The organism is Magnetococcus sp. PR-3, from assembly GCF_036689865.1.
Lineage (GTDB): Bacteria > Pseudomonadota > Magnetococcia > Magnetococcales > Magnetococcaceae > Magnetococcus.
In genome coordinates, this window is record NZ_JBAHUQ010000014.1 from 57,672 (window position 1) to 115,342 (window position 57,671).

Consider the following 57,671-nt stretch of genomic DNA (forward strand, 5'->3'; position numbering starts at 1 on the left):
GCTCGATGCTATGTTGGGGCGTGCTTTTGAACAGATGAGCCCTGAACAACAGGCTCATAAGGCGGTGATCGATGCAGAAATTAGCCAGCTTGAGAGCCAAACTGAAGAGATGGCTGCTTAACATATTTAGATTACAGCGCGCACAGGCCCATCTGAAGATGATTCAGGTGGGTTTTTTTATGGTTATAAACGGATCTCGATAGTGTTGAAGCAAGATTACCCAAGGTCTCGCAAGGAGGGGGCTACTTAAAATTCGCTTGGTTGATGATCCGTTTGATCGAGAAACCAAAGGTTCGTAGAGCAAGCATGTTGAAGAATAGAGGGCTTTGGAACGTTGATGGTAAACCTACTGTGCGGTAGAAAATGGCTATGTGTGTGGAGGGGATGAGATGCGGTGGGCGATGCAGAAGGGGGGGCTGGAACTGCGAAAGTGAACGCAGTTCCAGCACTACCGATGGAATGCTCTTAGGAGAACAGGCCGATCAGAAAATCACCCAGGAAGGTAGAGAAACTTACCATTCCAATGCCGATGACAACAATCGTCCAGGGCAGATAGTCGCTACCAAGCTTGTTTAAGAGACCTTGTTCCTGTTCCATAAGAAGCTCCAGTTCTGGATATAACTCGTTTATTAGAAGCTGTTAATATACAGATCGGACAAATTAAGTCAACTGATCATTTAGTCCATTGATAGGCATCATCATAAATGGCGATAAAATGAGGGGGGTGATGCATAAATGAGCACACTTTTATCAATGCGGGGTATTCATGAATAGTGAGTAAAAAGTTGTATGAATCCAAAAAGTTACAAATACAAATTCGTTACACTTTTAAGGTGGTGAAACCCTGGCTGTAGGCGTAGAGTGCTTTCCTCTCTTCTCAGGCTTTCTGTCTGATTTATTTTTTTATTAAGGATAGCTGGCACCATGTCCGCCTCCCAAAACACCTCAGCTTCCACCACGCTGGATAGCAAGACAGCGGATCCTCGACCAAACACGCAGCAGCGTACAGGTTGGTTACAGCGCTTACCCAAATTTCGACTGCCCAAATGGCTGCGCACGGCCAATGGCGAAACCATTCGTCAAGACTGGCTGGCCGGGTTAACTGGTGCTGTGGTCGTGCTTCCTCAAGGGGTTGCTTTTGCAGCCATTGCGGGTTTGCCCCCTCAATATGGTCTTTATACCGCGATGGTACCTGCGGTGATCGCGGCTTTTTTTGGTTCCTCCCATCATCTTATATCTGGGCCAACAACGGCTATTTCCATTGTGGTTTTTGCGACGTTAACACCGTTGGCGGAGCCAGGTAGTGCGCTCTACATTAGCATGGCCCTAACTCTGGCTTTTATGGCAGGGGTTATTCAGTTTGGGTTAGGTATTTCAAAGTTGGGCGGGTTGATCAATTTTGTGTCGCACTCGGCGGTGGTGGGGTTTACCTCAGGGGCGGCTTTGCTGATTGCAACCAGCCAGATGAAACACCTGTTTGGGGTAACGGTTGAGGGAAGCAGCTCATTTGTACATACCTGGGAAGCCTTAATTGCGCAGATTTCCTTTATCAACCCGTATGTGCTCTCAGTGGGGTTGGTCACATTGGGGGCCTCCATATTGATTAAAAAAATTCTCCCCAAATGGCCAGATATGCTGTTGGCAATGATTATCGGTAGTCTGTATGCCGCAGGGCTTGGGGTTGAGGCTCATGACATTACCTTGGTGGGGGCCATCCCTGGCCAATTACCACCTCTCTCCTCCCCTGATTGGGATCTGCATATGGTTCGGGAGCTGGCTTCTGGTGCCTTGGCCATTGCTCTGCTGGGGTTGATTGAAGCGGTTTCTATTGCCCGCTCTGTTGCCTTAAAGTCAGGGCAAACCATTGATGGTAATAAAGAGTTTGTCGGGCAGGGGCTATCAAATATTGTGGGTAGTTTTTTCTCTGCCTACCCTTCATCAGGCTCTTTTACCCGTAGTGGCGTTAACTACCGAGCTGGGGCAAAAACCCCTATGTCCGGTATTTTTGCCTCGATTATGTTGGTCATTTTGGTGCTGGCGGTGGCCCCTTTGGCTGCCCATCTACCCATTGCGGCCATGGCTGGTATTATCTTAAAAGTGGCTTTTAATCTGATCGATTTTCACCATATTAAAAAGATTGGTGTGGCGACCCGACCTGGGCTTATTGTGATGTTAGTCACCTTTGTGGCAACGCTGCTTCTGGAGCTGGAGTTTGCCATCTATATTGGCGTGTTGCTCTCTTTGATGTTCTACCTTAACCGGACCTCTCATCCCAAAGTGGTCACCCGGGTGCCAGATCCTGCTTCACCTTGGCGTATGTTTGTGACCGACCATACGCTACCTGAATGTCCACAACTGAAGATTTTGCGGATTGATGGTTCCCTTTATTATGGTTCGGTACCCCATGTTGAAGAGAAGCTGAAAGATCTTTTGGAAGATCCAGGGCATCAGAAAAACCTGTTGATCATTGGAAGTGGTATTAACTTTACAGATCTATCAGGGGCAGAGTTGTTGCTTCGGGAGGCCATCCGCCGTCGGGAGCAGGGGGGGCATCTGTTTCTGTATGATGTTAAAGAGCAGGTGTGCGGTATGTTCAAGCGGAGTGGGTGTATACGGACCATTCGTGAAGATCATGTTTTTCGCTCTAAAACCCAGGCGATCGGTACCATTGTGGATACCTACCTTGACTCGTCGCACTGTGAACGTTGCCCGGCTCAGATCTTTCTTGAGTGTCCCAATGCTGTTAAAGCAGAACAAAAGATTGCGCAGCCCGTCGCTGTTCCCCCTTAATCTTGGAGAGGTCTAGACTAAGGGTTGATGGGTTGCGCGGTTTTAGGCGGGTTCAGCATACACCATGGTCAGAGGCAAGCATTTACATATGCGTTGTGTCTTCAGGCTCTTCTTTAAGTAGCTCGCCAGTTAAGCGTGCGCCTATCGCTCTGTGTTGTGTATTGCTTTCATAACTGGTTTGCATAGGTGTCGTTAAGATTATCTTTAAACCGACGACTTAGAAGGCTGATATTCTCTGTCGTGGCTGCTGTGCTACCACGAGCAAAGATGCTATGAGCGAGAAGGGTGTGAGGAAACTTTGCGGAATAACCCGGCTCTGAAGAGGGAAGGCATGTTAACGTACTCTTATTAGAGATTGGTGTGGTCAGAAGGAGGGGTATGTCAATGATGGAAATTCCACTTTTTCCACTGCATGTGGATCTACAGCCTGGACAGAAGCTGCCACTGCGTATTTTTGAACCCCGCTATTTAAATATGATCAAACGGGTGGCGGGTAAAACGGCTGCCTTTGGCATTGTGCCCATTATCGAAGGTAGTGATGCAGGGGCGATCCCACTTATTGAAGAGCGGGGAACCCTGGTCACCATTACCGATTTTCAGAAAATGCCCGACGGCCTTTTGGGTATTACGGTATTGGGGGAAGGGCCCTTTAAAATCCACCGTACATGGACCTTGGAAGATGGCTTGCTCATGGGGGAAATTTCTACAGTGGCCAATGCCTAACGGGTATTAATCATGGGCAACAACGCAATTACGCCCTTGTTGTTTGGCGGCATATAGGCGTGTATCTGCAATTTTAAGATAGCGGTCCATGGAGCAGTCTGCTTCAGGGATTTTTGAGAGCAAGCCAATGGATGTGGTCATTTTGTCGGATACAGGGCTCTGGATATTGGGGATGCCTGAAGATTCAATGGCCGCACGAATACGTTCTGCAAACTCTACCCCGCACTGTTCACCCTGATCTGCTACCAGCACACTAAACTCCTCTCCACCAAGGCGGAAAGCATAGTCACCAGGTCGACGGCAGATCTCAATTAAAATCTCTCCCACCTTTTTCAGCGCAATATCCCCTTGCAGGTGGCCGTAATGATCATTGAGTTTTTTAAAGTGATCAATATCCAGCATAATATAAGAGAGAACACGTTGCTCACGCTTGGCCCGGCGTAACTCCTGCTCAAAGACTTCATCAAAATGGCGCCGATTGAATAGGCCGGTGAGCTGGTCGGTTACCGCTTGCTCTTCTAACAAACGGTTGGCTTCCCGAAGTTGAGCCTCTGCTTTTTTTCGTTCTACCCGTTCCCGCATCAGTTCCAAGGTGCGCGAAGAGAGCCCGTCATACATATTCAACACGGTATCAATTAAAACCCGTGCTGATCCGCTCATCTCTTCATCTGCACGAAGTTTAGCGGTTTCAAAGTCACAACCCGCATCCATATAGTGGATGACATGGGCCATGCGCTTATCGCTATCAATAATATGAAAAGCCAACCACCGGATCAAAAACTTCACCACATGTTCTAGAATAACCCGCAGAGGTTTATCCCCTTGCTCGGCTTTTAATTCTAAAACTTTGGGTAAAAAAGATTCATGGGTTTCACAATGTAGGGCCAACCAACGGTCATCACCAAATTTAGAAGCCCAAATGGCCTCTTCTGAGTCAAAGTGGTATTTGGCATAAACAGCCAATTCATCAAAAATACGGGAAAGTTCCACAGGGTTATCGTGGACAAGGGCATCGGTCAATTGATTGAGCATCAGCACAAGAGTTTTGTGCTGGTCATCCACCTGTTGAATGCCAGTTTCAAAATTCTCATTCCAGGGGAAGACATCAAAATTGTCCAGATGTTTGTTCATGCAGCAGGGTCCTTCAGGTCTACTAAAGCCAAAAGTGGGGCGTAGCATACGGTTTTCATGCGTAAAAGAACAGAAAAAACACAAAAAAAATGGAGAAATAAGTTTTTTAGAGATTTTAGGTGAATGTTCTATTTATACAGGTATTAAGCAGGGTTGTTATGAATCCGGTTAATAAAGGAAATGTAGCCACTGCGAGCTTGCTCTTGGGCCATTTCCCGATATTGGTTAATGGCTTTATAATTCTCCATTAGAACGCGGGTAATGCGGATATCCAGCTCACCCTTGTCCACCATATCACAAAAAATTTGGCGAACACTCGCTTCATCCATCCCCTTACGGTAGGGGCGATCTTCGGTCAGAGCTGTAAAGATGTCCGCCACACTGATGATACGTCCGATCAGAGGTATTTGAGCACCAGGAATAGAGTAAGGGTAGCCGCAGGCATTGAGTTTTTCATGGTGGTAGGCACAGAATGTTTTGATGCGGTCAATGCCTTGAATAACATCAAGAATTTTGTTGGTATAGTAGGCGTGTGCCTTAACCCTTTCAAACTCTTCAGGTGTTAACGTGCCATTTTTTTCAAGAATTTGATTGGGAATAGCAATCTTACCCACGTCGTGCAGCAGGCCAGCGGCTTGAATTTCAATACACTCAACCTCAGAAAAACCGATGATCCGAGCGATATACTCAGCTGTTGCCGCGACACCACTGGAGTGGGTAGAGGTAAAGCGACTTTTAAAGTCCACCAAATGTGCCATCAATTGCGCATAAGCGACCAAAAGTCCGGCGTCAAATTCAATTTCAAAACGTTTGACCTGCTGTTTTAAAATCCCTGGCAGGTCAGAGGACCATAGATCCAGCCAGAAGTCGTCCTGCTCAATTAAGCGACGATAGGCGTGAACCAGCTCTTTGGGATAACCTTGGCCAACCAGTTCATCCAGCCGGGTTCGTACATCTTGGCGCTGTTCAATCAGGTTTTTTTCTTCGCGGATGAGTGGATCCACCATATCAGCCAGATTGAGAATTTGTGACTCAATGGGGATATGCTCCGCAAAGGGGTGTCCGGCTTGAAAGCTGTGGTGATAGCGTATGATCGGCGCATAGGCACCAAAGATGGCATCCTCTTTTAACAAGTGGTAGCCAATCAGGGCATGGCGATCATCCCGGGCATCCAGCAAAGCGGCATCGTCGGCATGTTCTTCGTAGAGAATACCGATATCATGCAACATACCAGAAATTAGACAGTTAGCTTCAGTCTGCCGATCATGGCGCAGAGAGCGGCTGATGCGAAGAGCCGCATAAGCTACCCGAACATGGTGGGAAACAATGTGTGGAAAGGCGTAATCCAGGGCTTTGGATATGGATTGGACAACATCAAAGAAGTCCACTTTTGGGGCAAAAGTTTGGTTCATGTTTCCCAAATATTGGTAAAAGGCCAGCGCTGTTAAGATTATGGTGTATTGGCGTGTTGCTGACAATGGATCATCTGTTCAATGAGATGATGTGCATCCCAAGAATATTATGTCACATAAATATGTTACTAAGTGTCTGTTTGTTTAGGTTTGTATTGCAAAACTTTTTATGTTTTCATCAAGAAACTTTTTTATAAGGGTGGCCTTTGTTGCCCTCAAATAGGTGTTTACCCCTCACTAAACATTACTGGATTGAGTGATATGTTGCGTAAAAACCACTTTTTATCGGCTTTTATACTGTTGTCCATCTTTCTGGGTGGCTGCACCGTACCTAAAAAAGTATTGGTTGATTCAAGTGTTGTAAGCTCTGATAAGACCTTGTTGATGATGCCCATGGATGTTGAGCTTTATGAGATCCAAGCTGGGGGCGTACAAGAGCCCAAAGCTGGGTGGACCCAGCAAGCCAAGCAAAATCTTGATGCTGCGATACGCGATTATGCATCATCCCGCGGCCTGCGTATCCAAACCATGCCCACCGATCTGGCCGTCAATGCTTCAGAAGATATGGTGCAAATGCAAAAACTGCATGCACAGGTTAACCAAACCATCTTTTTGCATAACTATACGGCCTTTCATCTTCCCACCAAATATGCCGACCCTGACTGGGTGGTTGGGGATTACAGCAAGAAACTTAAAGAGCTGACCGGGGCCGATTATGGTCTCTACCTTCATTTTAGAGATTCCTTCTCTTCCAGTGGTCGTTGGGTGGTTTTAATTGCCGCCGCCGCTGCAGGTGTGCATCTACCGGGTGGAGCACAAATCTCGGAGGCTTCCATGGTTGATCTAAGTAATGGTCAAGTGGTATGGCACAGTCGTTTGGCCAAAGAGTCTGGGGATCTTCGCAAAGCAGACTCTGCTGCTCAGTCGATTCAGGAATTAATGGATAACTATCAGCAACAGCAGTAGGGGGTGCGCGTGGTTAAACCATTACGACTCTCTCTATTGTTGGTGGTCGCTCTACTTCATGGCTGCGCAAGCACGGATAATCCACAGGTTGTGGCCGATGCCTTTCAACACGCTGGGCAGGTCAAAGGGTCTGATCCCATACATATCCCCTTGGTTAAAACAGAGGGGGGGGCGGATAAAGGGATTGATGCCTACCAGATAGCCAATTTGAAACCCGATGAAAAACCCGCTAGGGATACCATGGAGGGTGGGCTTTGGATGGCGGTGGAAAAGGTTGAAGCGTCTTATAAGACGTCAGGTAAAATCATCAATCATGATGCGCTTAATCAGTATGTTCAGGGTATCTCCTGTCGTTTGGCCGGGCGCTATTGTGCCAATGCCCGTGTCTACCTGATGCGGGTACCCCACCTCAATGCCACCATGATGCCTAATGGGGCCATGCAGGTCTGGTCTGGGTTGTTGTTGCGGGCACGCAATGAGGCCCAGTTGGCTGCTGTCATTGGACATGAGCTTGGGCACTATCTACGTCGCCACTCTCTCCAACGTATGAAAAGCACCATCGATACCTCGAACGGTATGATGGTCTTGACCCTGGCGATGGCGTATGGCGGGGTGGGTAACTATAGCAGCGTTGTTTCTCTTATTGGCAATTCCTCTTTGGCGGCCTATGGGCGGGACCATGAGCGTGAGGCGGATGGCTATGGCCTACGCTTAATGATTGAAAGTGGGTATGACCCCAGAGAGGCGCATAAAATTTGGGAGAATGTTCTAAAAGAGCAAAAAGCGGATAAAGAAAACCGCGTGCACTTTTCCATTTATAATAGCCACCCACCCTCAGCAGAGCGACAACACTCCCTGGAGAAGCTGGCCACAGATTATACCCGCACACATCGGGCAGGGGAGGTTGGAACAGAGCGATATGTGCGGATGCTACAACCGCATATTATGGACTTTATCCGGGATGAGATCGATCTGGGTAACTTTGATCGAAGTACTCAGCTGTTTGAATCCATGGCTGAAGATGACTTTTTTAAAAAGCAGGCCTCCTATGCACAAGGGGAACTTCTTCGCTTACGCGGGGAAAAAGGGGATTATGAAAAAGCCCTGGCCTTGTATCGAAAAAGCATCGCTGATGATACCGAATTTTCTGAGGCACACTTGGGGTTAGGGATGGTGCTTCGTCGTCTTAAGCGTCATGATGAAGCAAAATTAGCCTACCGAACTTATTTGCGTCAGCGCCCTGAGGCAGATGGTGCAACCTTTATCCAACGTTATTTGGGAACACCGAAATGACTCGTTTTACCTTAAAAAAAACCTTATTAGCCCTGCTTGTATTGCCCATCTTACTCAGTGGTTGTGTGGGATATAAACTGGTCAAGCAAGGCGAGGTCAAAGAGAGTGATGGCTTTAAATTAACGGCTGCTGGTCATGATTGGAGCATGATCAAACTTGCAGGAAAAAGACAGTGGACATTTGATGGCGCCAGTCTTCAGCGTATTCAAACCCTGCCTGCAATATCCTCTGGCAAGGACCTTTCAAACGAAAAGACCGATGACACAGGCATGGCCTTTGACTCTGCCATGAGTGAGCTTGAAATTATGGAGTTGTTTGTCCGTAGTTTCAAACCTGCCTATCACCAGCTAAAAACCCTTAACCTGTTCCCTGCCAAGTTGGATGGGCATGATGGGTTTGAATTCGATTTTACGTTTAAAAATGCCAAAGGTCTAGATTATCAAGGTGTTGCCCGTGGTGCAGTGGTGCAAGAAAAACTCTATTTGATTTTCTATGTCGGAACCCAAGTACACTATTTTAAAGCTCATGAGCAGCAGGCCCGAGAAATGATCAACACAGCTAAGATCAAGCTCTAAAAATTGATTCTAGCGGAGTGGTCGATCACACGTTAGCGATCCTTAATGACAATACTCAGCCCCAGTCTTAACTGACTGGGGCTTTTTTGCCCCACACAATCAGCATAAGAAGTGATTTCGCAAGCTACGTCATCTCTAAGCCCATAGCCAAGGAGGCTTGGTTATAAGCTAGGCTGTTTAGTATCCCTGAAGAGCCATAAGAAAAAGCCCCAGCCTAATGGGCTGGGGCTTTTTGCACATGCTTTATGCCACCGTAACGTTGGTTTTAAGCGGCATTTCCGCGGTTGCTTTGGCCACCACTATTGCCTTTACCCCCACCGCTACGACGGCGGTTGCCACTGCCGCTGCGTTGTTGGCTTTTACTACCGGTTCCTGGGTTTCCACGTCGGTGTCCACCACCGTTACGGCTACCGCCACCACCGCCATGTCCACCACGACGGTTGCGTACCGGTTTAACCGGATCGGCTTTGGCGACCTCTTCACTGTGGAAGCTATGCTCTTCATCCACCGGAACAGATTGGCGAATGGTTTTTTCAATATCGAGTAGGTAAGCCCGCTCTTCAGCATCACAGAAGGAGATCGCGTGGCCGTCGCGTCCTGCTCGTGCGGTACGACCAATCCGGTGAACATAGCTTTCCGACTCATTGGGTAGGTCAAAATTGATCACATGACTGACACCGGCGACATCAATACCTCGTGCGGCAATATCTGTGGCAACCAGTACTTTTAACTTACCTTTACGAAAGCCGTCTAGTGCGCGCTCTCGTGCACTCTGTGACTTGTTGCCATGAATTGCTGCGGAGGCAATCCGGTTTTTATCAAGGTACTCTGCAACTCTGTTGGCGCCATGTTTGGTGCGGGTAAATACCAGCACTTGATCAATGGGCTCTCGCTCCAGAACATCTTTGAGCAAGGGGCGTTTGTTGCGTTTATCAACAAACAACACCTTCTGGGAGATACGCTCTACTGTGGTTGATTCAGGCGTAACCTCAACCTTGGCAGGGTTGTTCAATAGCCCTTCAGCCAGCTCTGCAATATCTTTGGGCATGGTGGCTGAAAAGAGCAGCGTATGACGCTTGGGCGGAATGGCTTTAATGACGCGGCGGATGTCATGGATAAAACCCATGTCCAACATGCGATCAGCCTCATCCAGCACAAAGACCTGTAGTTGATCCAGACGCAAATGCCGGTCGCCCATTAGATCTAATAGGCGGCCAGGTGTGGCGACCAGAATATCGACACCGCGGCTCAGTGCTCTAATCTGTGGTTGTTTGCCAACCCCACCAAAAACCACGGTGTGGCTGGTTCGCATATGCTTACCGTAGGTAGCAATACTGTTACCGATCTGAGCGGCCAGTTCACGGGTGGGGGTTAAGATCAGAGCTCTGGGTGCTTTAGGGGTGGGGCGCCCTTTAATATGGCTCAACTTATGGAGAATAGGCAGTGTAAAGGCTGCGGTTTTCCCGGTTCCGGTTTGAGCAATACCCAGCAGGTCACGTCCATCCATCAGATGAGGAATGGCTTGAGCCTGGATCGGTGTTGGCGTGGTATAACCGGCTTGGCTGAGTGCATTAAGTAGAGGTTTTACAAGTTTCAAAGAGGCAAAATCGGACACGTGGGACCTTTCAACAACGAGATTAAGCGCTTTAACCGAACGCCGCGCTCTCCCCCGAAGATGATGTCAATTTGCGTCCGGTGCCGGATCATCCTCTTTGAAGAAAGGAAAGTCAAGAAAAAGTGACAGCTCTATGATCGAAGAGGTGGAAAAGAGGTGACAGAGTGGCAGATTGTTTATGATAGCCAGTTAATCTGGTAGACTTTTATACATTATGACAATTGGTATGATTGGATCTGCATCTGTCCTGGTTTTGTATGGTTTTTGTAAGAGATTGATTCTAGGTGGCTAATATGTGTTGGGTGGCTCTTAAAATAGTTGTAAAGAGGAGGTGCATGGTATGAAAAAACGTGTGCTGATCTGGGCCAGCTTTTTTTTGATTCTGTTTCTGGGCTATTCACTCTATCTGCATAAAGATACGGGTGATCAGGCTACCTATATGACTTCGCAGAGTTGTGCAAACTGTCATAGTGAGCACTATCAATCCTGGCACAAGACGTTACATCCGATCATGTTTCTACCGGTAACCGACCCCAGAGCTAAACTGCTGGGGGATTTTGCATCCGGGGACCCTGCTGTTACCTTTAAACCAGAAGATGTTGAGTTTGTTGTGGGTAGTAAGTGGGAGCAGGTCTATGTTCGTCGGATAGAGGGTGAGTATTACCCGCTACCTGCCAAATGGCTGGTGATGCAAAAACGTTGGGTACCCTACAAGGTTAAGGACTGGAAAGAGACCCCCATGTCCTACAAATGCAATGGCTGTCACACCACAGGGTTTGATCCAAAAACCACAGAATTTAGTGAGTTTGGCATTGGGTGTGAAGCGTGTCATGGCCCGGGCAGTCTGCATGTTCAACATGAGCAATTGGAACATAAAAAGGTCTGTCAACTCTGTCATGGTACACCGGAGCATCCAGACATAGACTCGAACGGACATCATATTATCACCTCTGTTGCCCCCTCGGTGTGTGCCCAGTGTCATAATCGCGGCACCAGTAGTGAGTCGGCCAGTGATGGTGGTGCCCCGGTAACCTTTAGTTTTCCTACCCAGGCGACCCCAGGTGGGGATATGGGGAAAAACTGGCAAGCATTGACTAAAAAACAGGATAAAAAGGGTAAATATTGGTGGGGGCAAGGGGTCAGTAAAAATCGGCATCAGGAGTATGCGGATTGGAACCAGTCTGGTCATGCCAATGCGTTGAAAAATCTCCATGCCAACTATGTCGAAGGTGGAGACCGTGGCAAACTCTCAGCAGAGTGCTTGCACTGCCATGCCACCGATTACCGTTTGGCTAAAGAGGGGATGAAACCTAACCTGGAGCAGGCGCGTCATGGAGTAACCTGTGTGGCATGTCATAACCCCCATGGGTTTGATAAAAAGGTTTCCTCTATGCATACGGATGGTACAGCCCCCTGTGCGGATTGTCATATTGATAGTATTGCCCGTGTTATTCAAACCAGCAATGGTAAGCATACCCCTTGTCCAACCGGTGTTGTCGGCTGTGCGGATTGCCATATGCCACGTATTGTTAAAACAGGTGGTTTTTTCAGCCTTCGTAGTCATGCCTTTCGTATTATCCCACCTGAAATCAGTACTCTGGAGGAGATGCCTAACTCCTGTCAAAATGGAGGGTGCCATGAAGATCGTTCTCTACAGTGGGCGGATAAGGCCTTTAAAAAACACTATATTGAATATGATCATCAGGTTGGTGACATAACGAACAGTCCCACAACTTCTTTAAAACCGTGATGGACTGATATGGAACAACTTCCTTTCTATCAGCGTTTATGGTTTAGGGTAACGGCTCTCTTTGGCAGTATGGCGCTGATTGGTGGTATGGCCAGTTGGTTTTTGACGGTAGAGCTGGCTGAGCGGCAATTTCAAGAGATGCTGCGCACTCAGTTTATCAATGCGGTGGAATCCACCGAGAATATGATCAATCAACTGGGTCAGACGGCCCTTTTGTGGGGAAAGCACTTTGTGCTGGATCCTGCTCTGCAAAGTCATATCGAAAATAAAAATCGAGTGAAAATAGCCGCCCGGCTGGAGGCTCTACGCCTAGAGTCCAGCTCTGATATGGTCGTTTTGTTGGATAAAAAAGGGCGTATTCTTTACCACAGTGCCCGTGAAGATCAGGGTGCTTCTTTAATGGCGTGGAAGTCCGTTAGACAAGCGACCCAAAAAGGTCTGGCAGGGGCGACCATTGTTCAAGAGTTGAACAATTTTGTTCTCTATGCTGTAACCCCCATGAAGCAAGCCAGCCACCAGGGGCATTATGGGGCGGTGTTAACTGGCTATGTGATCAACGATACTTTTGTACGTAACATTGCTCGCAATAGTGACTTAGGTATCACCATGGTACGGCGACGGGCGGTTATGGCCACCAGTTATCCCAGAGAAGCAACACCTCTGGATACCGTACCGATGGCCTATATCCAATACCAAACCATTCTGGCCCGAACCCAGCGTGGTGGTGCTCCCTCCATTATCCACCTGGCCGGTCAGGAGCAGTTTGCAGAGGCGCGTCGTTTACGTCTGATGGAGCCCAATATGGAAGGCTCTATCCTGCTCTCTTATCCCACGACCTTTCTTAAAGAACTGCGTAATACCCTACACAGCCGTTTTGCCCTGATTTTTGGGAGTATTATCCTCTTAACAGGGGTGATTGGTGGACGTTTTTCAAGTTCGCTTCTGCGCCCCTTAAAGCAGCTTTCAGATGTGGCCAATGCGGCTGTCCATAGGCAGCAGCCACCCAGCATTGATCTTTCACGCAATCATGAATTGGGCCTGTTAGCCGCGAACCTTGACCAATTAATGGGGCGGTTACGCCAGGATTCTCTTGCCCTAAGGCACTATAGTGACCATCTGGAGGAGCTTGTTACTGAACGCACAGAGGAGTTGGAAAAAAGTAACCACAACCTGCTTAAACAGGAGTCACGTCTCCTGGAAGCTCAACGTATTTCCCGCATGGGAAATTGGAGCTGGGAGGTCGCAACCGGTCTGCTGCATTGGTCGCCACAGGTGTATGAAATTTTTGGGCGGGATCCTCGGTTGGGCGCACCGGATCTAGATGGTTTAATTAAGCTGGTGCATCCCGATGATCAAACCTCAGTGCGTGAAGCGGTGGATCGGGTCTGTTCCAAGGAACCAAACAGCAGTCAGTTTGAAGTTGAGCATCGTTTAATCCATAAGGATGGTAGTACGCTCACAGTCTTGGCATTGGGGAACATGTCACGGGATAAGCACGGTGCCCCCCAGAACCTTATCGGCACGGTGCAGGATATTACCCAGCGGCGGCATATGGAAGATGCCTTGCGTCAAGCTAAAGAGCTGGCGGATCAAGCCAGCCAAGCCAAAGGAGCCTTTTTGGCGGCCATGAGTCACGAAATCCGTACCCCAATGAATGTGGTGATTGGTATGAGTGACCTGTTGCTTGAGTCTGAGCTTGAAGCAGAGCAGCATGCCTATGTGGAAAAGCTGCAGTCAGCCAGTGGTACCTTGCTTGAATTGATCAATGATATTTTGGATCTTTCCAAGCTGGATGCGGGGAAAATGTTGGTGGATGAAGCCCCAACAGACTTGGTGGAAATGGTCTATGAAATTGCATCACTGCTCAAAGTTGTTGCTGAGAAAAAAGGGGTGGGCTTAGAGGTTAAGGTCGATCCTGCTGTCCCCGCTTGGGTGCTGTGTGATCGTGCCAGGCTACGGCAAATACTCTTTAACCTAGCTGGCAATGCGGTGAAGTTTACCGATGAAGGTTTGGTTAATATCTGTTTGGGAACGGATCATCAAGAGGGAGAACCGCTCATCCATCTGGTTGTAGAAGATACAGGTATTGGTATTGGGCCGGACCATCTTGATCAGATCTTTAGCAGCTTCAGTCAGGCGGATGCTTCCATTACCCGCCGGTTTGGTGGCACAGGTTTGGGGCTCTCCATTGCTCGTCGTCTTATAGCGCTTATGCATGGGCGGGTCTGGGTCGAGAGCCAGGAAGGCAAGGGAAGTGCTTTCCATGTGCAGCTTCCACTACAGGCCTGTGCGGAACCGATTAAAAAGAGCGATTGGACATTACCAGAGGTCGTGCCGAATGATGATCGTGTGCTGACCATTCTTTTGGCAGAAGATTCAGAGGATAACCAAAAACTTATTGAAGCTTACTTGAAAGGCTCTTCACATCAGTTAACCATGGTGGCCAATGGTAAAGAGGCCTTAAACCATGTGCAACAGCAACGGTTTGATTTGATCCTTATGGATATGCAAATGCCCATTATGGATGGTCAAACAGCCACCAAGCATATTCGCCAATGGGAGCAGCTCAAAGGGGTGCCCGCACAGGCTATCGTTGCTTTGACAGCCCATGCATTGGATGGCGCCCGTGAAGCTTCACTACAAGCTGGGTGTAATGCCCATATAACCAAGCCCATTAAAAAGCGGACTTTAATGGAGGTGATCCTGCGCTATGCTCAGCCGATCTCCGAGTCCAAGCGCTGAGTGGATCTCCTCTGTAGAGCAAATGGATGTTGGTTTTTTATAAACCAACCAGCTCTGTTTTTAGTGGTGCTGGGGTGCTGTCAATATCATCCCCAATGGGTATCTCAATCAAGGCGGTTTGTACTTTTTTGGCACTGGTGATGTTGGCGTCATACTCTAAGAGAGCGAGGTGCCTTTTTTGCCGATTGACTTTGAAAGAGTGAATGCCCTCAATCAGTTTAGCTCCACTTTCCAGTAGTTCGATCTGTTTATCGCTGAGTTCTTGTTGAATATGCAGTACACAATCCGCTTTGCGCTTTTCTGGATCGGTGAACTGGCATTGATCCGCATTCCCCATATTGGGTGGGTTGAAACGAAGCATCTTATAGAACCTCCAACTGGTAGATAAACATCACTCATCTAATGGCAACAGCTTTAAACCAATGCATACCTTAGCAGAACTTAGGTAGGCATTGGCAAGTTTAAACAGTTGTTCTGGGGTATATATGTCCTCCTCTATCGTTTACATACGGTTTTTTAGGGTGGCTTGGGCGGCTGCCAAGCGGGCAATCGGTACCCGGTAGGGGGAGCAGGAGATATAATCCAAACCTGTTTTCTCAAAAAAATGGATAGAGCTTGGATCACCGCCATGTTCCCCACAAACCCCCAAGTGAATCTCCGGCCGGACGCTACGGCCTTTGTGGCAGGCCATTTTCACCAACTGTCCCACCCCGGGTTGGTCAATGGAGGCAAAGGGGTCACAAGAGAGAACACCTTGGGAGAGATAATCGGCTAAAAAGTTGGCAGAATCATCCCGGGAAAGCCCCAAGGTTGTCTGAGTAAGATCGTTGGTTCCAAAAGAGAAAAAGGAGGCCTCTACGGCCAGTTGATCCGCCACAAGTGCTGCACGAGGTAGCTCGATCATGGTGCCAATGAGATAGGCGAATGAGCTGTTCTGTTCAGCCATTACTTCGTTGGCGACCTGTTGGCACAACCCTTTCAGTTTGGCCAGCTCGGTAACCTGGCCGACCAATGGAATCATCACCTCCACCCTGGGGCGCAGACCCTCTTTAATTAATCGGCAAGCTGCACGTGCAATCGCACGCATTTGGGTCTCATAAATTTCTGGATAACTGATCCCCAGCCGGCATCCACGGTGCCCCAGCATCGGGTTGAACTCTTGAACGGCGGACACCCGTTCTGCGACCCGTTGTCGTGAAATACCAAGAGCTTCAGCAACGGATTGTTGGCCGGGGGCATCATGAGGAATAAACTCATGCAGGGGAGGATCCAGAAGGCGGATGGTCACGGGTAAGCCTGACATCTCTCGGAACAGTGCCACAAAATCCTCTTCCTGCATGGGAAGGATCTCGGCCAATGCTGTGCGACGTTCTGATTCGGTTTCAGCTAAAATCATCTTCCGCACGGCTAAAATGCGCGTATCCTCAAAGAACATGTGTTCTGTTCGGCATAGGCCAATACCTTCTGCACCAAATTGAAGGGCTTTGGCGGCATCGGTAGGTGTGTCTGCATTGGCACGTACTTTCATTCGGCGAAAGCGGTCTGCCCATGCCATAAGGACGGCAAAATCCCCCCCCAGTTCAGGTTCTATAGTCGGCATATGCCCGACCATGACCTGTCCACTGCCGCCATCTATGGTGATCCAATCGTTTTCTTGAATGGTACGTTCCCCCACCCGAAAAGCCTGATTTTCAAGGATCAGGTTTCCACATCCGGCCACACAGGGTTTACCCATGCCTCGGGCCACGACAGCCGCGTGGGAGGTGCGCCCCCCACGGGCTGTCACAATACCTTGGGCAGCGTGCATGCCATGGATATCTTCAGGGCTGGTCTCTTCACGAACTAAAATAACAGGTAGCCCATCACTTGCCCGTTTTTCCGCTTCATCGGCTGTAAACACAACATGACCTGCAGCGGCCCCAGGTGAAGCCGCAAGCCCTGTAACTAAAAGATCTCGGGGGGCCTTTGGGTCTAAGGTTGGGTGGAGGAGGGTCGAGAGCACGGTTGGGTCAATACGCATGACCGCCTCTTGCTCATGGATCATCCCCTCCTGAACCATCTCTACCGCAATACGTAGCGCTGCAGGGGCCGTTCGTTTACCGTTACGGGTCTGTAGGAGCCATAATTTTCCTTTCTGGATGGTGAACTCCAGGTCTTGCATGTCGCGATAATGTTTTTCTAACTGCTCCTGCATGATCATCAGTTCGGCAAAGCGCTCAGGCATGACCTCTTCCATGGCCGGTTCCTGGGCATGACGTTCCTCTTTACCCTGTCGTGTGATCTCTCCGGGGGTACGGATGCCTGCTACAACATCCTCACCTTGGGCATTAACCAAATACTCGCCATAAAACTGTTTGGCACCGGTTGCAGGATCTCGGGTAAAGGCCACCCCTGTGGCACAATCCGCCCCCATATTACCAAACACCATGGCTTGAACGTTGACAGCTGTTCCCCATGCCTCAGGGTAGCCATGGAGCTTACGGTAAGTGCGGGCTCTGGGGACGTTCCAGGAGTGAAAAACGGCACCAATCCCCCCCCAAAGTTGCTCAATAGGGTCTTCAGGAAAGGGCTGTCCCGTATGAGATTTAATCATACGTTTATACTGTTCAATCAGTTCCATCCACTGCTCAGCTAAAACCTGGGTATCGTTGCGATAGCCATTTTGGCTCTTTAGCTCATCCAAGGCGTGCATAAACTGCTCATGAGGAACCCCCATGACCACATCACCATACATATGCAGTAATCGCCGATAGGCATCGTAGGCAAATCGTGCATCCTTGCTCTGGGTGATCAAGCCCTGAACGGTTGTGTCATTAAGGCCTAAATTAAGTACGGTATCCATCATACCCGGCATGGATACGCGTGCCCCGGAACGGACTGAGATGAGAAGGGGCGTCTGAGCATCACCAAAACGGCTGTTGGTGATAGATTCAACCTGCAGGAGTGCCGCTTCAACCTCAGCTTGTAAGGTCGTTGGATAGCGCTGCTCATGGTGATGAAAGTATGTACAGACTTCAGTGGTGAGGGTGAAACCTGGGGGGACAGGCAGCCCCAGGTTGGTCATCTCTGCCAGGTTGGCACCTTTACCACCCAGCAGTGCTTTCATTTCAGCACGTCCATCCGCGTGGCCGTCGCCAAAGAAATAGACACCTTTGCTTGCCATGTTTGGCCTCCATCATACCCAAAAAAACGTGGACGAAATGGATGTTATATTCTGGTGATATCCCTTTAACAGTGTACGCCTTTTTTGGAAAAAGGTGGGGGTTTTAGATCGAACGGCCAAGAAAGTGTGATCATGGTGGGGGGGTGGTCTTGGGTTAAATGCACAGATGGTGCTCTTACATCGTGAGCGATGCATAACAACCACAGCTGATCGGTCTTGTATCCCTTTCGCTTTCTGTGAGCATAGCTGCTCAGGCTGTCTCTCTTATGGGTCGAGAGCGGCTTTACAGAGGGCTGCGATATGCTTCTGCCAAGGGTAAATGATCTGTTCTGGCCTAATAGGGCGCTGAATCAGGTAAACCGTTACGTAGGATCCTTGAATGTTCAGAACTGTGGTTTGCACGTAAGTAGAGCCAAGTTTGCTTAAGCCTTGAAAGGATATTTTCTGTATTCAAGGGGCATTCAACACTCTATGTCGCTGGTATAGGCCTGATGCCAAGGTGTGCGGAGCTTGCTAAGGGGGAGAACAGAAAAAGCCCTGGATCACAGGATCCAGGGCTTTAGATTTCTCTTACAATGAGAGGCTTCTTAAGTTAGAAGACCAAGTTCATCATAAACATCATAACCACGAGGAACAGGATGGTCATAATGCCACCTGCCTTCATGAAGTCCGGCACACGGTAGCCTGCAGGACCCATAATCAGTGCATTGACCTGGTGGGTTGGGATCAAGAAGGAGTTCGAGGTCGCAATAGCCACTGTGAGGGCAAAGACGGCAGGGTTGGCGCCAGCTTCCAACGCAATGTTAATGGCCAGGGGCACAAGCAGTACTGTCGCACCAACGTTGGACATAACCAAGGTAAAGAAGGTCGCCAAAACAGCAATAACCCCTTGCAGAATCCATGTGGGTGTCTCACCCAGTGCCCCAAGAACTTCACGGGCAATCCAGGCTGCTGTCCCCGAGCTCTCGACGGCAGCGCCTAGTGGGATCAGCGAGGCCAGTAGGAAGACTGTCTTCCAGCTAACAGCTTGGTACGCTTCATCAATGGTTAATACGCCAGAGAGTACCATCCCCATGGCCCCGGTTAGCAAAGCCACCGATAAACGCAGATCGGTAAACAGCACCATGGATAGGGCGATGGCAAAGAACAGTCCGGCCCAGGCTACTTTATTGGGGCGAAGCTCCTCTTTGGGGTACTCCGTGGTTACCACCACAAAGTTACGATCTTTCTCAATACGAGCCAAGGTCTCCCAGCTGGTGTGAACCACCAAGGTATCCCCAGCTTGCAGAGGCATGGCGCGGATGCCTTCACCCTCTTTATAGGTTTTTCCACCGCGGTGCAGACCAACCATGGATAGGCCCATGGTCTTACGCAGCCATACGTCCCGTGCACTCTTGTTTACCAAGTCTGAACTGGGCGGAATAACCACTTCAGCAATGCCAGATTTGGTTGCTGAAAGTGCTTCATGAAAGGATTTCAGCTCCTTGCGTACAATCAGTCCCCACTCATTGGCCCAGCGCTCCAGCTCAGATTGGGTACCCATGACACCCAGCACCATGCCGCCACGCACGGTAAACTCTCGTGAGAGACCATTGTGGCCCATGACGATATCGCCAGGACCCTGCTGAATGGCGATAATACGGATCTTATGCCCATCATGTTCAATATCAAACAGGTTGCGGCCGATGAGTTCTGTTTCCATAGGAACCAGAACCTCATTCATCACATAGTCCAGACCATAGGTCTCCTGGAAGTAGGACATGGGGCTGGTTGCTGCGCCCCCTTTGCCCCCAGATGCAGGCAGAACAAAGCGACCGGCAATGATGAAATAGATAATACCGGTTGAAACCAATGCCAGACCAATGGGCGTTACGGAGAAGAGACCCCAGGTCTCCATCTGCTTATCCGCAGGTAGTGTGGCGTTTGAGTTCAGAATAAGATCGTTGAGTAGAATCAGCGGGCTGGACCCTACCATGGTGACCGTACCACCAAGGATGGCGCAGAAACCCATGGGCATCAACAAACGGGACATGGGTAAGCCGCTTCGTGCTGAGATACGGCTAACGACCGGAATAAACAGTGCCGCGGCACCTACATTCTGCATAAAGCTGGAGATGATACCCACCGTACCAGAGATGATGGGGATAATCCGTCCCTCTGTGGTGCCACCAACTTTTAAGATCACGGCAGCCATTTTTCCCATGACACCTGTCTTGTCCAGACCAGAGCCAATAATCATAACGGCAATAATGGAAATAACAGCGTTAGAGGCAAAACCATTAAACAGGTTTTGGTTGTCTACCAGGCCGTGTTCCAGCCCCATGACAGGCGCCAATAGCGTGCTTAAGCCGAGCAGCACCATCACGGTGATGGCGGCAACATCGACCCCAACAACTTCAAAAGAGAATAGGTAGATGGTAAAGATCAGGATGCCCATAACCCAAGCTACTTCAACGGTTGGGACAATGGCGGCAAAGTAGAATGCAATCATGGTGAAAATGATGGCAGCGACTATGTTTTTCACAGGCAAATTTTGAAAAGACATGGGGACCCAGTGACTCCTCTGGTTGCGCCTGGCGGATCAGCGCCGTAAACCATCAGGCGGATGGGACGGGTCAACGGTGGAAGAACAGTCTATTTAAGAATATGCCGGTCTCGATGCACGAGTAGGGAGGTCGGCTTATGCTGCACTTTCCGGTACCGTTTTAGCGGCGTTTTTTATGAGGCGCGCATTATACTTATTTCTGGTGGGTTTTTCCAGTCCAAGAATTTCCTATGGGTTGTTTAAGTAGATTTATATAGGAAAGGTAATTCGCTTATAATACAGAACCTTGATGGTTCTGTATTAGTGTTGCGCAATATGCCTTTTTGGTTGTTATTCATGTGGATAGGTTGTTGTGATAGGGGTATAAAAAAGACCGCCGGTGCGGGCGGTCTTTTTTATAAAAGAGATTTTTTTTGTGCCGACTTATTTGTAGGCACCGCTACCACAGTAGAAGCTTTTATCTGCAGATGCTTTGATGTAGCTGGCTTTTTCACGAATCTCTTCGGTGCCAGGGTAGGGCCACTTGTAGTTAACCCAGCCTTCACCTTTGGTTTTAGCCAGTTCGGTCATATCAGCAAAAAAGGTTTCACCGTATTTATTGAACGCTAGGAGATTTTTACCGGCCAGTTGGGGCTTTTTGGCGTGGAAGGTCATAACACCATTCATGTCCAGGCAGAACATGTAGAGATCTTTGGGTTGGAATGCTCCACCCGATACGGCAAACGCTTTGTAGGCTGCGTCAGCACCCTGGCTATCAACCTGTTGCATCGCTTTAATGGTCAGTGATTTGGCTTCCATTGGCTTGGCCATGTTTCCAGCTTGAGCAGGTAAGGTGACGCCCATGATCAAAGCTGAAACGGCCAGCATGCTACCCAATTTTTTCATTTCTGATTTCCTCTGCGCTCTTGATTTTGGCGAGTAAGCTATGGCACCTAGCTTTAACTCATGCCATGGAAACAGCCTGTTTTTTTTATAATTATTGTGACTGTCTGTAAATGATGCTGCAAAGAGATAAGCATAATCCAATTTATTGGGGTGTCAATTATATATATGACTATCATTTTCAAGGGGAATTTCAGTGTCTGTCATGGCTCATGTTTGCTCAGTATGTCGCTGGTGTGTTTATCGAATAAAAAGTGCTACCTTAGATTGCGTCGAAAAAAAAGAGCGTGAGTCACGATCAATCATTGTATCTGTCATGGGTTTATGGTAAAAGAGCGGGCTACGGAATCAGGAGTCGTACTTCATTTGTTAAGGTACGTAGACGTTTAGAGGTCTGGATGACGCTGGTATGGCCTACCAGTGTTGGGCACAGGCTGTAGGCGACATTGTCCTTTTTTCAAGCGGTGTACCGCTTTCTAAGATTGCGCTTTGTGTTGACTGGCCGCCCCCATAGAAGTTTGGCTAAGAGGGGTGCTGCGGAGGTTGGCATGGCACCATACGTCACCAAGAATTATTAGTACCCTAGAAGGAGCAACCCCATGGCTGTGCCAAAGAAGAAAACCTCCAAGTCCAAGGGTCGCATGCGCGCTGCCCATCACGCCGTTAAGGCCCCTAATCTCAGCACCTGCAGCAACTGCCAGGAGCCCATTATGCCCCACCGTGTCTGCCCTAAGTGTGGTTGGTACGATGGCCGTGAAGTGGTTAGTGTCGAAGAGTAAGAGATTAAACGTTCCATGATCATGTCCATGGAACGGTTTGCATAAAGAAGCGACCTGTGGAAGAGGGCCTGGTTGTAAAACTAGGTCGGGGTAAGGCCCTTTTGGGGCTGATAGATCATCTGTCACCCCTTTCTTCTGTGGGTCGCTTTTTCCTTGTCTGGGTCTGTCCAATAAACGAGGTTCAGCTGTGACCGTTCATATTGCTTTGGATGCCATGGGTGGTGATAACGCCCCTCGCGCCATTATCGAAGGTATGCTGGAGGTTCGCAAAAAACGTCCTGAGATCATTTTTACCCTGGTCGGTATGGAAGGGCGTATTCGTGAAGAGTTGGATGCCCTGGGTGTGGAAGAGGATGGCTTTCGTATTTGGCATGCAAGTGAAGTGGTTGAGATGGACGAAAAACCGGCCATTGCGCTACGGAGCAAAAAGGACTCCTCCATGCGTGTGGGGGCCAATCTGGTCAAGCAGGGAGAGGTGGATGCTTTTGTGTCGGCAGGTAATACCGGTGCATTGATGGCGACCGCCAAGTTTGTGCTTAAAACCTTACGTGGGATCGATCGTCCTGCCATTGCATCGGTTATTCCCGCTGTTGGTGGTGAAACGCTCATGCTGGATTTAGGGGCGAATGTAGACTGTAGCTCCGAACATCTTTGTCAATTTGCCCTCATGGGTTCCATCTTTTCCAATGCCGTTCTAGGTGTGCAGCACCCTCGGGTAGGGTTGTTGAATATTGGGGAAGAGGATATGAAGGGCAATGAGCAGGTGCGCGAAGCGGGAGAAGAGTTGAAAAACCGTTCTGCAACCCTTATTCCTGATGGTATGTATGTTGGGAATGTTGAAGGTACTGATATTTTTAAAGATAGTGTAGATGTTGTGGTGTGTGACGGTTTTGTGGGTAATGTCAGCCTTAAAAGTATTGAAGGTACGGCTAAAATGCTCACACACTATCTGCGTGAAGCCTTCAGTCAAAACTGGTTGACCAAATTAATGTATCTGGTTGCAAAGCCAGCCCTGCGTTGCTTTAGAGATCAAATGGATCCGCGCAAACATAACGGGGCCATTTTGTTGGGTCTTAATGGGGTTGTGGTGAAGAGCCATGGTTCAGCGGATGAAGTGGCTTATGCGCATGCCATTAAAGTTGCGGTTGATCTGGCTGAAAAAGAGGTCACGGGACGTATTCGTGATGCAGTTGCCCGTTTTGAAGCCGAAACCAAGGCAGAGCCTGCTGCTAAGGTTGGGTGAGAAGTTGATGAATAACCAGTGTTTTTTTAAAAACACTGGACAAGTGTGTAGGGGCGGGGCACTCTTGGGGGTCCCATCATGCATCGTTTTTTGAGAGGATCTTTATCATGAGCACCCTGCGTTCCCGTATTATCGGAACCGGAAGCTACCTGCCGGAGCGTCGTTTAACCAACGAAGAGCTGGCGGTCATGGTAGAGACCACCGATGACTGGATTAAAGAGCGTACAGGTATTTCAGAGCGTCGAATTGCTGCACATGGTGAGATGACCTCTGATCTAGCTGTTAAAGCGGCTGAAAAAGCGCTTGAAGCTGCCGGTGTTAAAGCCTGGGAGTTGGATCTTATTCTGGTGGCAACCACCACGCCGGATCTGACCTTTCCTGCTACCGCGACCATTGTTCAAAAGCAGTTGGGTGCGGATCAAGCTCGTATTCCCTCGTTTGATATTCAAGCGGTGTGTACGGGGTTTATCTATGCGTTGACCACGGCTGATCAGTTTATTCGTGCTGGTAGTGCCCGCCGCGTACTGGTTATTGGTGCTGAGACCTTCTCTCGTATCATTAATTGGGAAGATCGTGGAACCTGCATTCTGTTTGGTGATGGTGCCGGGGCTGTGGTGCTGGAAGCCCATGAAGAACAAGGGCAGGGGATACTCTCCACGCATATTTATGCGGACGGTAACTATCGTGATCTGTTGCGCTGTACCACTGGAGTTTCCGGTAGCGGCAGCCGAGTCCCTGAGGAAGAGTTAAGACCTGAGCCCCCTGCAGATGATCGTGGCGTACAAGCACTGCTGGAAGGTTATGGATATGTCACCATGCGCGGTAATGAAGTGTTTAAACGCGCGGTGATGGCGTTAGAGCAGATTGTAGATGAAACGCTGGATGCCAATAGCCTGAGTAAAGATGATGTAGACTGGCTGGTCCCCCACCAAGCCAATATTCGTATCATTAAGAGCACAGCTAAGCGCTTGGGCATGAGTATGGATCAGGTCGTTGTAACGGTTGAACGGCACGGTAATACCTCAGCCGCCAGTGTGCCGTTGGCCCTGGATGAAGCCGTAAAAGATGGTCGTATTCAGCCTGGCCAGCTGGTATTAATGGAAGCGTTTGGTGGTGGCTTTACATGGGGTAGTGCTCTGGTGCGCTGGTAGTTAAAGTATCCCGACTTAGTCTCTTTTTGAAGGGGAGCTTGGCTCCCCTTTGTTTATGCTGGTAACTCTTTCACGGAGTAGGTAGCATAATGGCGTTCTCTTTCATCTTTTTAGAACCCATAAATCCCCTATGAAGCGTTTTCTTCTTCTCCTTCCATTGTTGGTGCTCACACTCTCCGGGTGTGATCTAAGCATGCACCGTCCCATTATGGATGAAATCCGTGATAGTGGCATGTTGCGGGTCGTCACACGTAATGCCCCAACGACTTACTATCAGGGGCGGGATCGTGTTGAGGGCTTTGAACATGATCTAGCCCGTCTGTTTGCCGCACATCTGGGTGTCAAAGTTGTTTTCATTAAAAAGCAAAGCCGAAGTGAGATTTTGCAGACCCTGGAACAGGGAAAAGCCCACTTGGCGGCCGCTGGTTTGGTGCGTCGCGAGGAGGATGGTGCCCGGTATCTCTATGGGCCGGATTACCAGTCAGTTTTTCAGCAGGTTGTGTGTCGTAGAGGTGGGGTTCGCCCCAACAATCTACTTAAATTGACAGAGGCTAACCTAACGGTTGTTAAAGGGAGTGCTCACGAGGCGCGGCTGCAGGAGTTGCGAGAGCTGGTGCCTCAGTTGAACTGGCGCAGTGATGAAGATCTCTCCGTCGAGCAAGTGCTTGAGCAGGTATGGATGGGCAAGGTGGATTGTACCTTGGCGGACTCCAATGTGGTGGCACTAAATCGACGCTATTATCCCGAACTAACGGTAAAGTTTCCCATTAATGCAGAGCAGCGTCTAGCCTGGACATTGCAACGCCGTGCGGTATTTTTGCATAAAGAGGTGGTCAGCTGGTTTAACGAAATTCGCAGTAATGGCCAGTTGGACGAGCTGTTTGAAAAATATTATGGTTTTGTGGAGAGTCAGCGGTTCGATTTTGTGGATAACCGCAAATACATCAAGCGCATAAGTGAGCGTCTGCCACGGTATAAGCGGCTGTTCATGAATGCTGGGCGTAAATACCATGTTCCTTGGCAGCTGTTGGCCGCTCAAGCCTACCAGGAGTCTCATTGGGATCCCAAAGCCCGCTCCCCTACAGGTGTACGGGGTATTATGATGTTAACCAAGGTTACCGCTAAAGCGTTGGGGATTCGGGATCGTTTAGACCCTAAATCTAGTATTAATGGAGGGGCTTGGTACCTTTCCAATATGCGTCGCCGCCTGCCTAGTGCGATTACAGAGCCTGATCGTACTTGGATTGCTCTGGCCGCCTACAATGTGGGGTTAGGGCATGTCTATGACGCAAGGCGGCTGGCAAAAGAACAGCAACTCAACCCCAACCGGTGGAGTGATTTGCGAAATGTCCTGCCGTTGCTCTCTCAGCGAAAGTACTTTAAAGATCTGAAGTATGGCTATGCCCGTGGTGCCGAGCCTGTGCGCTATGTGGCCAAGGTTCGTCATTACCACGATATTCTGACCCGTATGGATCGTAAGGCCGTCGTTCAATTTCCCCGTGTGCGGGCTTTTGTAGAGCCGGATACCACATTATCGAGCGCTAAGATCAAAGAGCAGGTATTGATTGGGGAGATCAACCCTATGGATGGGCGTATGGTTGGGACATCCGGTAAAGAGGCGGCTGTCCCCGCACCGAGGCGACGGCACTAAGTGGGAAATTAAACCCTATGAATGGTTGGGGTGTCCGATCAACAGGCCGCTGTACCCGCCCTGGGCGATGTCACTGAGTGAGAGACTAGCCCAGGACAAGTGGGGTAGTCATCTGACCAAGAAAATGCCGTTCCCCCTCCTAGGCGACGTCTCTCAGTGGGAGATCTGCCCTATGGATAGATGGTCCATCCGGCCAAGAAGCCACTGCCCTTACACCGAGTTAACGCCACGACGCTTAAGTTGTGCTGGTCCATTTATGAGCCGTCTGGTTTAGGCATATTCTCAAACATTTTAGCAAAATCTTCCATGCCAGTCGCCGCAGGGACTTCAGGTATGGGATGTTTCAGGGCATGCCACAGTGCTGCAAGTATGCCGCCGCCTGAAAGCAGTAAGAGTAGGCCGCCAGGTAGATACCAGCCAGCGGTTAAGCAGGTGACGGCAGCAGCTTGCAACCAGACGTGGGCGCGGGCAAGCCGGTCAGGAACCAGATCTTCCATGGTCGGGATGGCTGCAAGGCCGGCGAGGCGGCTAAAGCGGTGGAACCAGACTAAAAAAGGAATGATCTTGTAGAGCATGCCTAAGATGATCGAGCCTGCAAAGCCAACGCTGAACAAGGTGAAAAGGGGAACCATGAGTTCATTCCTGTCACCGATTAGCCAGATGGGGAGTGCCAGTAACGACAGGGCGCCACATAAAAAGCCAAGTAGCCAAAAGCGCAGGGTGCCATCCATAATTTGACGTTTGCGGTGAAGAATAAGTGGCGTTATTTTTAAGGCGTAGAGTGCAACGGCGGCATACAGCGGGACCAGGGCTAAAAGACCGAGTTGCCAGTCCCCTCCAAGAAGTAGGGCGACAGTTAATGCAACAGGGGTGGTGAGCCATAGTGTGGTAATGCGGCGGGCTTGGTCGGTGGGGAAAGCTTCCATCATATAAAACATGGGAAGCACCTGGAATGAGACGCCAATCACCAGTAGTCCAACCCAGCCGAGTAAAGCCCAGGCTGCATGAATGGCCACCATCTGTTGTCGGTCTAGAGGTAGGAACTCCAGTTGATGTTCAAGGAGAAAAATCAGCCCTAAAAGCATGGTTATGGTCAAGCCCAATAAAGCCAAGCGCATGGTGTGAACGGTGGGGTGCTTGGAGGGGGCGTGCCATAGAGCCCAACCGACCGGTAGTATAAACAGTAAGAAGGCGCTGGGTAGAAGAATAGAGGCGGCCAGTAGTAAGTGATCTCGCCATTCAAAAAGATCGGGTAGACCGAGCATGAGGCAGAGTAGACCGGCGACCAGGAATGCGTGGCTGAAGTGGGCCAGAGACATGGCGGCAACACGTATGCCTGCCAGTACCGGGATCATCTGATACATGGCCCCCCACATAACCATATTCAGCCAGCCGAGCATGATGCCGTGGACCATGGCGATGCCGATGGGGTCAAGATTATCTTCTTGCAGGTCTGCCCCATAAAAAAGCAAGGCGATGCCTGTTAGAGCCATAAAAATAGGCGCTGTGGCAAAAAAACGAAACGGTATGTGTAGCGGTGGTGCTTGGTCAATGTGAAGTCCACTGTTTAAAAACATGCGGTTGTAACCGTTTCTCGCTAGAGTTGGGGCTTTTTGAGCCTATTCATGGTAAAAAGGCTACGCGAAATAGGGGCCAACCCGGTTGATGCGTATCAAGGCAGGACCGAATTGGTCCGCTATAGTAAAGCTGGATGAGGGGCTTCTTTAGAGAGGAGAGCGGCATGCAGGTTCTGGATTTAACAGGGATGAATGGTGAGAGCACTGCCGTACAAGCCCTGCAAGAAGGTTTTGATGCTCTGCCTGAAGGGGAGAGTGTAAAGGTTGTGGGTGAAGATGGCCACGCGCAGCTGTTGGAAGGGTTCCAGAATGATAACTGGGGCACTTACGAGTGGTATCCTCTCCCCGTTGAGCAGGGGTGGTCCATTGCGCTACATAAAAAATCTGAGGTGAAATCTCCCCGTCAGGTGGCGGAGTATTTTACCTTTGATCATCGTCGTTGTGATGATCTTTTTGCTCAGATGGAAAATGCCGCTTCTGCGGGTGATGATGCAACAGCCATAGCCTCTTTCCAGGCATTTGATATGGGGATGCTGCACCATTTCCGTATGGAAGAAGAGGTGCTGTTCCCGAGTTTTGAGCAAAAAACTGGTATGACCCAAGGGCCAACTATGGTGATGCGTATGGAGCATCAGCAGATGCGTGGCTTGCTCTCCCAAATGCGTGAGTTTGTGTTGCACCAAGATGTTAAAGGTATGGCTGGCGTGGGGGGGACGCTACTCTTTGTGATGCAGCAGCATAATATGAAAGAGGAGCAGATGCTCTACCCCATGACCGATATGCATCTGGGGCAGGATGTGGATGAGCTGTTAAAAAATATTCAAACCCTTGAGCCCAATCGGGGTTGATTTTGTCGACAAAAAGCTGGGGGCTAGAGAGTCCCCAGCTTTGATTATCTTGCCTAGGGTATCAGCCCTGCCTTGATCTCAGCGGTTCTTTATATCTTTCACACGTATTGTATCGTCGTTCTTTTTTTCGCCGCTCTATATACTTCGCTTCCCTCGCTTTTTTCTCACTGCTATGAGTTCCTTGCTGTTGTCTTTAAGATGTTGCCAGTATCTGTACGGCTCTTTTTCCCTTAGTAGTTTACTTGTGCCGTTAATCTGTGCGTGTTTGCAGAGGCTCTGGATAGTCCGGAAGCTGCTCCTTACCTGTTGGTGGGTAAAGAGTGAAATCGCATAAATGTTGTTTGGTGGTTAATCTCTGGGGTTTTGTTGGCGATTCATTGTTCTAGATCTAAGTAAATCTATGCATGGTTTTTAAGATGTTAGGCTCTGTTGTTTGATGATAAATAGCTTGGATTTAAGCTGTTTGCGTGTCTGTGAAGATGAATACAGCATGTTATAACCGTGTCTTGTTTAAGTTAGGGCCTCTTTCAAAAGTGGCTGTGCCATGACCACGCTGTCTTAAGTCGTTGGGTAGGGGGTTTGAGCTGTGCGATGGAAAAGAAACGCCATAAGTAGCAGTAGAAGTGAACCGGTCAGTATGGGAAAAAAAAGGGTGCTTAAATGGTGAGGCATACCCATGACCACTAAGGGTGTTGCTCCTGCTGGAGGGTGGGTTGTCCCTGTGAGCTGCATGAGCAAAATGGCGACACCCACGGCCAACCCCATACTCCAGCTGTTCTCCCCCATCAGTACAACCAGGGTCAACCCGACGAGTGCGGCAAGAAAGTGGCCGCCAATCAAATTTTTGGGTTGCGCTAAAGGGCTGTTGGGTAGGGCAAACAGTAGAACGCAGCTGGCGCCAAAAGGTGCCATTAGTAAAGGCTGATCTGCTGCCTCAGACAGCCAAGCCAGTAGGCAGATGGCGATGCACCCACCAATCCCTGCTTTGAGCTTAAAAGGGGTGCTTTGAAGGTGCTGTTTTTGGGTGATCATGGTGAATCCTTTAACATAAAATGTGACAGATCTGTATCGTATAGGTTTAAGGTATACCGATCTGTATTGTTTTGCAAGTCGGTGACTGTTTACCTGAGGGGGCTTTTGGTAAACTGGGCTCTTGATCGTCTGCTGTTTGAAATTAAAAAGAGGGTAATATGGCCAAGTTAACCGCACGGGAACGCTTGATTGAAGCCGCCTTAACACTTTTTTACCGAGAAGGCTTTCATGCTACGGGTATTGAGCGGGTGTTGCTTGAGGCTGGTGTCTCTAAAATGACCCTATATCGTCATTTTCAATCGAAGGAAGATCTGATTCTAGCGGCTCTCAGGCGGCGGGATGAGCGGTTTCGGGTGTGGTTAATCCGTGCCATCAAAGCCTATAAGGGGGATGCTAGATCGCGACTGCTTGGAATGTTTGATGCCCTTGATGCTTGGTTTCATGGAGATGGTCCCGGCCAGTTACCTTTTTGTGGCTGTATGTTTATTCATGCTGCAGGAGAGTATGGTGAACTGAGTTCTCCTATCCACACGTTGGCCGCCGAGCATAAGCGTCTTGTTTTGGAAGATCTGCGTCTATTGGTCGCTGAAGCTGGATTGCCGCTCTCTTTTGCTGAGCAGTTGGCTCTGCTCAAAGAGGGGGCGATTGTGAGCGCATCAGTTACCGGCGATTTGTCCAGTGCCTTGCGGGCGAAGCAGATGGCAGAAGTACTGTTTTTGCAAGAAGAGCGTAGATGAGGGAAAGAGGGGGGGCTATTTAACGGTTGGTTGGAGGGGGGAGGAGCCCGTTTATCTCTGTATGGCCGTTAAGTGATAGATGAGCCGATACCAAAAGGGGGGGGCGCTAAGGTGCTGTTTGGTACAGATTGGCCTTGTGGTTGTTTTCTGCAAGGGCTCGATCCATACAAATGTTGGCGCGTTGCTGAGCTGGGGAGGGTTTAGTGGCCTCGGGGATTGAAGGCAGATTTTTTAGCGAGCTTTTTATAGAGGCGCCGTTCTGCATTGTTTAGCTGCTTGGGGACCGCAATATTCAGTCGCAAATATAGATCACCACTCTGACCAAAGCCGGGTTTAGGAAAACCTTTGCCTCTTACCCGAATAAGTTGCCCTGAGCTGGAGCCTTCTGGAATGTGGACGCGAATGATGCCACCCAGCGATTTAAACTGTACGGGCTCGCCTAAAGCGGCTTCCCAGGGAGAGAGGGTTAAGCTGCTGTAGAGATCGTAGCCATCCAGTTGAAAGTGGGGGTGGGGGGGGATCTCAACGGTAAAAATAATATCCCCACCACTGATCTCTTTAACGATGTTGGGGCGTATCTGATTGTATACCCGGACTTTATCCCCATTCACCACACCTTTAGGGATCTGTACTTGAATGGTACGGAAGCCCCCAAGCTCTTTCATGTTCAGGCGTACTTGGTGAATTTCACCGCGGTTGGCCACCTCTAGCGGTACAATCAGTTTAGCCTCAACATGGTGAGGCCTGCCTTTAATATTCTGGTTGCTGCGGTGGGCGCGGTTTTGCGGGTGCTGTGGGCTTTTGTGGGGCCATATTGGGCGCTGACTGCGGTCATAATGTGCCCGCTTATGGGGGTCCTTCAGAACATCATAGGCTTCGCCCAATGCTTTAAACAGGCTTTCCGCCTGGGGCATGGGGCTAACGTCGGGATGGTACTGGCGGGCCAGACGGCGATAAGCATTGCGTATCTGCGCCTGGGTCGCGGTACGGGGTACGTTAAGCCTTCTGTAGAAATCCTGTTCCATCATTGCCAAGCTGCCTGAAAAAGTCTGTGCATCCACTCCCGATGTTTGGGGAGCTGCAAGAACTTAATCTGCAAAGCCTAGGCCAAGCAGGGGGCTCTGCTTGGTAAAGCTGCTTAAGCGTTGGCCCGTAAAGGGTTAGATGAGTGTCGTTAAGGCCATGCGTACCTCAGACAAGCGCGCCTTATCGTCGTGCCACTGGCGGTTTTTTAACACAAGGGTGCGGCTGGTCTGGTCCAAACGGGCATTACCTACCTCTCTTTGAACCATGGCAATCAGACGTGGGATCTCAACGGTAAAGACTTCATCAAACTGGAAGGTACCACCTTTGGGGCCTGCATCCAGCTTGGTGATGCGAAGTTTGACACAGAGACGTTTGATCTCCATAACCGACAGTAGGTGATCGACCGTTGAGGGCATTGGGCCAAAGCGATCGGCCAGTTCAATACGCATCTCTTCCAGCTCTTCATGGCTGTGCAGCTCTGCAATGCGTTTGTAAAGCGTCAGACGTTGATGAACATCCCCCACATAATCTTCAGGGATATAGGTTGAGAGGTGCAGGTTGATGTTGGGTACTACAGGGGCCGGCCCCTCTTCGGCAACGGGTGCGGCTTTACGCCCAGGAACAGGGGCTTCCAGGCCAGCAGCCCGTGCCGCTTTAAGAGTATCCACCGCTTCACGCAGCATTTGGTTGTAAAGCTCAAAGCCCACCTCTTTGATCTGCCCGGACTGTTCATCCCCCAGTATGTTGCCTGCACCACGAATTTCTAAATCATGAGTGGCCAACATAAAGCCAGCACCTAGTTCGCCCAGGCTCTCCAGGGCATCCAGGCGTTTTTCAGCATCTTTGGTCAAGCGGCGTCGGTGGGGTACCAGCATGTAAGCATAAGCTCTGTGCTTGCTGCGTCCGACCCGGCCACGGAGCTGGTGCAACTGGGCGAGACCAAATTTATCAGCCCGATCAATAATAATGGTATTGGCTGTGGGTATATCGACCCCATTTTCTACGATGGTAGTGCAGACCAGAATGTTGAAAGTTTGACGGTAAAAATCCATCATCACTTTTTCCAACTGGTTTTCCCGCATCTGACCGTGGGCGACACCAACCCGGCCCTCTGGTACCAGCTCGGCAATCTCCTGAGCTTTGCGCTCAATATCTTGAACCTGGTTGTGAACATAGAAGATCTGACCACCCCGGTAGAGCTCCCGCAAAATGGCTTCACGCACCTGCTGTTTATCATAGTGGGTAATGATGGTACGAATGGCCAGCCGGTCTGCCGGGGGGGAGGCGATAATGCTGATATCCCTGACACCCGCCATGGCCATGTTCAAGGTACGGGGGATGGGGGTTGCGGTCAGGGTTAGGATATCCAGTGTGGCACGCAGGTTTTTAATGCGTTCCTTGTGGGTCACGCCAAAGCGCTGCTCCTCATCAACCACCAGAAGTCCGAGATCCTTGAACTTAAGATCTGTTTGTAAAAGGCGGTGGGTACCAACAATGACATCCACCTGTCCTTTATTGATCGCTTCAATGGTGGCTTTTTGCTCTTTTGGGGTTCTAAAACGGGAGAGAATATCGACCCGGAGTGGGTAGCTGGCCAGTCGTTTGGCAAAGTTCTCGTAGTGTTGCTGAGCCAAAATGGTTGTGGGCACTAAAATAGCGACCTGTTTGCCATCCATCGCGGCCCGGAAGGTAGCCCTTAAGGCGACCTCTGTTTTACCAAAACCAACATCACCACAAACCAGACGATCCATGGCTTTGGTTGAGGCCATATCATCCAAAACAGCCTCAATCGCTTTGGCTTGGTCCACCGTCTCTTCAAAGGGAAAAGCGCTGGCGAACTCCTGATACAAAGCGTCTGGGCCAGAGTAAACGACCCCCTTGGTGGCCTCTCTTTGGGCTTGAATGGCCACCAGTTCTTCGGCCATATCCAGAATTTTTTTGCGGGCCTTGGCGCGGGTTTTAGCCCAGCGTTTACCGCCCAGTTTGTCCAGTTGAACCTCTTCACCTGAAGAGTGCTTGCCCACACGATCTAGGTTCTCTACCGGCACATAGAGCTTATCGCCACCATGGTAGATGATCAGTAGAAAATCATTTTTTAGCTGGCCAACCTCTAGGGAGGTCAAACCACCAAAACGACCGACACCATGGTCGGCGTGGACCACCGCATCCCCTTCACTAAGGTCTGCAAAGCTTGCTATGAGCTGGTCCAGGTAGCGGCGGCTCATCTGGCGGCGGCGAATGCGTACCCCAAAAACATTGTCCTCACTGATCAGCACCACATTATGGTCAGGGTGCTCAAAGCCATCCGTTACATCCCCTAGCAACAGCAGGGGTTGTGTTGAGCCCTCTTTGATCAGTTCTGGCCAACCGCCACCATCTATGGCGCTAATTTTATGGTCCGCCAACAGTTCACGCATACGTTCGCGCTGGCCAATGGTCCGGGAGACAAAGCCAATCCGGCGGTTCTCCTGCTGCCATGACACAATCTGTTTGCTTAGGCGGTCCATGACCGTTGCGGTAGCTTTTTTCTCATCCTGTTGGCTGTTATCAACCCCTTCTAGGCCTTGTTGAATGGGGGGGATCGGATGCAAGCCAGGATCTGTCGGGCGCTTAGCTTGAGTGTCTTGAATGAGCTGTGGGTGCGGTTTTAAGCAGCTATTAAGCTCTCGTTGATCCAGATAGAGGGTTTGACGGGCAATGCAGCGCATGGAGCTGCCATCGTAGCCATTTTCGCCCCCTTGTCCCGCCCGAAAGGCGATTTGATGTTGATCTTCAATCTCTCTGGCGCGCTCTTCAATCTGTTCCTGAACATCCGCCTCCATCAGGAATAGGCTCTGGTCAGGCAGATAATCAAACAGGGTATTTAGCTCAGGATAAAAGAGAGGAAGATACTGCTCCATGCCTTGGTGGGTGTGGCCGTGGGTGATCTCTTTATAAATGAGATCCTCCGCCGCATAGCCACCAAAGATCTCACGGTAACCCGTACGGAAGCAGCTAATGGTATCTGCATTAAGAATGACTTCCCGTACAGGCAGTACCTCTACAGACGGAATGGGGTCCAAGGATCGCTGATTGGTGGGATCAAACAGGCGGATGTTATCTACCTCATCCCCAAACAGCTCAACACGGACCGGCTCTTCACGTCCGGGAGGAAAAAAGTCAATCAACCCCCCGCGTGCGGCAAACTCGCCTGGTTCAGAAACCTGAGAGACCGGGTTGTAACCAGAACGGGTCAGTAGTTCCCTAAATTCCGGTAGGTTAAGCTGATCACCAATAGAGAACGCAAAACCATAGCGGGCCAGAACCGATTTAGGCATCAGCCGCTGCATCATGGCTGCAGGGGTGGTGATCACCACCGTTCGGCTATCTCCTGTATCGCTCTCTGTACTAATAGGTCCCGTGCCTGCCAGCCCCAGTAAGCGAGAGAGGGTCGCGAGACGATCCCCAACCAATGGGCCGTAGGGAGAGAGGGGCTCAAAGGGGAGTGTTTCCCAGGCGGGAAAGGGTAGGATGTGCAGACCCTGTTTCTCACCAAAAAAAAGCAGCTCTCGAGCGATGGCTTCAGCCCGTTGAACCTTACCTGTCACCAGTACCACAGGTGCAGGTTGGGCAATCGCTAAAGAGGTCGCCAGCCAACTGGAGCTCCCCGAGGTCAGACCCGGTAGGGGGAGAGGGCTTTTACGGCCTTGTAGCTTTTCTAGAAGTTTTTGCGCTGCTATTAGATTGGTCACGGCATTTCATCTTGGATGGGGGGCTTCGAATAAACGGTAGATTATCCCGTAGCATGGGGTGCTTGGAAAGGAAAAAACCAAATTATAAAAAGATGTTGCCCTAGCCAAAAAAGGGGGGGCAAAGAGCCCCCCCTTTTTTGGGGTAGATCAAAGGCATATCATGCTCTATTTGGGCATGATAAAGCCCATTTCACGCATACCTTTTTCAACTAACTCAACAGTGGCTTGGGCCTTGAATAGATCGGTATTAACCACCATATCGTAGTAGTTGTGGCGGCCACTGTGGTTTTGATAAAGGTTCTCTACAAACTCTTGGCGCTCACGATCTGTTTGCACCACCAGTTTTTCAGCCTTTTTTTGCTTAATGTTCTCACGCTTGGCCACCCGCTCGGCACAGTGGTGTAGGGAGCCTTCGACCCGTAAACGGAACACTTTGTGTTTTTGGCTTAAGAGTAAATGGGCACCACGACCAACAATAACCCCGCCTTGGGGGGCGATGCTCATGATCACCTTAACCATATAGTAGTTAAAGGTATCTTTGCTGGTGGACTTACCTGTAAACATTGAGGTAACCCACTCTGCCATAACGCCTGAGGTACGTTCATCCAGTCGTTTGGTCAGGTAGGGGTCGGACTTAGCCTGTTTGGTTACTTCCGTAATCAGCTCTTTGTCGTAGAGAGGGACCTGTAAAGATTCCGCCAAACGGGCTGCGATCTTATGACCATTGGCCCCCAAACCGCGGGAGACCGTAACCAGGGGAACGGCAGGGGCAGCTTCATCATTATGGGTGTCATGATAAATTTTAGCACCCATGATGGATTGTAGAAGGGTTTGTGTCCGTGCGTCATTCATGCTGTCCTCCTCCCTCGTTACTTGTTGTCGTCGCAGAGCTTGCTGGGAATTTTATGCCCAGCATGACACATGGCTTCTAGAGCCAGATTGCTCATCTGCTCCGGTGAGAAGGTTTCTGCACTAAGTACCAGGTCATAATAGCTGGCATCTGTCGGAAAGCGGTCGTAGATCTCTTTAACAAACTTAATCCGCTCTCGGTCCACACGGGCACACATTTTTTCTGCGGCCTTGCTGTTGATGCCTGTCTCTTTAGAGATAAGGCCAGAACAGTACTCAGGTCCAGCTTCAATCTTAAGACGGAATACCTGTCGGTCTGAAAGGATCAGGTGGGCACCCATGCCTATAATAACCCCGCCTTTGGCGCTGATACCCATAATGGCTTTTACCAGATGTAGGTATGAGATGGCGCCCTTTTTACGTCTTTTTTTCATGAAGGGGTTCAGCCAACCCTTTACTTTACCGGGCATCAGTTCATCCAACCGGTCATGTAGGGCTTGACTGTTTTCAGCCTCCTCCACAATGCGTTGCATCAAAGGGGGGTCAAAACACTGAACTTCAAGGGTTTTGGCTAGGCGTTTGGCCACATCTTCAGCGCCAGCACCATATTCACCAGATATGGCAATAAGCGGAGGCGGGTTTTTTTTGGCGGCCTTTTTCTTGCCACCTCCCTTGAAAAACTGCTCCTTGATAATCGCATGTGGCATTTGTGGCCTCCTCGGCATTGAAAGGGTTCACGATGGTGAACGATTAGCCCACAAGAGTTTTAATAAACTCTGTCGTTGTTATTGGACTGCAACACCTACTATTTACTTTAAACTATACGCCTTTTTGTGGGGTGTGTGAATCTTTGTGTGGATAAAATTTTTAAATGGATCCCCCTTTGGCCTTTTGTTGCGCGAACCGTGTGCTAAATTGGTTCGGTATCTCCCAGGAGAAATGAGGCGTTACGCCCGTGAATCTTATCATTTACGGCTGATGAGGTGTTTTTTGGCCAAGTTTGATGAAAAACCAGAGCAGGCCCAAAAGCAGAGAGATTCCGATTTGGAAACGGCATCCTCTACACAGGATTTTGGTCACTGCTATCAGACCATGCTGGGGTCTGGCATGCAGGGGCTCTGTCTCATTGATAAAGCTCGGCAGATTGTGCACGCCAATGAAATCTTTGCTTACTGGTTGCGGGTGAATGATCCCGTCTTACTGGGTACCTCTATTACCCAGTGGGTGGATTTGGGGGAGCGAGAGAGGTTGGATGCCTTCCTGATTGATGTCGACCAGGATGGGCGTGGTGAACAGACCTTAAACTTGGTACGCGGCTTTGGGCGGCGTGGCCGGATGGTGCGGATGCTCGGAACCCGCTTGGAACAGCTTAATGGTCAACCCGGCATTGGTTTAACCATGATTGATGTTTCCGATCAGCGTGAAGTGTGTCAGCAGCTGAGCCAGGATGTGACCACCTATCGCAATATTGCCAACTTTACCCATGACTGGGAGTCTTGGTTTGATGCTGAAGGCCACGTCAAGTGGATCAATCCTGCTGTACAGCGGGTGACAGGCTACACCATTACCCGTTGCATGCAGATGCAGAGCTATCCCCAAGATCTCTTTCATGCCGATGATCGTTTGGCGCTCTCACAATTAATGAAAGAGGGTAGAGCTGGGGCGGTTGCGCATGATGTTTCCTTAAGGGTCAAGCATCGGGAGGGGGATCTGCGTTGGGTCTCTTTGAGCTTACAGCCGATGTTGACCGATAGCGGCGAGAAGTTGGGCTTTCGTACCAGCATCCGTGATATCTCAGAACGACGCGAGGCTGAGCGCGCACTGGAGGCGGCCAAGCGGGCTGCCGAAATGGCCAGCAAAGCCAAAAGCCGTTTTCTCTCTACCATGAGCCATGAAATCCGTACCCCTATGACGGCTATTCTTGGTGTGGCTGAGCTTATGTCCAGCTCTCAGTTGGACCGGACGCAACGGGAGCATGTGAGTATTATTCGCCGCTCTGGCGATGCCTTGTTGGACCTGATTGACGATATTCTGGTCATCAGCCAAAGCGAAGGTGGGCAAACTGATGAAAAACAGGTGGTCTTTGAAATTGACCATTTGTTGGAGTCGGTGATGGATATGGTCAGTTATCGGGCAACTAAAAAGGGTTTGAAACTGCTGACCCATGTTGCAGCCTCTGTGCCGGTGCGGGTCAAAGGAGACCCTGTACGCTTACGGCAGGTGCTGATTAATCTGGTTGGTAATGCCATTAAGTTTAGTGAACAGGGTGAGGTTGTTATCAATGTTCGCCCTGGTAACCGTGCAGGCAGTGACCGTTTGGATTACCGCTTTAGTGTCTCCGATAACGGTATTGGTATTCCCCCCGCACAACGTGAGGCGATTTTTGATGCCTTCTCCCAGGTCGATGATTCTGAAACCCGCCGCTTTGGGGGGACCGGTTTGGGGCTGACCATCTGTCGTCGCCTTGTCAACCTGATGGGAGGGCAGCTGGAGCTTGTGCATAGTGATCCGGGCGTGGGGTCAACCTTTGCGTTTGATATTCCATTAAAGCCGGTCTTGGAACAAGGGAACCAGTCTGTTTTAGATTTTGATAATGCCATCCTTAAAGAGCGGCGTGTGGTGGTCTATAGCCATGGTGAGACGTTGCGTCAGATGATCCAGGAGATGTTGATTCCTGAAGGCGTACACTGTACCGCAGTCAGTGATCATGATGAGTTGGCTCAGCTGATGGATGTCATCCATGAAGTGGATGCTGATGGCCAGGATGGTTTGTGCGACATGCTGCTGCTGGATGCGGAAGAGCCATTTCCTGGTATGGATGTGGTCAGTTATGCCACAGAGCTTAAACAGCGTCAGACATTTCACCAGTTGAGTTTTGTTATCCTCGGTTTGGACCCCAGCCCTAAAGAGCGTTTTGCTTTATGTCAGGCCGGTATTGATTATGTTCCCCCCCCACTTAAACGTAGAGCCATACTCAAAACTCTAGCGGGTTTACTGGCTGTGCCAGGGAAAAAGCCGTTGGATGGGGCTTGTGAGAGCTTATCTCAAGGGACGCATCATCAAGAAGGTAAGGAGGGGGCCTCCTTACGTATTTTATTGGCGGAAGATGATCCAGACAGCTGTTATGTAATTCAGAGTTTTCTTAAGGATGCCCATTGCCACTTGGAGGTTGTCACAGATGGTGAACAGGCGCTGAAACGTTTTCAAGAAGGGACGGATGATCCGCTAGGCAAGGCGTTGCCGTTTGATCTGATTATTATGGATGCTCAAATGCCGGTTATGGATGGGTACACCGCGGTCCACCGTATTCGCAGTTGGGAACGTGAACAGCAGCGTAGCCCGGTTAAAATTTTGGCCATCTCTGCCCATGGGGGTAAGGAAGGGCGTTTGACCAGTCTACGTAACGGATGTGATGGTCATTTGAGCAAGCCCCTGACCCAGCGGGATCTGTTAGCACATATTGATTTTCTCAGTCACCGTATTTAGGAAGCAGCTTTTGCAGCGTATTCTCGAACCGGAACTTATGTTGGATGCTGATCAGGCTACGGCATATGCAGAGGCCGATTTTTCTGAGCCACATAACGCTTTTGTTACCAGTTTTCAACAAAAACATCCCCAATTTTCTGGCAAAGGTGTGGTGTTGGATTTGGGCTGTGGGCCGGGAGATATCTCCTGCCGCTTTGCCAAAGCCTACCCTGGGTGCACAGTCTTTGGTGTTGATGGTTCACCTGCTATGCTCAACGAGGGCGTGCGTCTGTGTGCCCGTTGGGGTGAGGCTGGTACCCGTGTGGTGTTGAAGGAAGCTCTCTTGCCCAACGGTGAGGCACTGACTGAGGCTGAGTATGGCGCTGTGATCAGTAACAGCCTTCTTCACCACATGCCGAACGCAACCGATTTTTGGCAGAGCATTACAACTTTCGCCGCACCCGGTGCAGCCATATTTGTGATGGATCTGCTTAGACCATCTTCAGCAAAAGTGGCCAAAGAGATGATGCATCGCTATACCGCTGATGAGCCTGAGGTGTTGCAGCAGGATTTTTATCACTCGTTGCTGGCGGCGTTCTCCCGAGAGGAAATCCAGGCCCAGTTATGCGCTGCACAACTGGGCCACTTGACGTTTGAACAGACATCGGACCGTCACTGGATTGTGTGGGGAAAACGCTCATAACGTCCTAGAGCTCTGGGTGTTCCAGTACCGCATCAATACGGTTTTGGTAGGCTTGGTAACGGGCATGACGCAAAAGATTGCGGTTGTTATTCCCATTTTCAGGATAGATCGCCCATCCTAAGTGTAATTCGGCATAAGCATCACCCCGAGGGGTGGGAATGGGCTTAATGAGCTCTTCACGTATGCCCTCGATCACCTGCTCCAGGGCTTCCGCTTTTAAATCCGTTAGGGTAATGCCAAACTCATCCCGCCACAGTCGGCCTACGGTATCCCCTCGGCGTACAGCCGATTTCATACGCTTAGCCAGTGTTTTAAGGACCTCAACCCCAGCTTCACGTCCCAGCGCATGTTTGATAAAGGCGATATTGGCTACCTCAACAATCAGTACCGCCAGGGTGGTGTCACGCCGTGCGTGTCGGGAGATGGATTGTTCAAGTCGTTCCAGAAACAGAGCGGACAAAATGAGATCTGTAACAGGGTCCTTCGTAAAGGTCTCAGCCTCAGGTAAGAGATGGTGAACCTCAACTTTTGTACCGGTACGAAGCTCCCATAACTTCATGAACAGCAGTTCATTCGGGATGGCTGGGTAGGGAAATTTGATCCATTGATGGCCTTGTAGCTCACCTTTGTTCTCGAGATCATAGATGCCAATATCAAAATCGCGCTCCCCTCGGAAGCTTTCGGCCACCTCTTCATAGCCATGTTCGCCTTCTTCATCTTTAATGGCGTAACGAAAGCGCTCCCCACTTAGCTCAATATAGTCGTTTCCACGCTCATTAAGGGGAAAGCGAATGGCTGTACCGTTGCGAATATCTGCCCCATGCTGTCGCAGTAGATAGCGGGTCCAGTTAAGCTCGACAGCGGAACCAAAATAGTAATTTTGCAGGGGTTCAGAAAAACTGTTGCGATGATCATTCAGGCCATCAATCTGGTGGAGAACATGGTGTTGATCATCCACCCAGCGAAAATGAAACTCTTCATCCTCCACCGCGTGGAATAGATAGTGGCTTGCCACAGCATGGGTATGGTGATGTTTAACCAAAAATTTTGCGGTTTCAAAGTGAAAGGAGTTACTGGAGATGGCGGGAAAAAGTCCCTGTTGTTCCGTATGCATGGCACCACGGGTAGCGGCAAAGGTGCAGTAGTGTTTATGGTTGGTGTTAACCGCAACTGTCCAGGCAGAGAGTAGCGCAGCCAGTATGGGCCAGCCTAGGGTAAGGAGCAGGCTGTCTGGAAATGGGTTGACCACCAAGTCCACCAAAACCCCAACAAACAGTGCCATGCCTGTGGCAACCAGAATAAATTTTTTGCGTTTTTCAAGGGGAAAAACCTCAGGATCTTGGCTGAGTGAGGTATAGACACTTACCGCATGTCCCAATGTTTCTGGTGGGGTGGTAAAGTTACAAGGGCCAGCAAGAACCTGGGCGTTGGCTTCATGAGGGGCTTTCATCTGCATGAGAGGTCTCCCGGCATTAAAATTGGTTGCGAAGTTGACGTATGTGGGCAAAACAGGCTTCTGCCGTGGCGTTTTGCTGGCCGATCATGGTACGGAAGTCAGCATCATCACAGCGCAGAAACGGATTGTGCTGTTTCTCAATGGCTAAACGGTTGGGCAGGGTAGGGGTTCCCACCTTTTGTTTTTGTAAGGCATCCTCTACGAGTGGCTGTAGAGTGGTCTTGTGGCCAGGTAAGCTTTGGCCAAACCGTAAATTGGTCAGTGTATACTCATGGGCGCAACAGAGACGAGTGTGGTCTGGTAAGGCTCGGAGTTGTTGCAGGCTTTGCCACATCTGTTCGGGGGATCCTTCGAACAGACGGCCACACCCATAGCTAAACAGCGTATCCCCCGCAAAAAGAGCGTCACCAATAAGGTAGCAGATATGTCCAGATGTATGGCCAGGTGTGGCAAAAATTTGAGCCGTATGTGGGCCCACGGTAACCTGCTGGCCGCCCTCCAAGGCTTCATCCAGTGCAGGTAGGCGGGCTTGATCCGCTTTCGCTCCTAAAACCCGGGCACGATGCTTGCGTCTTAAGCGTTCAACCCCTTCAATATGGTCCCCATGGTGGTGGGTGATCAGAATATGAGAAAGGGTCAGTTGATGCTGTTGAAGGTACATTTCTACCGGTTCGGCTTGCCCTGGGTCAACCACAGCCACTTGGTTGGTGTCTGTAGGAAAACACCAGATATAGTTATCCTCCCAAGCTCGGAGGGGGGTGATGTCCAGGTTTGCGGTCATAAAATGTACACTCCTGTGTCAGGGTTGGGTTGGCAGTAGGTGCTTTCCTTATTACAATTTTATGAAGCTGCAGCCCAAGAGGCAATGATACACGTTCAGTAAGGGCTGTTGGGTCGAAAAAAGGCAACGATTATGAACCTGGAAGCGCTCTCTCTTCAGCGTTGGTATGGCACCAACCAGGGCTATTGTGTCAGTGATATCCTGGGTGGCACCCTAAAAAGCTGGCTTAAGGATCGTCCGGTTGAGACAACGGTCGCACTGGGCTACCCTCAGCCCTATTTGCCAGAGTTAACCTCAGCCAGTGCGCGTTTGCTGGTGGGTACACCTGCCGAAATGGGTGTGGTACGCCGGGCCAGTTGTGATGGATGTTATGGTCAGTTGATTTTAAGGCCCGACGCACTGCCCGTTGCCGATGCTTCGGTAGATCGGGTGGTGATGCTTCATGTGCTGGAGGGGTTGGGCGACATTAACAGTGTGTTGCGGGAAGTCTGGCGCGTTCTAAAGCCTGGCGGACGTTTACTCTGCATGGTGCCTAATCGTGGGGGGTGGTGGGCGCGTCGGGATGGTTCTCCTTTTGGTTTGGGGCGCCCTTTTTCACCGCGGCAGCTCAGTGAGCAGTTGGAAGAGGCTTTTTTTATCACCCGACAAACCTCTTTTGCGCTTTTTATGCCCCCTTTTTCAAACCCCCGTTTTCTTAAAGGAGCTGGGCGTTGGGAGAAAGCTGGCCAACGTTGGTTTGCCCCCTTGGGTGGCGTTATCTTTTGTGAGGCAGAAAAACTGGTCTATGCCATGACACCATTGAAAGCACAAACAGTGGACCGTAAAGTGGCGGTACCTTTAATTGAGCGGGATGCGCTGTCTAAACAGCATCGACACAGTTTTTCTGGAGACAAGGATGTCTGACCATCGGTTGATGGAGCGCTTTTTGGATGAGCTACTTATTGAGCATGGCTTATCGGCCAATACGTTGGCGGCGTACCGGCGGGACCTGGATGGCCTGAGAAGCTTTTGTGCCGGGCGGGATTTAACCCTGCCTCAGGTGCAGCGCCAGCATATACTTGAGTATATTGGAGAGCTGGCGCAAAAAAGCCGTACCCCAGCTACGGTGGCCCGTAAAATGTCGGCCATGCGCCGTCTGTTCCGTCATTTGGTGGACAAAGGCATCCGTACGGAAGATCCCACCGGCGGTGTTTCCCGCCCTAAGCCGCAGCGTAAATTGCCCAATACCCTGACAGAAGAGGAGACGGAGACGCTTCTTTATGCACCGGATACATCGACAGAACTGGGTATGCGCGATACCGCCATGCTGGAGTTGATGTATGCTACGGGGCTGCGGGTCTCAGAACTGGTTACCCTGACTATGGATGGCCTGGATGAAGAAAATGGTTTTGTCAGGGTGGTGGGTAAAGGGGATAAAGAGCGTATTGTACCCATGGGGGAAGCAGCGACCGAAATGGTGATCCGCTATCGGCATCTGGCCCGGGGGGTGCTGCTAAAAGGGGGGCGGAGCAATGACCTTTTTTTAAGTAACCGTGGTGCGGCCATGACACGGCATAATTTCTGGCATATCGTTAAGCGATATGCGCGAGAATCTGGCATTATGAAGCCACTTTCTCCCCACGGCATCCGGCACGCCTTTGCGACCCACCTGCTTAACCATGGTGCCGATTTGCGAGCGGTACAAATGATGTTGGGTCATGCCGATATTTCAACGACGGAAATCTATACCCATGTGGCCAATGCTCGTTTGAAAAAGCTGCATGATCAGCTACACCCGAGAGGGTGAGGAGTTAGCGTGTCTGAAGAGTATGAGTGGACCCCACCGGAAGAGAAGCATGCGGGTGCCCGGCTGGCCAGCGGTGTTAAAGGGGCTTTGGCACTGTTTTTAGCCTCACCCTTTATTATCGTGCTTCTGTTTTTATGGCCGATCTATCGCTGGGTCGAGGTTAAACAGGGGCACCCGGAACCTGAACCTTTTTGGACCCCCCTAAAAGCCCATTTTTTTCCAGGTTCGGTGACTGAAAAAACGGTGCAGCAGGATCTTTTGCCCTCTGAGCGGGAAGCCCGACGGGCGGCATATCGTGAGGCCGCTTTGGAAGGGGGCTATGCTGGCCCTGAGGAAGAGCCTGTTCCTGCTCTTCATGCGCCCATTGTTCTTTCTCCGCAAGCACCATCGGCAGGGGGAGAGCAGCGTGTGGCCCTGGTAACAGGTGGGACCAGTAAACTGGGGCAGGCTATTGTTCAGGCATTGGTACAGCAAAATTACCGGGTTGCGTTGGTCTGTTTTTCCTCCATGGAGCAGGCTGAGGCGCAAGTCAAACCTTTGTGTGAGACCGGTGAACAGGTTCACCCTTTTCAGTGTGATTTACAAGATCCAGATGCGATGGATGCCCTGATTGCATCGGTTGTGCGCCACTTTGGGCAGTTGGATGTTGTTATTCACAATGCAGCCCGCTTTACCCCGACCTCTGAAGATAACCTCAATTGGGCCAATTTTGAGAATCTGTTTAAGGTAAACGCCATGGCTCCTTTGTGGCTCTCTCTTAAAGCGGCACCTTGGATGCGCAGCTCCCCTGGGGGCGGCGGACAGATTATTCAAATTGGTGATATTTGGGGGGAGCGACCTCTGGTGGGGCATTGTGCGTATAGCAGCAGTAAGGCAGCCCTTCATATGGCCGGCCGTTCACTGGCGCGTGAGTTGGCGCCAGATATTCGTGTGAATACCATTGCACCAGGGGCGGTTTTTCCACAGGGAGAGAATGATCGGGGTTATCAAATGCTGCTTTCTAATACGCCTCTCGCTGCGGAAGCAGGTCCTACTGCTGTGATTACCGCCTTAAACTATCTGCTGGCCACCCCGTTTGTGACTGGGGAGGTTATGCATGTGGATGGTGGGCGGTTGCTTCGCTAAAAAGCTGTTTATACTTGGTTAGATGAAGAGTAGGTGTTTTTATGCCCTTCTTTTTACTCTGGCCAGTTTTGTTTATGTGACAGGGAAAGCTTGATGAAACAGTTTATAATCGACTCCATCAGTCCGGTGGATATGATCTCGTGGGCCGTGACGGCGCTCTTCTTTTGTGGGGCTGCCTTGATCTATGGGGGAGATGTTGCCACAGCCTTTATCGGTGCAGGTGGTGTGGTCTTAACCATGTTTTTGGTGGGGACCGCCATTGAGGTGATGATTGAGACCCTGAAGGATGTTAAAGGTATTGGGACTTTAACCGGTTTTCTCACCAACGGCCCCGAAGCTTTGGTTGTGATTGTCGGCTTAGCGGTTGGGGATGTGCTGTTTGCCTCTTCAACGCCTCTTGGCTCCAACTACATGAACCCCATACTGCTGCTGTTGGCTGGGTTGACGGTAGGGCGTTTTGCTCTCATCTTTACCGTTAAGCCACTCTATACATGGTTGGCTATTGCATGTACGGCAGCATTGGCAGGGGGGTTTTATATTATCCCCAAAGAACACTACCTTTATTGGTTGATTGCCGTCTTGGTGATTAGCGCCTACTTCTTTTTTACCCGTCCTGAGGAGGGTGAGGAAGAGGTTGATGAGATTGTCATTTCCAAAGCTTGGTTTTTCCCTGCATTTCTTATTCTGCTGGCGGGGGGGTACTTTTTGGATCCTGTGGTGAACTTTGCCTCGGACGCATCCAATGTACCTAAAGGGGTTATTGGTTTTGTGGTGTTATCCACCTTGACCAGTTGGCCTGAATTTAAGTCCACCATGGCCTTGCTAAGGCGTAACCGGGGTACAGCTGCGATCTTGAATATTGTGGTGAGTAACATTACCAACCTATGGTTGGCGGCCATTGGTGTTGCGGTCTATCTGGCCATGTAATGCGATCGTAAAGCGCAAAAAAAGCCCAGAGCAGTCATGCTCTGGGCTTTTTTCTTATGAGCAAAGGCTTGGAACGCTTACCCCGCCTCTTTTTCTTTCTGCTTGGCCTGATAATCCAGCCAGACTTCCAGCCCCTGGGCGTTGATCTCCATATCCATTAACATCCAGTCGTTAATCAATACCGCAGCCTGTGCATCGCTGTGGCCAATACGTACCAGCTCGTCGGTGTACATTTGGTGGCATTGGGCGCGTAGATAGTTCGCACGGGCTTCCTTCTCTTCTGGTGCGTCCTGAGTGAACTCAACCACACGATCCAGTTGACGGTGTAGGTCGGTGCGTAAGCGTTCTTCAAAAGGGATCATGCTGTAGTGGGTTAGAAAAATGCGTTCTGGCTTAAGATCGGATAACCGGTCTATGGTCTTATGTAGTTCAACCGGGTCGAACTGCACCGGTGTGGTGGTAGGGAAGAGGTAGTGTTTACCAACAAAGTCGGTCTCCCGATAGGAGATACCAAAGGAGTCTCCTGTAAAGACACCCCGACTTTTTTCATCCCAGACACAAAAGTGATGCTTGGCATGGCCTTGGGTCTCGACAAAGCGTAGTTGGCGACCATTCAGATCAACGGTGTCGTTATCCCCAGCTTCAATGACCCGCTCTGCAGGGATCGGTTCAATAGCGCCATAGGTGCGGGCAAAGGATGCATCGCCATAAACCGCTTTGGCCCCTGCAACCAACTTCGTTGGATCGATCATATGGCGTGCACCACGGGGGTGTACAATCAGCTTGGCATTGGGCAGTTGCTGCATCAGCTGCCCTGCGCCTCCTGCATGGTCCAGGTGTACATGGGTCACGATGACATACTCTACCTCTGTAGGCAGAATATTGTTACGTTCCAGGGCTTGGATCATGGCGGGTACTGAATAGCGGGTACCGGTTTCAATAAAAGCAGCACGACTGCCCTCAACCATTAGGTAACAGGCGGCTAAGCGTGGGCGGTGAAAATTTGCATCAATACAGGTAATGCCAAAGCCATGTTCAATATATGGGGCAGGGCGGGTCATAGAGCATCCTCTCTTGCGCGGTGTATCACAGTACAGGCAGACTGGGCTGGTACACGGTCATTATAAAACCTTATTCCCCCATTGTGCGGGACTACTCTGTCAGGATCAAGCCTCTCCCATGTCGCTACCTTACGTTTCTGTTGTGCTGCCTTTCTATAATGCTTCATCCACACTGGAAGAGGCCCTAAACTCCATTGCCAAGCAAACCCTGTCTCACTTTGAGGTGGTGATGGTTGATGATGGCAGTGAGGATCAGAGCAGAGCCATCGCACATGCTTGGTGTCAGCGCGATCAGCGCTTTCACCTATGTGTAATGCCGTATAATCAGGGTGTTAGTGCTGCTATGAATCGAGGGATGGCAGAAGCCAAGGCAACCTATGTTGCCCGCATGGATGCCGATGATGTCATGTTGCCCGAGCGGCTGGAGCGACAGTATGCACATCTCCAACAGCATCCTGATCTCACACTGGTGGCGAGCTGTGTATCGCTCTTTCCTGAAGAGGATATTACCCCAGGGTTTCAGCGGTATATCGATTGGCAAAACCGATGTCTGAGTTCGGCGCATATTGCGCATGAGATCTATTGGGAGGCGCCCCTAGCAAACCCTAGTGTGATGTTTGTTAAAGAGACTGTTGTTGCCCTGGGCGGTGTTTTAGAAGGGGATTTTCCCGAAGATTATGAGTTGTGGTTACGGTTGAACGCCCATGGTTATAAAATGGAGAAGCTACCGCAAACCTTATTGAAATGGCGGGATAGTGCAGGGCGGTTAACCCGTACCCACCCGCGTTATAGCCGTGAAGCATTTGATCGTATTCGTGCTCGGTATCTGGCCAAGGATCCGCGTCTTCATCAAGGGCGCCCTCTGGTTATTTGGGGGGCTGGGCGGCCGACCCGTAAGCGTGTGGCCCATCTGCTTGAATATGGGCACTCTGTCACAGCTTGGATTGATATTGACCCCAAAAAAATAGGCCAAATGTTAAAGGGTGTACCGGTGCAAGCGCCAACGTGGTTGGAAGGGTTGCAACCAAAACCGATGGTGCTCAGTTATGTGGCCAACCATGGGGCGCGATCGAAAATTGAGCCGATTCTTCGAAAGATGGACTATCAATGGGGCAAAGATTACCTGATGGTGGGGTAATTGCTTCCTAAAAGAGTTTGCTTTGTCCGGGTGTGTTGGTGTAAGTGTGTTGGTAAGTTCTTTAAAACTTTGTAAAATATATTTTGGCATCGTAAATGCATTTAGGTAGGTCAAGGCCCACGGTAAGTTGATACCGAAAGAAGGCCAAAACTGTGAGTTGGAAGCCGCGATGGGTGTGTCACACCATCAAAGCCTTGCGCGGATGGATCGATTGGGAGCAGTCGATCCATCCCGGCTTTTAAACCCACGGCAAGGGAAGAGCATGATGCTCTTGTGCTTCATGGGGTGTCGGCCTAACGGGCACCCCATGGACGCCACCTTCCATACTTGGGAGGGGACCTAAGGGAAATGACAATCAGAAGAGGTGTGTCGGGCGACATCAGGGAGGGTGTGGGTCCGGTTTTGCCTGTCTGAAGTGTAGGGTGTGATGGAGTCCCTTCGTACCAGAACCGTTGGTACAGGTGGTGATGTAACCTATGCGCCCATTGGTCAGGGACGTACCGAACAGGCTGCGCGTGCCCATCCGATCAAAGGGCGGAGCTACCGTAAAGACTCCCCATGGTTGGGGGATGCTGTGCGCATTTCACTCAGCCGTACCGCCATGCGTATGCTGCGCTGGCTACGTGGTCAATCCGAACCCGCCTTATCTCATAAGCCCCACCCATCCGTGGCGACCTATGGTCGTGACGGCAAAACACGTCCCATGGTTGATGCTCAGTTTCCTCTACATGAAGAGGGCCGACCCCAGGAGTTTAAAAACAGTCCATGGAGTACCTCGGCTGGGGGGGTAAGCATGAGCAAGCGTGGACGTGTGGTTTATGGGGTATTGAAACATATGCAGGCCTCTAAAGGAGACCAATCCCGATTTTTAGCGGCAATGCGAGAGAACCGAAGAGCTGGGCGGCTTAACGAGGCTGATTTGCAAGCTGCCAGGGATACCTTGGGGGACTGGATGGAAGCAGAAGACACCCCTTAGAGGTTATTCTTGAGACGCGGTCAGTGGCCCGCCTTTTTTAATAACCTCATGCAAGGAGTGGTGTTGAGAGGAGAGAAAGGAGAGTGCAACCCCTTGTTCATCGCACCGTACAATACGACAGGGGACCTCTTTAAGTTCTGAGGAGGCCATGCAACTGATGCGACCCAGCTCCCCATCCTTTAACCAAGTGGGAGGGTTGGTGATAAGCAGTTTAACACCACTGGCACTAATGTTCTCGCAACGTCCGGTTAAGGCTTGGCCGTTGGTAAGTTGTAGAATAATGCGGGCTTTAAAATGGTAGCGCGGTGAACGTTCCTGGACCTCTGCAACAGGTTTGAAGGTTAGGTCGTTTTTGTCCGTTTCTAGAATGTGCTGACAGAGCCATTTTGCCAGTGTGCCACCCATGGCTTCAGCTTTTTTCTTGCGTTGCTCAGGCAGCTCTTTAACCCGCTCCAGGTCTCTGGTTAGCTGATCAATCTCTTGGCGAAATTCACGATGATTCTGTTTGTGACTAACCAGATCTCTATGTCCCGCGCGCTGCATTTGGGCCTCTTCATAGCCTAAATGTTCATCCAGCGCTGATTGGGTTTCAAGAATTAAGGAGGCAATAAGAAACCACTCGCTGGTGACGCTTAAGGTACGCTGAAAGGCCAGAGCAGCACGAAAAATGCGTTCATGTTGACGATCAATAACCTCAATGCCTAGGCGAAAATCCCGATCAAACGTAACCGTTCGGTTTCGGCAGCGAAAAGTTAAATCTGTAGCTTGAGCCGTTAGGGGCATGGTGGTGACCGCTTAAGTGCTTAAAAATGGATCAGAATGAGGTGTGATTCTTAACATGGATCACGGACATGTCAAGAAAACTCTATGATATAACAGAGGTTTTATGCAGGAAGTGTGGATTAGCCTGTTGGGTGTATATGGTAAAAGTCATACCTACACAACGGCACTTTTTTTATGGATTGATATAGGTTCGATCCAAGGCTTCACCAATGGTCTTGAGTAGGCGGTTGGTATCTTCAATGGTGATGTCTCCATGGGCTTCGACCAGAAGTAAACGCCCCATGGTGGGTAGAGGGGTACCGCCCCAAAGATGGTAGTTTAGCTCTTGGTGACGCCAATGACGCATACGGGGGTCGGGCCCATGCATGACCTGCTCAACCGTTTGGGTCAAGGCGGTGCTTAATGGGGGGGACTCCTGACAGGCCATTAAAAAAGGACCTAGGCGGGGGTTCCAGTAGGCAACCATCTGTACCGGCATCCAGCTATTGAGCCATGCCAGCAAGGTATGTAGACCTTTAGCCAGATCTGTATGCTTAAGGAGTCCTTGATAAAGGTCCCCCATGGGCAGTTCCAAGACCTGATCTTTATAGATCATGCTGATTGCTTCAGTGCGAGCCTCGGGCTTACTGAGCCGTGCGGGTAGCATCTCCATATCCCCCATCCCCCGGATATACCATGCAAAAAGATTGACAGGTGCCAATGTATCGGCCTGTAAATCAGGAAAAATGCCGCAATCCTCTCCTAATTTCTTCTAATACCTAGCTTAAAAGGCAAAGGGCGTGCCACTTGGCGGAGAATATGGCTTTATGTGGAGGGTTGCCCAAGACCGTTGAGCGTGGGAAAATCAGGCTTTTATGCCTTTCATGTGGGATCCAGGGGAGTGGCTTGTGATGGGGAAACATGTTTTAAAGACCTTATTGGTGTTTGGGGTTCTACTCTGGGCTCCCATGGTTTGGGCTGCAGATGAGGTAAGTGAAGATGTTAAGAAGGCAGCGGCTGCGGTGGCACGTCTGCAGCTGTTTATTGATGGTATCTCGACCATAGAAGCCGTGTTTATCCAGCGGGTACGTAGTAGTGACAGTGTAGAGATTGAGGAGAGTAAAGGACGCTTTGTCGCTTTACGCCCAGGCAAGTTCCGCTGGGATTATGAGAGCCCTGAAGTTCAACATATTGTATGTGATGGTGAGACGGTCTGGCTGCATGAACCTGAGCTACAGCAGGTAACCCGTATTAATGCAGACCGTCTGGACCGCGCCCCTGCCGCTTTTTTGGTCTCTAAAACCCGTATTGCAGAGCGTTTTTTCACCAAGGTAGCGCATAATAGTAAGTTGGGGTTGGATACCATTTTTATGACACCACGTACCCAGGCGGCTCATTTTAAAGAGATTGCCATTACGCTGGATAAAACAGCCTCACAAATCCAATATTTTGAAGTGGAAGACACCCTGGGCAACCGCTCTTTTTTTCAGTTTGTAGGCATGCGTATGAACCACCGGGTGGATGCCGATCGTTTTGAGTTTCAAATTCCCAAAGGTGCCGATCTGATTGATGGGTAATGTGACGTTTTTCACAAATGTTCTGCCATATGTTATGATGCGCCGCCTGACCCAATAACCGATGCAACTGTGACGAGGTTTTCATGCCCTCTTTTGATATTGTTTCTGAAGTCGACCTGCAGGAAGTGGATAACGCGGTCAACCAAGCGGTGAAAGAGATTACCACCCGCTACGACTTTAAAGGTTCTAAGAGTACACTCTCCCGCGAAGAGTCGGTGATCAAGATCTTGGCCGATGATGAGTATAAACTGGAACAGGTCGTTGAAGTGCTTAAAGGCAAGATGGTCCGCCGCAAAGTTGACCCAAATTTTTTGGATTACGGCACGGTAGAGCCTGCTTCTGGTGCAATGGTTCGTCAGGACGTTACGGTTAAGCAGGGTATTGAGACCGATCTGGCCAAAAAGATTGTTAAGGCGATCAAAGGGGCCAAATTAAAGGTTCAGGCGTCCATTCAAGGGGAGCAAGTGCGGGTTTCCGGTAAAAAGCGCGATGACCTGCAACAGACCATTGCCCTGGTCAAAGAACAGAGTTTTGACCAACCTTTGCAGTACATGAACTTCCGAGACTAATCGTTGCAGCCTACCTTCTGCACCTATGATTGAAAGGGCCTGTTGGGTGGTTTCCCAACAGGCCCCAACCCTTTTTAGAGAGCTGACACCATGAGTGGTGATAATCCCATTGTTCCAGCGGTGAGTGACGAGTTTGATCTGGGAGATCTGGATCTTAACTTTGATGAGCCCAGTGAAGTGCCTGTGGAGACCTATACGGCTGAAGAGCTGGCCAATGCCAAGGGAACTGTGGGTGTGATCTCTCTGGGCTGTTCCAAAAACACGGTAGATTCGGAACAGATGTTGGGTCGCTTTGTGAGTGAAGGGTACCTGCTGGTGGCGGATCCCATGCAGGCGGATATGCTGGTGGTGAACACCTGTGGCTTTATTGCCGATGCCGAGCGGGAGTCCCGTGAAAGCATTGATGAAATGGCCCACCTGAAAAAACTCTATCCCAATAAAAAATTGATTGTGACCGGGTGTCTCTCCCAGCGCTATGGGGCCAAACTGTTGGAGGACCACCCTCAAATTGATCTGCTGTTGGGGGCGGGTAAGTACGATACGTTAATTCCCTTAATGGAAGCGGCGGAGCCTCCACCGGTTGATCAGGTGGCCGAACCAGATGCCGCTGCGACTCATGAAGTCCCCCGTTTGATTACCACAGGGGAGAGCACCGCTTACGTTAAAATTGCCGAAGGGTGCAACAACAGCTGTACCTTCTGCATTATCCCTAAGCTACGGGGTCCCTTCCGCTCTCGTACCTTGGATGATATCGCCTCTGAGGTTGAGCAGCTGACGGAGTCGGGGAGTGATGAACTGATTTTGATCTCTCAGGATACCACCTGGTATGGGCGTGATTTACAGGAACGCAGTAGCTTAACAGCACTTCTACAGAAAATTTTAAACAGCTGCGATGCCCCCTGGATCCGCATGCTTTACCTCTATCCGACCTTGGTTAAGCAAGAGCTGTTAAGCTTGATCGCTCAAGACGATCGCCTGTTGCCTTACTTTGATATCCCCCTGCAACATGCAGACTCCAATGTGCTCAAGCGTATGCAGCGTAGTGAACGGCTTGAGACCGTGCGTCAAATGGTGGCGGATATTCGGAGCACAGTACCCGGCGCGATTATACGCTCCACGTTTATTGTGGGTTTTCCGGGGGAGACCGAGCAAGAGTTCCAAACCCTGCTGGACTTTATTCAAGAGAGCCAGTTGGACTGGGTGGGGGTCTTTACCTACTCGGATGAAGAGGGAACGGCAGCGTTTAATCTACCCAATAAAGTCTCTTCAACCGAGGCTGAGTCCCGTCGGGAGCGGTTGATGGCCATGCAACAGCCCATTACTAGCCAACGTTTAAAGCGTTGGCTGGGGCAGACTATGGCGGTGTTGGTTGAAGAGTTTGATGAAGAGCATGCCTGCTTTGTGGGACGTTTCTGGGGGCAGGCCCCAGAGGTGGATGGGCAGGTGCTTATTCAGGCCAACGAGGCGTTGGAACCTGGACATTTTGTGCCCGTCTCCATTACCGAAGTGCTTGGCTATGATCTCTATGGAGATTTGGTCGATCTGGCGGATCTTCCTGAAGAGGTGTAAGAGCCATGGCCAAAGGGGGCAGCAAGCAGGATGAAACCGTTCGAGCTCCATTGGCGGAACGGATGCGCCCCCAAAGCCTTGAAGAACTGGTGGGGCAGGAGGAGATTGCTGGGCAAGGGCGCATTTTGCACGATGCCCTAAGCTCCGGGCATATCCCCTCCATGGTTCTATGGGGGCCGCCTGGATGTGGTAAAACCACCATCGCCCGGATGATTGCCGGTCAGGTGGATATGCGTTTTGAATCTCTCTCTGCCGTTCTGGCTGGGGTTAAAGATGTACGCTTGGTGGTGGATCGTGCTCGGGATGCCCGCGCCATGGGGGAGGGGACCATCCTGTTTGTCGATGAGATCCACCGCTTTAACAAAGCCCAGCAGGATGCCTTTCTACCTTTTGTCGAGAGCGGGGATATTACCCTGATCGGGGCGACCACAGAGAATCCCTCTTTTGAGTTAAACAGCGCACTGCTCTCCCGCTGTCGGGTGGTGGAATTACAACCCCTGCACGAAGCCGCTTTGATCACGCTGATGCAGCGGGCTTTGGTGGATCAGGAGCGGGGCTTGGATCGCTACAAGCTGGCGGTGGAACCTGCTGCCTTTGAACATATGGCGACCATGGCGGCAGGGGATGGGCGTTATGCTCTGAATTTGCTGGAAACTTTTGTTGAACTCTCGGCAAAAAGTGGCGTCTCTCGGGGCTCGGAACTCACCCTTGAGCGGTTAAAAAAATCACTACAACGGCGTGCTGCTCTGTACGACAAAGCTGGGGATGGTCACTATAATCTGATCTCAGCTTTGCATAAATCCCTGAGGGGTTCGGATGTCGATGCCGCACTCTACTGGCTGGCGCGAATGTTGGAGGGGGGTGAGGATGGTCTCTATATCGCCCGACGTCTGGTTCGCTTTGCCAGTGAGGATGTGGGCAATGCAGACCCCAGAGCGTTGAGTACGGCCATGCATTGTCGGGATGCCTACCACTTTTTAGGTCCACCAGAAGGGGATCTTGCGCTGGCCCAGTGTGTGGTCTATTTGGCAACGGCCCCTAAGAGTAACAGTATCTATATGGCCTTTAAGGCTGTGCGCAAGCGTGCCGCTGAGACTGCTGCATTGGCCCCCCCCAAACATATTCTGAATGCACCAACCAAAACCATGAAAGAGCTGGGCTATGGAGCAGGCTATAAGTATGCCCATGATTATGAGGATGGCTTTGTAGCCCAGGACTACTTACCTGAGACGATGCAGGGCGAGCACTTTTACCAACCTGTAGAGCGTGGCTTTGAACGGGATATTGCCAAACGTATGGCCTATTGGGCAAAACTGCGCGAGCAGGCCCAAGGGGAGGGCGCGTAATGCAGATAACCTGGCTTTGGGTCGCGCTAGGGGGGGCTGTGGGGGCGTTGGGGCGCTATGCCCTTTCTAATGCTGTCTATGCTTGGCTTGGGCGGGGTTTTCCTTGGGGGACCCTGACCGTTAATGTCGTGGGCTCTTTTATTATGGGTATGCTGTTCTACCTTTTTACCCAACGTTTAATGGTACCTGAACCGCTGAAACCTCTTATTCTTGTGGGTGGGCTGGGTGCTTTTACCACTTTTTCCACCTTTTCCCAAGAGACACTCAACCTGCTACAAAGTGGTAGCTGGCTGCTGGCCTTGCTTAACATGGTGGGTAGTGTGGTGCTTTGTGTGCTGGCCGCGTATCTGGGTCTTGTCTTAGCGCGACTTGTTTGAACCTTTGGTGTCCGTTATAGCCCCTGTGTGTTAGGGATACCAGTCACACCGATTATCTCCCTTCCTGTTACCGCCTCGTAACCGAACGACCATATCTGAGTAATGGCAGATCTCTAACGTTTGCTTGAATAGTGCGATTAAGCATGACGTGAGGAATAGAGAGATGCATACAATGAAGACCCCGTTTCAAACTGGCCGTTGTTTGATTGCCAATGATTATAACAAGATTGATCAGTTCCTGTGTAAGGAGGGTGAATCCGTAGCCTGTACAAACCGTACCCACAAGGCACGTCGGAGTGATACCAAACGTTTTGCCCAGTGGTGCCATCAACGTGGTGAAATGGCGCTTCCGGCAACGCCGGCAACGGTTTCGGGCTATATTGAAGAGATGATCCAGAATAAAGCGCTGGCCACCGTACGACGTTATGTTTCCAGTATTTCGACCCTGCATACCGTTGTAAATGTGTCTAACCCAGCTCAAGATCCTCTGGTTAAAGAGAGTCTGCGTAAAGCTGCAGATCAGTGTGAACAGCCCGGTAAAGGTACCCGGCCGATCACACGTAATATGGTGCAACGCATGGTTTTTTCCACACAAGGGTCCCTGCGGGATTTACGTGATGTCGCCATGTTGATGGTCGCCTACGATACTTTGTTTCGCCGAACAGAGATGGTGGCTCTGGATGTAAGGGGTTTTCACTTCGGGCGCGATGGTTTTGCCACCATTACCTACCGTCGTGATGAAAAAGAGACCCTGCCGACCACCCGATGTCTTGCCCCAGATACGGTCCGTGCCGTAGAAAAATGGATGCAAGCCTCCATGATAGACGAAGGTGCGATATTTCGTTCTATGGATCGGGCTGGCTTGGTGGGGGGGCGTTTAAGTGATCGGGGATTGGTCCGGGCTTTTAAGCGGTTGGCCCGTCAAGCTGGTTTGGATCCAGAGGGGATTTCTGGTCTATCCTGCCGGGTTGGTGCCGCACGGGATATGATGAAAGAGGGATTTCGAGTTAAAGAGGTGATGGAAGCTGGTGGGTGGCGTTCACCGGTCATGGTGAGCCGTTACCGTCAACAGGATTACGGGCAACCTCATAACGAAGAGAGGGCTGATGAGCCCAAACGATCCCAAAAGCGGGCCTAGCCTTTTATGAAATATCCCATCAAAAAAAGAGAGGCGCCAATCGGTGCCTCTCTTTTTTTACCTCAAGAACAGCTGTATGGCTTAGCTGTGAAACGTTGCAAAGTGGCTTATGGGCTCACGCGTGGTACGGTATTGGTTCACGGCGGCCTCTTCATCGGGGTAGCCTAAAGCCAACCCACCTAGAAGGATCATGTTCTCATCATAACCAATCTGACTGCGAACCAGATCAGGATAATCCGCAACAGAGGCCATCGGGCAGGTACCCAACCCATGTGCCATGGCGGTCAGCATCAAGCTCTGCCAGAACATGCCCATATCAATCCAGGATCCCTGGCCCATGTTTTTATCCATAAACATAAAGACTGAGACCGGTGCATCAAAAAAGCGATAGTTGGCCCGCCACGCATCCCGTTGCTTATCTTTATCTTCCCGGCCAATCTCCAGCGCTTGGTACAGTGCTAACCCACATGCTTTGCGGCGACCTTTATAGGGTTCCATCCACTGGCTGGGATAGTACTGATAATCAGGCTTGGCTGGCTGCTCTTCATCCACGGCATTTAATACAGCTTGGAACAGGTCCTGTTGAGCCTGCCCTTGAACCATGGCCACCTGCCAAGGTTGGGTGTTTACACCAGATGGTGCCCACCGTGCAGTATCAAGTAGTGTTTCTAACAGCGCTTGGGGAACGGGTTTCTCTTGAAATT

Annotated in this window: 48 protein-coding genes (2 of these 48 cut by a window edge); 28 read left to right on the top strand and 20 right to left on the bottom strand. The window is 50.3% G+C overall.

What is annotated here, in order from left to right:
• Positions 1–121 carry the 3' end of a hypothetical protein gene (locus V5T57_RS09755; protein ID WP_332891014.1) on the top strand. 620 nt of this gene lie to the left of the window's left edge, so only the last 121 of its 741 coding nucleotides appear in the window; the start codon falls outside the window, past its left edge; the stop codon is at positions 119–121.
• Positions 122–465: 344 nt separating this feature from the next.
• Here the strand turns inward: V5T57_RS09755 and V5T57_RS09760 are convergent, their stop codons facing one another.
• Positions 466–597 carry a hypothetical protein gene (locus V5T57_RS09760; RefSeq protein WP_332891015.1) on the bottom strand — a complete coding sequence of 44 codons (132 nt, stop codon included), beginning with the start codon at positions 595–597 and terminating at the stop codon, positions 466–468.
• Positions 598–924: 327 nt separating this feature from the next.
• Between V5T57_RS09760 and V5T57_RS09765 the strand changes: the two genes are divergently transcribed.
• On the top strand, positions 925–2,790 hold the full coding sequence (locus tag V5T57_RS09765) for a SulP family inorganic anion transporter (RefSeq protein ID WP_332891016.1): 1,866 nt from the start codon (positions 925–927) through the stop codon (positions 2,788–2,790).
• 378 nt (positions 2,791–3,168) lie between these two features.
• Positions 3,169–3,513: an LON peptidase substrate-binding domain-containing protein gene (locus V5T57_RS09770; RefSeq protein WP_332891017.1), complete on the top strand. Its 345-nt coding sequence runs from the start codon at positions 3,169–3,171 to the stop codon at positions 3,511–3,513.
• Between the two features lie 6 nt (positions 3,514–3,519).
• Here V5T57_RS09770 and V5T57_RS09775 read toward each other — a convergent pair whose 3' ends face one another.
• Both V5T57_RS09775 and V5T57_RS09780 read right to left on the bottom strand, forming a co-directional pair.
• Positions 3,520–4,644, bottom strand: a complete 1,125-nt coding sequence (locus V5T57_RS09775; RefSeq protein WP_332891018.1) for a GGDEF domain-containing protein — start codon at positions 4,642–4,644, stop codon at positions 3,520–3,522.
• Positions 4,645–4,787: 143 nt separating this feature from the next.
• The gene (locus V5T57_RS09780; protein WP_332891019.1) at positions 4,788–6,056 is read right to left on the bottom strand and encodes an HD domain-containing phosphohydrolase; all 1,269 of its coding nucleotides are present in this window, start codon (positions 6,054–6,056) and stop codon (positions 4,788–4,790) included.
• 261 nt (positions 6,057–6,317) lie between these two features.
• On the opposite strand from V5T57_RS09780, the gene V5T57_RS09785 reads away from it, so the two are divergent.
• The 3 genes from V5T57_RS09785 to V5T57_RS09795 are packed head-to-tail and all read left to right on the top strand — an operon-like array spanning position 6,318 to position 8,890.
• Positions 6,318–7,022, top strand: coding sequence for a hypothetical protein (locus V5T57_RS09785; RefSeq protein ID WP_332891020.1), 705 nt, complete (start codon positions 6,318–6,320; stop codon positions 7,020–7,022).
• A gap of 9 nt (positions 7,023–7,031) precedes the next feature.
• The gene (locus V5T57_RS09790) at positions 7,032–8,315 is read left to right on the top strand and encodes a M48 family metallopeptidase (RefSeq protein ID WP_332891021.1); all 1,284 of its coding nucleotides are present in this window, start codon (positions 7,032–7,034) and stop codon (positions 8,313–8,315) included.
• Positions 8,312–8,890 (top strand): hypothetical protein, encoded by a 579-nt coding sequence (locus tag V5T57_RS09795; RefSeq protein WP_332891022.1) that lies wholly within the window; start codon positions 8,312–8,314, stop codon positions 8,888–8,890. Before V5T57_RS09790 ends, V5T57_RS09795 begins: the two co-directional genes overlap by 4 nt.
• A 265-nt stretch (positions 8,891–9,155) precedes the next feature.
• Here V5T57_RS09795 and V5T57_RS09800 read toward each other — a convergent pair whose 3' ends face one another.
• Positions 9,156–10,505 carry a DEAD/DEAH box helicase gene (locus V5T57_RS09800; protein ID WP_332891023.1) on the bottom strand — a complete coding sequence of 450 codons (1,350 nt, stop codon included), beginning with the start codon at positions 10,503–10,505 and terminating at the stop codon, positions 9,156–9,158.
• 340 nt (positions 10,506–10,845) lie between these two features.
• On the opposite strand from V5T57_RS09800, the gene V5T57_RS09805 reads away from it, so the two are divergent.
• Positions 10,846–12,255 carry a multiheme c-type cytochrome gene (locus V5T57_RS09805; RefSeq protein ID WP_332891024.1) on the top strand — a complete coding sequence of 470 codons (1,410 nt, stop codon included), beginning with the start codon at positions 10,846–10,848 and terminating at the stop codon, positions 12,253–12,255.
• A 9-nt stretch (positions 12,256–12,264) separates the two neighbouring features.
• Positions 12,265–14,997, top strand: a complete 2,733-nt coding sequence (locus tag V5T57_RS09810) for an ATP-binding protein (RefSeq protein WP_332891025.1) — start codon at positions 12,265–12,267, stop codon at positions 14,995–14,997.
• Positions 14,998–15,034: 37 nt separating this feature from the next.
• On the opposite strand, the gene V5T57_RS09815 is transcribed toward V5T57_RS09810, so the two are convergent.
• The 4 genes from V5T57_RS09815 to V5T57_RS09830 form a co-directional block, all read right to left on the bottom strand.
• Complete coding sequence (locus V5T57_RS09815) at positions 15,035–15,358, bottom strand: hypothetical protein (protein WP_332891026.1); 324 nt, start codon at positions 15,356–15,358, stop codon at positions 15,035–15,037.
• 141 nt (positions 15,359–15,499) lie between these two features.
• Positions 15,500–18,160, bottom strand: a complete 2,661-nt coding sequence (gene ppdK, locus V5T57_RS09820; protein WP_332891027.1) for a pyruvate, phosphate dikinase — start codon at positions 18,158–18,160, stop codon at positions 15,500–15,502.
• Between the two features lie 592 nt (positions 18,161–18,752).
• On the bottom strand, positions 18,753–20,705 hold the full coding sequence (locus V5T57_RS09825) for an SLC13 family permease (protein WP_332891028.1): 1,953 nt from the start codon (positions 20,703–20,705) through the stop codon (positions 18,753–18,755).
• A gap of 423 nt (positions 20,706–21,128) precedes the next feature.
• A complete protein-coding gene (locus V5T57_RS09830) occupies positions 21,129–21,590 on the bottom strand; it encodes a cache domain-containing protein (RefSeq protein ID WP_332891029.1) in 462 nt (153 codons plus the stop codon).
• Between the two features lie 596 nt (positions 21,591–22,186).
• On the opposite strand from V5T57_RS09830, the gene rpmF reads away from it, so the two are divergent.
• From rpmF to mltF, 4 genes are all read left to right on the top strand, one after another.
• Positions 22,187–22,366: a 50S ribosomal protein L32 gene (gene rpmF, locus V5T57_RS09835; RefSeq protein WP_332891030.1), complete on the top strand. Its 180-nt coding sequence runs from the start codon at positions 22,187–22,189 to the stop codon at positions 22,364–22,366.
• Between the two features lie 187 nt (positions 22,367–22,553).
• Positions 22,554–23,609 (top strand): phosphate acyltransferase PlsX, encoded by a 1,056-nt coding sequence (gene plsX / locus V5T57_RS09840; protein WP_332891031.1) that lies wholly within the window; start codon positions 22,554–22,556, stop codon positions 23,607–23,609.
• Between the two features lie 107 nt (positions 23,610–23,716).
• Positions 23,717–24,760: a beta-ketoacyl-ACP synthase III gene (locus V5T57_RS09845; protein ID WP_332891032.1), complete on the top strand. Its 1,044-nt coding sequence runs from the start codon at positions 23,717–23,719 to the stop codon at positions 24,758–24,760.
• A 130-nt stretch (positions 24,761–24,890) separates the two neighbouring features.
• The gene (gene mltF / locus V5T57_RS09850) at positions 24,891–26,411 is read left to right on the top strand and encodes a membrane-bound lytic murein transglycosylase MltF (protein WP_332891033.1); all 1,521 of its coding nucleotides are present in this window, start codon (positions 24,891–24,893) and stop codon (positions 26,409–26,411) included.
• 254 nt (positions 26,412–26,665) lie between these two features.
• Here the strand turns inward: mltF and V5T57_RS09855 are convergent, their stop codons facing one another.
• On the bottom strand, positions 26,666–27,988 hold the full coding sequence (locus V5T57_RS09855) for a hypothetical protein (protein WP_332891034.1): 1,323 nt from the start codon (positions 27,986–27,988) through the stop codon (positions 26,666–26,668).
• Positions 27,989–28,152: 164 nt separating this feature from the next.
• Between V5T57_RS09855 and V5T57_RS09860 the strand changes: the two genes are divergently transcribed.
• Positions 28,153–28,836 carry a hemerythrin domain-containing protein gene (locus tag V5T57_RS09860; protein ID WP_332891035.1) on the top strand — a complete coding sequence of 228 codons (684 nt, stop codon included), beginning with the start codon at positions 28,153–28,155 and terminating at the stop codon, positions 28,834–28,836.
• Between the two features lie 558 nt (positions 28,837–29,394).
• Here V5T57_RS09860 and V5T57_RS09865 read toward each other — a convergent pair.
• The gene (locus V5T57_RS09865; protein ID WP_332891036.1) at positions 29,395–29,868 is read right to left on the bottom strand and encodes an HPP family protein; all 474 of its coding nucleotides are present in this window, start codon (positions 29,866–29,868) and stop codon (positions 29,395–29,397) included.
• Between the two features lie 158 nt (positions 29,869–30,026).
• On the opposite strand from V5T57_RS09865, the gene V5T57_RS09870 reads away from it, so the two are divergent.
• Complete coding sequence (locus tag V5T57_RS09870; protein ID WP_332891037.1) at positions 30,027–30,605, top strand: TetR/AcrR family transcriptional regulator; 579 nt, start codon at positions 30,027–30,029, stop codon at positions 30,603–30,605.
• 200 nt (positions 30,606–30,805) lie between these two features.
• Here the strand turns inward: V5T57_RS09870 and V5T57_RS09875 are convergent, their stop codons facing one another.
• The 4 genes from V5T57_RS09875 to V5T57_RS09890 all read right to left on the bottom strand — a co-directional run bounded on the left by V5T57_RS09875 (position 30,806) and on the right by V5T57_RS09890 (position 36,918).
• Positions 30,806–31,633, bottom strand: coding sequence for a DnaJ C-terminal domain-containing protein (locus V5T57_RS09875; protein WP_332891038.1), 828 nt, complete (start codon positions 31,631–31,633; stop codon positions 30,806–30,808).
• A 132-nt stretch (positions 31,634–31,765) separates the two neighbouring features.
• Positions 31,766–35,362 (bottom strand): transcription-repair coupling factor, encoded by a 3,597-nt coding sequence (gene mfd, locus V5T57_RS09880; RefSeq protein WP_332891039.1) that lies wholly within the window; start codon positions 35,360–35,362, stop codon positions 31,766–31,768.
• A gap of 165 nt (positions 35,363–35,527) precedes the next feature.
• On the bottom strand, positions 35,528–36,214 hold the full coding sequence (locus V5T57_RS09885; protein WP_332891040.1) for a cytidylate kinase-like family protein: 687 nt from the start codon (positions 36,212–36,214) through the stop codon (positions 35,528–35,530).
• 17 nt (positions 36,215–36,231) lie between these two features.
• Complete coding sequence (locus tag V5T57_RS09890) at positions 36,232–36,918, bottom strand: cytidylate kinase-like family protein (RefSeq protein WP_332891041.1); 687 nt, start codon at positions 36,916–36,918, stop codon at positions 36,232–36,234.
• 283 nt (positions 36,919–37,201) lie between these two features.
• On the opposite strand from V5T57_RS09890, the gene V5T57_RS09895 reads away from it, so the two are divergent.
• The gene (locus V5T57_RS09895; RefSeq protein WP_332891042.1) at positions 37,202–39,697 is read left to right on the top strand and encodes an ATP-binding protein; all 2,496 of its coding nucleotides are present in this window, start codon (positions 37,202–37,204) and stop codon (positions 39,695–39,697) included.
• A gap of 37 nt (positions 39,698–39,734) precedes the next feature.
• Positions 39,735–40,379 (top strand): class I SAM-dependent methyltransferase, encoded by a 645-nt coding sequence (locus V5T57_RS09900; RefSeq protein ID WP_442918196.1) that lies wholly within the window; start codon positions 39,735–39,737, stop codon positions 40,377–40,379.
• 4 nt (positions 40,380–40,383) lie between these two features.
• Here V5T57_RS09900 and V5T57_RS09905 read toward each other — a convergent pair whose 3' ends face one another.
• Positions 40,384–41,835, bottom strand: a complete 1,452-nt coding sequence (locus tag V5T57_RS09905; RefSeq protein WP_332891044.1) for a diguanylate cyclase domain-containing protein — start codon at positions 41,833–41,835, stop codon at positions 40,384–40,386.
• Between the two features lie 16 nt (positions 41,836–41,851).
• Entirely contained in the window at positions 41,852–42,616 is a 765-nt protein-coding gene (gene gloB, locus V5T57_RS09910; RefSeq protein WP_332891045.1) for a hydroxyacylglutathione hydrolase, read from the bottom strand.
• 132 nt (positions 42,617–42,748) lie between these two features.
• Here gloB and V5T57_RS09915 point away from each other — a divergent pair, with 132 nt between their 5' ends.
• From V5T57_RS09915 to V5T57_RS09930, 4 genes are all read left to right on the top strand, one after another.
• Positions 42,749–43,519 (top strand): methyltransferase domain-containing protein, encoded by a 771-nt coding sequence (locus V5T57_RS09915; protein WP_332891046.1) that lies wholly within the window; start codon positions 42,749–42,751, stop codon positions 43,517–43,519.
• Positions 43,512–44,402: a site-specific tyrosine recombinase XerD gene (gene xerD, locus V5T57_RS09920; RefSeq protein WP_332891048.1), complete on the top strand. Its 891-nt coding sequence runs from the start codon at positions 43,512–43,514 to the stop codon at positions 44,400–44,402. Before V5T57_RS09915 ends, xerD begins: the two co-directional genes overlap by 8 nt.
• A gap of 9 nt (positions 44,403–44,411) precedes the next feature.
• Entirely contained in the window at positions 44,412–45,527 is a 1,116-nt protein-coding gene (locus V5T57_RS09925; RefSeq protein WP_332891049.1) for an SDR family NAD(P)-dependent oxidoreductase, read from the top strand.
• Between the two features lie 93 nt (positions 45,528–45,620).
• A complete protein-coding gene (locus V5T57_RS09930) occupies positions 45,621–46,454 on the top strand; it encodes a calcium:cation antiporter family protein (RefSeq protein WP_332891050.1) in 834 nt (277 codons plus the stop codon).
• A gap of 77 nt (positions 46,455–46,531) precedes the next feature.
• On the opposite strand, the gene V5T57_RS09935 is transcribed toward V5T57_RS09930, so the two are convergent.
• Entirely contained in the window at positions 46,532–47,515 is a 984-nt protein-coding gene (locus tag V5T57_RS09935) for an MBL fold metallo-hydrolase (protein ID WP_332891051.1), read from the bottom strand.
• Here V5T57_RS09935 and V5T57_RS09940 point away from each other — a divergent pair.
• Both V5T57_RS09940 and V5T57_RS09945 read left to right on the top strand, forming a co-directional pair.
• Positions 47,475–48,653 carry a glycosyltransferase family 2 protein gene (locus tag V5T57_RS09940; protein WP_503660751.1) on the top strand — a complete coding sequence of 393 codons (1,179 nt, stop codon included), beginning with the start codon at positions 47,475–47,477 and terminating at the stop codon, positions 48,651–48,653. The genes V5T57_RS09935 and V5T57_RS09940 overlap by 41 nt on opposite strands.
• 424 nt (positions 48,654–49,077) lie before the next feature.
• The gene (locus V5T57_RS09945; RefSeq protein WP_332891053.1) at positions 49,078–49,629 is read left to right on the top strand and encodes a hypothetical protein; all 552 of its coding nucleotides are present in this window, start codon (positions 49,078–49,080) and stop codon (positions 49,627–49,629) included.
• 3 nt (positions 49,630–49,632) lie between these two features.
• On the opposite strand, the gene V5T57_RS09950 is transcribed toward V5T57_RS09945, so the two are convergent.
• Both V5T57_RS09950 and V5T57_RS09955 read right to left on the bottom strand, forming a co-directional pair.
• Complete coding sequence (locus tag V5T57_RS09950) at positions 49,633–50,412, bottom strand: hemerythrin domain-containing protein (protein ID WP_332891054.1); 780 nt, start codon at positions 50,410–50,412, stop codon at positions 49,633–49,635.
• A 172-nt stretch (positions 50,413–50,584) separates the two neighbouring features.
• Positions 50,585–51,064: a hypothetical protein gene (locus V5T57_RS09955; protein WP_332891055.1), complete on the bottom strand. Its 480-nt coding sequence runs from the start codon at positions 51,062–51,064 to the stop codon at positions 50,585–50,587.
• A 238-nt stretch (positions 51,065–51,302) separates the two neighbouring features.
• On the opposite strand from V5T57_RS09955, the gene lolA reads away from it, so the two are divergent.
• From lolA to V5T57_RS09985, 6 genes are all read left to right on the top strand, one after another.
• Positions 51,303–51,968: an outer membrane lipoprotein periplasmic chaperone LolA gene (gene lolA / locus V5T57_RS09960; RefSeq protein ID WP_332891056.1), complete on the top strand. Its 666-nt coding sequence runs from the start codon at positions 51,303–51,305 to the stop codon at positions 51,966–51,968.
• A gap of 83 nt (positions 51,969–52,051) precedes the next feature.
• On the top strand, positions 52,052–52,537 hold the full coding sequence (locus V5T57_RS09965) for a YajQ family cyclic di-GMP-binding protein (RefSeq protein ID WP_332891057.1): 486 nt from the start codon (positions 52,052–52,054) through the stop codon (positions 52,535–52,537).
• 90 nt (positions 52,538–52,627) lie between these two features.
• Positions 52,628–54,106, top strand: a complete 1,479-nt coding sequence (gene rimO, locus V5T57_RS09970) for a 30S ribosomal protein S12 methylthiotransferase RimO (RefSeq protein ID WP_332891058.1) — start codon at positions 52,628–52,630, stop codon at positions 54,104–54,106.
• 5 nt (positions 54,107–54,111) lie between these two features.
• The gene (locus tag V5T57_RS09975) at positions 54,112–55,452 is read left to right on the top strand and encodes a replication-associated recombination protein A (RefSeq protein WP_332891059.1); all 1,341 of its coding nucleotides are present in this window, start codon (positions 54,112–54,114) and stop codon (positions 55,450–55,452) included.
• The gene (gene crcB / locus V5T57_RS09980; protein WP_332891060.1) at positions 55,452–55,829 is read left to right on the top strand and encodes a fluoride efflux transporter CrcB; all 378 of its coding nucleotides are present in this window, start codon (positions 55,452–55,454) and stop codon (positions 55,827–55,829) included. The genes V5T57_RS09975 and crcB overlap by 1 nt, the downstream gene beginning before the upstream one ends.
• 163 nt (positions 55,830–55,992) lie before the next feature.
• Positions 55,993–56,967, top strand: a complete 975-nt coding sequence (locus V5T57_RS09985; RefSeq protein ID WP_332891061.1) for a tyrosine-type recombinase/integrase — start codon at positions 55,993–55,995, stop codon at positions 56,965–56,967.
• Positions 56,968–57,048: 81 nt separating this feature from the next.
• On the opposite strand, the gene V5T57_RS09990 is transcribed toward V5T57_RS09985, so the two are convergent.
• Positions 57,049–57,671, bottom strand: the 3' portion of a protein-coding gene (locus V5T57_RS09990) for a nitroreductase (protein ID WP_332891062.1). It continues 43 nt past the right edge of the window; 623 of the gene's 666 nt are visible here — the last part of the coding sequence; its start codon lies off the right edge, out of view; its stop codon occupies positions 57,049–57,051.

What these genes read in the sequence shown, in the direction of transcription:
- V5T57_RS09760 (WP_332891015.1), bottom strand. Translation starts at nt 597, where the DNA reads ATGGAACAGGAACAAGGTCTCTTAAACAAGCTTGGTAGCGACTATCTG.
- V5T57_RS09765 (WP_332891016.1), top strand. Translation starts at nt 925, where the DNA reads ATGTCCGCCTCCCAAAACACCTCAGCTTCCACCACGCTGGATAGCAAG.
- V5T57_RS09770 (WP_332891017.1), top strand. Translation starts at nt 3,169, where the DNA reads ATGTCAATGATGGAAATTCCACTTTTTCCACTGCATGTGGATCTACAG.
- V5T57_RS09775 (WP_332891018.1), bottom strand. Translation starts at nt 4,644, where the DNA reads ATGAACAAACATCTGGACAATTTTGATGTCTTCCCCTGGAATGAGAAT.
- V5T57_RS09780 (WP_332891019.1), bottom strand. Translation starts at nt 6,056, where the DNA reads ATGAACCAAACTTTTGCCCCAAAAGTGGACTTCTTTGATGTTGTCCAA.
- V5T57_RS09785 (WP_332891020.1), top strand. Translation starts at nt 6,318, where the DNA reads ATGTTGCGTAAAAACCACTTTTTATCGGCTTTTATACTGTTGTCCATC.
- V5T57_RS09795 (WP_332891022.1), top strand. Translation starts at nt 8,312, where the DNA reads ATGACTCGTTTTACCTTAAAAAAAACCTTATTAGCCCTGCTTGTATTG.
- V5T57_RS09805 (WP_332891024.1), top strand. Translation starts at nt 10,846, where the DNA reads ATGAAAAAACGTGTGCTGATCTGGGCCAGCTTTTTTTTGATTCTGTTT.
- V5T57_RS09810 (WP_332891025.1), top strand. Translation starts at nt 12,265, where the DNA reads ATGGAACAACTTCCTTTCTATCAGCGTTTATGGTTTAGGGTAACGGCT.
- V5T57_RS09815 (WP_332891026.1), bottom strand. Translation starts at nt 15,358, where the DNA reads ATGCTTCGTTTCAACCCACCCAATATGGGGAATGCGGATCAATGCCAG.
- ppdK (WP_332891027.1), bottom strand. Translation starts at nt 18,160, where the DNA reads ATGGCAAGCAAAGGTGTCTATTTCTTTGGCGACGGCCACGCGGATGGA.
- V5T57_RS09825 (WP_332891028.1), bottom strand. Translation starts at nt 20,705, where the DNA reads ATGTCTTTTCAAAATTTGCCTGTGAAAAACATAGTCGCTGCCATCATT.
- V5T57_RS09830 (WP_332891029.1), bottom strand. Translation starts at nt 21,590, where the DNA reads ATGAAAAAATTGGGTAGCATGCTGGCCGTTTCAGCTTTGATCATGGGC.
- rpmF (WP_332891030.1), top strand. Translation starts at nt 22,187, where the DNA reads ATGGCTGTGCCAAAGAAGAAAACCTCCAAGTCCAAGGGTCGCATGCGC.
- V5T57_RS09845 (WP_332891032.1), top strand. Translation starts at nt 23,717, where the DNA reads ATGAGCACCCTGCGTTCCCGTATTATCGGAACCGGAAGCTACCTGCCG.
- mltF (WP_332891033.1), top strand. Translation starts at nt 24,891, where the DNA reads ATGAAGCGTTTTCTTCTTCTCCTTCCATTGTTGGTGCTCACACTCTCC.
- V5T57_RS09855 (WP_332891034.1), bottom strand. Translation starts at nt 27,988, where the DNA reads ATGTTTTTAAACAGTGGACTTCACATTGACCAAGCACCACCGCTACAC.
- V5T57_RS09860 (WP_332891035.1), top strand. Translation starts at nt 28,153, where the DNA reads ATGCAGGTTCTGGATTTAACAGGGATGAATGGTGAGAGCACTGCCGTA.
- V5T57_RS09865 (WP_332891036.1), bottom strand. Translation starts at nt 29,868, where the DNA reads ATGATCACCCAAAAACAGCACCTTCAAAGCACCCCTTTTAAGCTCAAA.
- V5T57_RS09870 (WP_332891037.1), top strand. Translation starts at nt 30,027, where the DNA reads ATGGCCAAGTTAACCGCACGGGAACGCTTGATTGAAGCCGCCTTAACA.
- V5T57_RS09875 (WP_332891038.1), bottom strand. Translation starts at nt 31,633, where the DNA reads ATGATGGAACAGGATTTCTACAGAAGGCTTAACGTACCCCGTACCGCG.
- V5T57_RS09885 (WP_332891040.1), bottom strand. Translation starts at nt 36,214, where the DNA reads ATGAATGACGCACGGACACAAACCCTTCTACAATCCATCATGGGTGCT.
- V5T57_RS09890 (WP_332891041.1), bottom strand. Translation starts at nt 36,918, where the DNA reads ATGCCACATGCGATTATCAAGGAGCAGTTTTTCAAGGGAGGTGGCAAG.
- V5T57_RS09900 (WP_442918196.1), top strand. Translation starts at nt 39,735, where the DNA reads ATGTTGGATGCTGATCAGGCTACGGCATATGCAGAGGCCGATTTTTCT.
- V5T57_RS09905 (WP_332891044.1), bottom strand. Translation starts at nt 41,835, where the DNA reads ATGCAGATGAAAGCCCCTCATGAAGCCAACGCCCAGGTTCTTGCTGGC.
- gloB (WP_332891045.1), bottom strand. Translation starts at nt 42,616, where the DNA reads ATGACCGCAAACCTGGACATCACCCCCCTCCGAGCTTGGGAGGATAAC.
- V5T57_RS09915 (WP_332891046.1), top strand. Translation starts at nt 42,749, where the DNA reads ATGAACCTGGAAGCGCTCTCTCTTCAGCGTTGGTATGGCACCAACCAG.
- xerD (WP_332891048.1), top strand. Translation starts at nt 43,512, where the DNA reads ATGTCTGACCATCGGTTGATGGAGCGCTTTTTGGATGAGCTACTTATT.
- V5T57_RS09930 (WP_332891050.1), top strand. Translation starts at nt 45,621, where the DNA reads ATGAAACAGTTTATAATCGACTCCATCAGTCCGGTGGATATGATCTCG.
- V5T57_RS09940 (WP_503660751.1), top strand. Translation starts at nt 47,475, where the DNA reads ATGCCAAAGCCATGTTCAATATATGGGGCAGGGCGGGTCATAGAGCAT.
- V5T57_RS09935 (WP_332891051.1), bottom strand. Translation starts at nt 47,515, where the DNA reads ATGACCCGCCCTGCCCCATATATTGAACATGGCTTTGGCATTACCTGT.
- V5T57_RS09950 (WP_332891054.1), bottom strand. Translation starts at nt 50,412, where the DNA reads ATGCCCCTAACGGCTCAAGCTACAGATTTAACTTTTCGCTGCCGAAAC.
- V5T57_RS09955 (WP_332891055.1), bottom strand. Translation starts at nt 51,064, where the DNA reads ATGGAGATGCTACCCGCACGGCTCAGTAAGCCCGAGGCTCGCACTGAA.
- lolA (WP_332891056.1), top strand. Translation starts at nt 51,303, where the DNA reads ATGGGGAAACATGTTTTAAAGACCTTATTGGTGTTTGGGGTTCTACTC.
- V5T57_RS09965 (WP_332891057.1), top strand. Translation starts at nt 52,052, where the DNA reads ATGCCCTCTTTTGATATTGTTTCTGAAGTCGACCTGCAGGAAGTGGAT.
- rimO (WP_332891058.1), top strand. Translation starts at nt 52,628, where the DNA reads ATGAGTGGTGATAATCCCATTGTTCCAGCGGTGAGTGACGAGTTTGAT.
- V5T57_RS09975 (WP_332891059.1), top strand. Translation starts at nt 54,112, where the DNA reads ATGGCCAAAGGGGGCAGCAAGCAGGATGAAACCGTTCGAGCTCCATTG.
- crcB (WP_332891060.1), top strand. Translation starts at nt 55,452, where the DNA reads ATGCAGATAACCTGGCTTTGGGTCGCGCTAGGGGGGGCTGTGGGGGCG.
- V5T57_RS09985 (WP_332891061.1), top strand. Translation starts at nt 55,993, where the DNA reads ATGCATACAATGAAGACCCCGTTTCAAACTGGCCGTTGTTTGATTGCC.